This window comes from Desulfoprunum sp. (assembly GCF_053613775.1).
This window is the reverse complement of the sequence record NZ_JBSHXH010000003.1, coordinates 115344-172067: the sequence shown is the minus strand read 5'-3', so window position 1 is coordinate 172067 and position 56724 is coordinate 115344. Positions and strand designations below refer to the sequence as shown.

Below are 56724 nucleotides of genomic sequence, written 5' to 3'. Positions count from 1 at the left end.
TCGACTGCCGGTTCGGTCATCACCCGGATTCCCGACCGTGAACACTATCCGGTTCCATACCACGCCAGATATCCCTTTATCCCAAGGAGCGCCCATGCCCAGACGTGACGACATCCATAAGATTCTGATCATCGGTTCCGGCCCCATCGTCATCGGCCAGGCCTGTGAATTCGACTATTCCGGGACCCAGGCCTGCAAGGCGCTGCGCTCCCTCGGCTACCAGGTGGTGCTGGTCAATTCCAACCCGGCGACCATCATGACCGATCCGGGCATGGCCGATGTCACCTATATCGAGCCGCTCAACGTCAAGACCCTGGAAAAGATCATCGCCGCCGAACGGCCCGATGCCATCCTCCCCAACCTCGGCGGCCAATCGGGCCTCAACCTCTCGTCCGAACTGTATCGCGCCGGGATCCTCGAGCGTTACGGGGTGAAGGTCATCGGCGTCAACATCGACGCGATCGAGCGGGGCGAGGACCGGATCGCCTTCAAGAAGACCATGGACCGCCTGGGCATCGATATGCCGCGCAGCACGGCCGTCACCACCCTCGAGGACGCCGAGAAGGTCGCCGCCGAGTTGGGCTATCCGGTGGTCATCCGTCCGGCCTACACCATGGGCGGCACCGGCGGCGGCCTGGTCTCGAATCTGGAGGAACTGCGCACGGTCGTCGCCCGCGGCCTGGCCGCCAGCCTGATCCATCAGGTGCTGGTGGAGGAATCGGTGCTGGGCTGGGAAGAGCTGGAGCTGGAAGTGGTGCGCGATGCCAAAAACCAGATGATCACCGTGTGCTTCATCGAGAACGTCGACGCGATGGGGGTCCACACCGGCGACAGCTACTGCACCGCCCCGATGCTGACGATCGCCCCGGCCCTGCAGCAGAAGCTGCAGGACTATGCCTATGCCATCGTCGAGGCGATCGAGGTCATCGGCGGCACCAACGTCCAGTTCGCCCACGACCCCAAAAGCGACCGGGTAGTGGTGATCGAGATCAACCCCCGCACCTCCCGCTCCTCCGCCCTGGCCTCCAAGGCCACCGGCTTCCCGATCGCCCGCGTCTCGGCGCTGCTGGCCGGCGGCCTGACGATGGATGAAATCCCCTACTGGCGCGACGGCAGCCTGGAGCAATACACCCCGTCGGGCGATTACGTGGTGGTCAAGTTCGCCCGCTGGGCCTTTGAAAAATTCGCCGGCATCGAGGACAAGCTGGGCACGCAGATGCGCGCCGTCGGCGAGGCCATGAGCATCGGCAAGAACTACAAGGAGGCGCTGCAGAAGGCGATCCGCAGCCTCGAGATCAACCGCTACGGTCTCGGCTTCGCCAAGGACTTCAACAGGCTGCCGCTCGCCACCCTGATAGAGCGGCTGGCCCATGCCACCAGCGAGCGGCAGTTCCTGATGTACGAAGCCCTGCGCAAGGGCGCGAGCATCGACCAGCTGCACGCGATCACCCATATCAAGGCCTGGTTCATCGAGCAGATGCGGGAACTGGTGCAGGTGGAGGAGGAGATCCTGGCCTGCAAGGGCCGGCCCCTGCCGCACGACCTGCTGCGCCGGGCCAAGCAGGACGGGTTCGCCGATCTCTACCTGGCCCGGCTGCTGGGGGTGCCGGAGGGCACCATCCGCGACCAGCGGGTCGCCATCGGCGTGGTCGAAGGGTGGGAACCGGTGCCGGTCAGCGGGGTGGACGACGCCGCCTATTATTACTCGACCTACAACGCCCCGGACCAGGTGCCGGTCAGCAACCGCCGCAAGATCATGGTGCTGGGCGGGGGACCGAACCGCATCGGCCAGGGGATCGAGTTCGACTACTGCTGCGTCCATGCGGCGATGGCCATCCGCGAGGCGGGACTGGAGTCGATCATGGTCAACTGCAATCCCGAGACGGTGTCCACCGATTACGACACCTCGGACAAGCTCTACTTCGAACCGCTGACCGTCGAGGACGTGCTCAGCATCTATCGCAAGGAAAAGCCGGAGGGGATCATCGTCCAGTTCGGCGGCCAGACCCCGCTCAACCTGGCCCGGGAGCTGGCCGAGGCCGGGGTGACCATCCTCGGGACCACGCCGGAGACCATCGATCTGGCCGAGGACCGCGACCGCTTCAACCAGATCATGCGCCGCCTCGCCATCCCTCAGCCGGAATCGGGGATGGCCGCCAGCGCCGCCGAGGCGCTGGCGATCGCGGCGAAAATCGGCTACCCGCTGATGGTGCGGCCGTCCTACGTCCTTGGCGGCCGCGGCATGGAGATCGTCCATGACGACCAGATGCTGCAGCGCTATCTCAATGTGGCGGTGGAGGAGATCACCCCCGAGCGGCCGGTGCTGATCGACAAGTTCCTCGACAACGCCATCGAGGCCGAGGCCGATGCCATCGCCGACGGCGGCAACGCCTTCGTCCCGGCGGTCATGGAGCATATCGAGCTGGCCGGGATCCACTCCGGCGACTCGGCCTGCGTCATCCCGCCGATCAGCATCCCGACCCGGCACCTCGACACCATCCGCGAATACACCCGCCGGATCGCCATCGAACTGCGGGTGGTGGGGCTGATGAACATCCAGTACGCCATCCAGAACGATACGGTGTACGTGCTGGAGGCCAACCCCCGGGCCTCGCGCACCGTGCCGATCGTCTCCAAGGTGTGCGGCCTGTCGATGGCCCGCCTGGCCACCCGGATCATCCTCGGCAAGACCCTGGCCGACCTTCACCTGCGGGAGATCCAGATCCCCTATTTCGGAGTCAAGGAGGCGGTCTTCCCCTTCAACATGTTCCCCGAGGTCGACCCCGTGCTCGGCCCGGAGATGCGCTCCACCGGCGAGGTGCTGGGCCTGGCCCGCTCCTTCGGCCGCGCCTTCTTCAAGGCCCAGGAGGCGACCCAGTCGATCCTGCCGCTGCACGGCACCGTCCTGTTCACCATCGCCGATCGCGACAAGCAGGCGGCGCTGGAGCCGGTACGCCGCTTCCGCGAGCTGGGATTCACGATCATGGCCACCGCGGGCACCCACCGCTTTCTCCAGGAAAAGGGGATCGAGACCCAGGCCGTCTCCAAGCTGGGGGTCGCCGGACCGACCTTGCTCGACGCGATCACGAACGGCCGGATCCACCTGGTGATCAACACCCCGACCGGCAAAAAAGGGTCGGCCGACAGCTCGAATATCCGCAAGACGGCGATCAAATACAAGATCCCCTACATCACCACCACCGCGGCGGCCATCGCCGCGGCCAAGGGGATCGAGGCCATCCGCGAGGGCGAGGCCAGGGTGCGGTCGCTGCAGGACTACCACGCGGAACTGCGGTGATCCGGCGATGGCCCGGCCCTGCGCCCGTCGTCAAGGGCCGGCCAGGCCGCAACTTCCGCCGCTGACGGCGGATGAAGGTTTGCATTCCATCAACTCGAGGTCATCATGGGCGGTCTTTTCGGGGTTGTCTCCGACAGCGATTGCGTCGCCGATCTGTACTACGGCACGGACTATCACTCCCACCTGGGCACCAGGCGCGGCGGCATGGCGGTGCGCAACGAGCACGGCTTCCATCGCGCCATCCACAATATCGAGAACAGCTACTTCCGCTCCAAATTCGAGGCGGAGCTGGGCCGCTTTCATGGCCGCCAGGGGATCGGCGTTATCAGCGACACCGATCCCCAGCCGCTGATCATCGGCTCGCACCTCGGGACCTTCGGCATCGTCACCGTCGGCCGGATCAACAACATGGCCGAGCTGGTCGCCAAGGCCTTTGCCGGCAGGAGCTATTTCTCCGGTACCAGCGACGGCATCACCAACCCGACCGAGGTGGTGGCGATGCTGATCTGCCGGGAGGACAGCTTCGAGGCCGGGATCCGCGCCGCCCAGGAGGCGATCCAGGGGTCGTGCTCGCTGCTGCTGCTGACCGAGGGGGGCATCTACGCCGCCCGCGACCGCCTGGGACGGACCCCGCTGGTGGCCGGACGGCGGCCGGGGGCGACGGCGATCAGCTCCGAGACCTGCGCCTTTCCCAACCTGGGGTTTGACACGGCCTATTTTCTCGGCCCCGGCGAGATCCTCTTCATGACCGCCGACGGCTGGGAACAGCGCCAGGCCCCGGGCGAGCGGCTGCAGATCTGCTCCTTCCTCTGGGTCTACTACGGCTACCCGGCCTCGGAATACGAGGGCATCAACGTCGAGGACGTGCGCTACCGCTGCGGCGCCGCCCTGGCCCGCCATGACGACGTCGAGGTGGATCTGGTCGCCGGCATTCCCGATTCCGGCATCGGCCACGCCATCGGTTACGCCGGCGAGAGGCAACTGCCCTACAGCCGGCCGTTCGTCAAGTACACCCCGACCTGGCCGCGCAGCTTCATGCCCCAGAACCAGGCGATGCGCGACCTGGTGGCGAAGATGAAGCTGATTCCGGTACGGCGGCTGATCGACGGCCGCCGCCTGCTGTTCTGCGACGACTCGATCGTCCGCGGCACCCAGCTCAAGGACAACGTCCAGATCCTCTTCGACTGCGGCGCCTGCCAGGTCCATATGCGGATCGCCTGCCCCACCCTGATCCACCCCTGTCCCTTCATCAACTTCTCGTCCTCGCGCTCGACCCTGGATCTGGCGGGGCGGAAAACGATCAAGGCGCTCGAGGGGGTCGAGGACCGCGACCTGGACCAGTACGCCCGGGCCGGTTCGGCCAAAAATCTGGCGATGGTCGACCGGATCCGCGACCAGCTGCACCTGAGCTCGCTCCGCTACCAGACCCTCGACGATCTGGTGGCCGCCATCGGCCTGCCCAAGGAACGGCTGTGCACCCACTGCTGGGACGGGAGCAGCTACTACTGAGATCCGGAGATCTCTCCCTGACGGTCAAGATGACAGCGGGGGTAGGTCGAGATGACAGTGGGGGTAGGTCGAGGCGACAGTGGGGGAAGGCCGAAATCTCGTCATTCCCGGTAGGGCGAAGGACGCGATGCCACCCCCGCTGTCATTTCGAAGCGAAGCGAGAAATCTCGTTGTTCCCGGCAGGGCGAAGGACGCGATGCCGCCCCCGCCGCCATTTCGAAGCGAAGCGAGAAATCTCGTCATTCCCGGTAGGGCAAAGGACATGATGCCGCCCCCGCCGTCATTTCGAAGCGAAGCGAGAAATCTCGTCATTCCCGGTAGGGCGAAGGACATGATGCCGCCCCCGCCGTCATTTCGAAGCGAAGCGAGAAATCTTGGTTTTCCCCGCGGGGCATGCTCCCAGGCCTGTTTGAGATCTCTCCCTGGCGGTCGAGATGACAGCGGGGGTAGGTCGAGGCGACAGTGGGCCAAGGGCGCGATGACAGGATCTGCAACTGGTCTTTTGGCAGCAGGTTCGAATGAGTGAACAAACCGGACGACGGCAGCCGCCTGACGACCGGAAGGAGCTGTGCTGTTACCACAGGTGCCAGCTGCCGGTCAGTACCACATAGCCGGCCAGGCTGACATTGGTCACCGCATGGGCGACGATGCAGGAGAGGAGGTCTTTGCGGCAGATCCAGAGAAAGGACATCAGCAGGCCGAAGGCGATCGCCGCCGGCCATTCCTGCAGATTATGGCCTCCAGTGAAAACGGCCGTCGATATCGCGATCGCCGGCCATGACCACTCGCCGGGTCGGACCTCGTTGACCGATCGCTCGTCGAGCGCGGTCTGCAGCGCCTGCCGGTCGCCTTGCCGGCGCGCCTGGTCCCACTGCAGGGCGAGGCGGAAGATGAAGCCCCGCATCAGCAGTTCCTCGAACACCGGCACCAGCAACCCGGCCGCAGCCAGCCGCAGGACAAAGGAGCCGGTCGACCACGGCGCTGTCGGCCGCTGATCAACGAAGGGCGTGAGCAGACCGATCCACAGCACCGCCCCCACCAGCCCGGCGGCCAGACCGACGGCAATCGAGATCGCGGGCGCCCCGGGCCCGCCCAGCGCACAGTACCAGCGCCGCGCCCAGGCCAGCAGCAGCACCACGACGACGATGCGCAACGCGTAATTGACCTCGGGCGCCAGCAGATCGCCCAGCAGCGAGGCGATCGCCACGTAGGCCAGATAGGGAGCGGCGTAGGGGAGAAGGAGCTGGCGGTTGACGAGCATCGGAGCGACGGCGGGCCGTCAGGCGCCAGGCTGGTCGGGTGGCGCCGCGGCCGCCTCCTGCCGCTCCAGCCGACGGGTGCGGACGACATCGAGGGCCGCCCACAGCAGCAGGACAACACTGCCGATGCGGTTGAAGAGGAGATATTCCTGCATCTTCGGATCGGCGGAGAGCCAGCCGTCATACAGGCACCACAGGCCCATGCCGGCCAGGACGACGGGAAAGAGGTAGGGGCTGATGGTAGGTGGGGCAGGTGGATTCTGTTTCGACATGGGCGTGATCCCGGGGTGGTGTGGTATTCAAAGTGCCGGGCGACGGCGACCGCTTTCTCCCCGACAACGACGCGCAGCGCCACAGGTTGCAGGGCCGGAACGGTGACTCGCCGGCCAAGAAGGAGGCCCTGCAGCCAACTCTACCAGGAGTTATTGAACTTTTCCCCGATTTTTTTCGGCTTCCGTTGCTCAGCCTTCGCAGACCGGGGCAAATCCGCCGCCGCACTGACCCTCCGCACCCTGTAGATGTTCCGTTTTTCCTCTTTTCCGAACAAAACACCGGAAAAACAGCTTTCTCGACCGGGAAAGCGGGCCAGGCCAAGGAACCCCTTCGGTTTTCAGGTTAGGGAATGAAATAATTGCCTGATTTACTGATATTGCAGAGATGACCTGACAGGGATATTCAAAATCCGCCCGCTGCCCTCCGGTTTTTGGCTCGACCAGGAAGATGGCCGTGAGATAATCCGTTATTGTTGTTTTGTTGCCCAGCCACCTGTTATTGCTGCTGATTGTCAGACATCCCGCGGTTTTTCCCAAATACTCTTATGCTTATCTCAACTTACGGCATGTATTTTGCAAACAATACATCATGGTACGAACGCCAGATCGACTATGGCAGGCATGACTGTATGCAAAGAGGGGTCATTCCTTTAAAACAAACAGGAGGGAACATACTATGAAGAAGACATTGTTGAAAAGTGCGTTGATGGCGTTGGCAGGGATTGGGTTGATGGTCGGGGAGTGCGTCGGCGACTGAGCTATAGTATCCAGGAGGCGAAACACCCGATTTACAAACTATTTTTCAACACTAAAGGATGGGGAGCTATAGATGTAGATGATGATCAAGCTCCTTATGACTCATATTGGGAGGTTTCAGAGGGTGTATTATCAGGAAGTTGGACCACACTTCTTATAGAAGTAGCAGGAAATGCCGGAGCAAATACATTCGGAGTATTTGACCAATCCGGTAATATGTATAAACTATTTGATGGATCAGCTGGAACATTAGATAAAATCTCTATGACATGGAATAGCCAAGGGTTATTTTCAGCTACCTTTGATCCTGATACTGGATCACCTGTTACATTATGGACTGACGAACAACTGGATCAAGTATTTGGTTATTACCTTGGAACACCTGGAGGGTATTTCTATTCAGATCCAAACATAAATCAGTGGATGGGATCAAATGGTTTCGTACATGGGAACAGGTACGAATGGTTTATCAGCAGGACATTATATCCTTGCATGGGAAGATTTGGGATACGGTCTTTCGGGTACAGATAAGGACTTTAACGACATGGTCATAATGGTCGAATCCGTCAATCCCGTCCCCGAACCCGCCACAATGCTGCTGTTCGGCACCGGCCTCGCCGGTCTGGCCGGGGTGGCGCGGCGCCGGAAAAAATAAGTCCTTCGCCCTATCCTTTGAAACAACAACACCCGACGCCATGCGGCCGTCGGGTGTTGTTGTTTTTACCGTTCTCCCGTCGCGCCACCGCCGTCCCGCCTCGTCATCTCGCCCCTCCCCCTGCCTTTTCGCCCTTTCATGCCCTGTCGCCTCGACCTCCCCCCGCTGTCATCTCGACCGTCAGGGAGAGCTCTCAAACCGGCCGTGGAGAGAACCCCCGCAAAGGAAAAGCGAGATTTCTCGCATGCGCTTCGAAATGACAGCGGGGGCGGCAGCGCGCCCTTCACCCTACCGGGAACGATGAGATTTCTCGCTTCGCTTCGAAATGACAGCGGGGGAAGCATCTCGCCCTGCCCCCGCTGTCATCTCGACCGTCAGGGAGAGATCTTAAACCGGCCGTGGAGAGGACCCGCCCCGTTTCAACTGAAAATCCCCTTCAAGGTAAAGAAGAACAGCATCGCCAGGCCCGCCCCGACCGGCAGGGTGATGAGCCAGGAGATGACGATATTGAACACGACCCGCAGGTCGAGGGCGCCGACCCCCCGCGCCAGGCCGACCCCGAGCACCGCCCCGACCAGGACGTGGGTGGTGGAGACCGGCATCCCGGTCCGCGAGGCGATGACGACGGTGATCGCCGCCGCCAGTTCGGCACAGAAGCCACGCGAGGGGGTGAGTTCGGTGATCTTTTTGCCGATCGTCTGCATGACCTTGTAGCCGAGGGTGATCAATCCGAGGACGATACCGCCGCCGCCCATCAGCAGGATCCACAGGGGCAGGGCCGATTTCTGCATGACCTCGCCACCGGAGCCGACGATGCTGACGACCGCGGCCACCGGGCCGATGCCGTTGGCGACATCGTTGGAACCGTGGGCGAAGGCCATGGAGCAGGCGGTGAAGAGCATCATCGGGGTGAAGACCTTCTCGACACTGGCGAAATTGAAATCGCGGTTGGCCTGCTTGTCCTCCTTGATATTGCGGATGAACAGCCAGCCGATCGTGGCGGTGCAGAGGCCGAAGGCGCAGGCGAGGAGAAAGCTCTGCACGGTCGTCAGGTTGATATGGAGATGCTCGAGGCCCTTGAATATCGTCACCAGGGAGATGATGAAGCCGACCAGGAAGATATAGCCGGGGGCATAGCGCTTGGCGTTCTGCAGCGGGTTGTCGGTATTGAAGATCAGGATCCGGGTGCTCATGACCAGCAGGAAGGAGATCGTGCCGCCGACCAAGGGCGAGACGATCCAGCTGAGGACGACGCTGGTGATCTTGTCCCAGTACACCGCCTCGGGGCCGATGCCGACGACGGCGAAGCCGACCAGGGCGCCGACGATGGAGTGGGTGGTCGACACCGGCCAGCCCTTGGTGGAGGCGATCATCAGCCACACCGCCGAGGCCAGCAGCGCCGCCAGCATGCCGTAGACGAGGATCTCTGGACTGCCGACGATACTGGTCGGGTCGATGATCTCCTTGCGGATCGTCGTGGTGACATGGCCGCCGGCCAGCACCGCCCCGAGAAACTCGAAGACGATGGCGATGCCGATCGCCTGTTTCATGGTGATGGCCCCGGCCCCGACCGAGGTCCCCATGGCGTTGGCGAGATCGTTCGCCCCGACGCCCCAGGTCATGTAGAGACCGAAAATGATCGCCAGGACCACCAGGACCGTGCCGTGCGCTGCAAGAATCTCCATTGTTCGTCCCCGTGCCTATTTGGAAAGAAAGAGAAGCAGGCGATCGGCGATGTTCTCGGCCTGATCGGAGATGTTGCCGAGCCGATCGATGAGTTTGTACCAGAACATGACGGATACCGGATCGAGCTCCTGCTCCCGGGCGAACAGCGTCCGGCAGGCCCGGTGCATGATCGCGTCGATATTGTGCTCGTTGCGCCTGAGGCCGGTGATCATCGCCGAGACCCTGTCGACCTCGAGGCCGTTGAAACCCACCTCCAGCAGTTCGTCGAGCTGTTCGATGATCGCCTTGGCCTCGGAGCTGATCTCCATCGTCCCCTCGAGCAGTTCGTCGAGGACCTCCTTGAGCGCCTCCGGCACCTCCATGTCGCGGTAACAGAGGATCTGGCCGATCTCCTCGGCGGTGTCGGCGATGCCGTCCTGGACGGCGATCAGGTCGAGGAGGTCGTCGCGGTCGACCGGCAGAAACAGTGATTTCGGCATATTCAGCCTGAAGGTGGTCTTGAGCTTGTCGGCCTCCGTCTCGAGCTGGTCGATCTGGGCGGCGAAGTCGCGGACCTGGGCCTGATCCTTGCGGTACAGGGCGTCAAACAGCGGGGGGATGAGACAGATGCAGGAGAAGACCGTCCGCATATGCTCCTGAACGAGCTTGAACGGGGATCGCCGCATGAGACCGGCAAGGGAGGGCTTCTTCAAAAATGACATAAACGGGTTCCTCTCAGGAGAAGAGTGACGGGCAGTCGGACCGGGGGAGCGCGTGCGGTCACTATACCAGAGTCTCTGTGGGACTTCCGCCAAACTTTGAGGATTCGATGCGAATTGTGTGAGGAAATGTTGCTTTCGAGCGCAGTCGTTTCAAGCGAAGCAAGAAATCTCGTCGTTCCCGGCAGGGTGAAGACCATGATCCCACCCCTCTGTCATTTCGAAGCGAAGCGAGAAATCTCGCCTTTCCCGGCAGGCGATCACTTGGTGAGCGGCAGCCGCAGCCGGTTGATGATCTTGATCAGAGGTTCGGACGGGTAGCTGAGCGGCACGAATTTGTTGTTGATGACGATGAAGATCCCGGGGCCTTCCTTGTGGGCGCTGTAGAGAATGTGATGGCCCTTGATCGCCCCGGCCTTTTTCCAGAAGCTGCCGAAGGGATCGAGGGGGGTGTGGCCGACGATGAGACGGGCCCCCTTGGGCAGACCGAGGCCGGCCCGGAAGCGCTTGATATCGCCCTTGGTATAGCCCGAGGTCAGGGTGTTGGCCAGCTGAAGGCGGCTGGTCGTGAGGTCGTGGGCCAGCTCGGGGTTGCGGCGGATATTGACGATGTCGTCGCGGCCGACGGCGGTGCGGGGTGGTCCGGCATGACAGGCGATATAGGAGGCCGACAGGGCGACATGGGGCAGGAGATCGTAGAACCGCTCCATTTCGGCGACATAGTCGCTGCCGCGCAGTTCCAGCAGCCGGTTGCGCAGCAGCAGGCCCTGGGAGATCCCCCCCTTGCTGAGCTGGGGGTCGAAGCTGTCATGATTGCCGCGCAGGTAGAAGACATTGGCCGGAAACTGCAGTTTGAGGCGGAGAATCAGGTCCATCATCAGGATCGAGCTGTCCATGTCCTCCATCTCGTCGGCCATCTCCGAATGGACGGCATCGCCGAGGATGAGCAGCTTGACGGCATTGGTGTCGAGGCAATCGAGCAGGCAGTTCTCGCTGAGGATCTTGAGAAGATTGTCGACCTGGGCGTGCATGTCGCCGACAATGACCGGCGGGGTCGAGGCCGGCAACTCGATCAGTCCGCCCGGTCGGCCATCCTGGTCCCGGATCCGGTACGGTTCATTCTCCAGCAGGGCGTTGACCGACCGCAGGAGCTCAAGGGCCTTTGGCGCCGGCAGGAGGGAGATGGTGCCGCCGAACAGCTTTTTCAGCTTGACCAGGGTGTTGTAGCGGATGGTCGGCATGCGCTCCCGCAGGTCGGAGTGCTCCCGCCGCACCAGCCGAACCCCATGAATCTCATCGAGCGGGGTGATCAGCAGGTCGCCCCGCTGATTGGTCACCGTCAGATGCCTTTTGGCAACTTCTTTGGGAAAGTTGAAGATTTCGTCGAGTTCCTTGTTCGATCGGCCGATGTCCAAGGTTTCGCCGACCCGGATGCGGGCGAACCCGTTCATCGCCGTGGCGTGGCAGCCCTCCGGCAGGTGGATCAGCCAGTTTTTCTTGACCGCCTTCTTGCTGACCCCGAGGGTGATCTCCGGGGAAAATCGCAGGCGGAATTCACCGAGCAGCATATCGAAGGCCTTGCCGTCGTGGGCGATCCGGCCGCTCCCCTTGAGCCGCTGGATCTCGTTGGTCAGGGTCAGCCATGCGGCCGGTGTCCGCATCCCGACCAACCATTTCCAGCCCGCCACGGTCTTGAGGCTGGGCCGGGTCGGGCGGGCGATCACCGCCCAGGGGGGGACGTTGGTGGCGTTGTGCTCGTTGATCCGCATCGGGGGATTGCTGAGTCCCTTGCGGATATAGACATGGATCCCGGCCCGGTGCATGTAGAGGGCGACCTCGCGATAGATGGCGATCTGCTGCTCCACCATCTCCAGGGACAGGTTGTCGTCGACGGGGAAATAGCCCTGGCTCTGCCGGGCCTGCCGCTGGTTGAAGACCACCTCGGGTTCGGGGATCAGGAATTCGAAGATATAGCGATCCCGCCAGTTGGTCGCGAACGGGCCGTTGCCGGCGGGCGGGATCCGGAGGCGGGATAGCTCGAGCACCGGCCGGGGCTGGCAGTCGAGATACTCCTTGTCGAACACCGTCAGCGCCTCGGCGATCCCGGCAAACGGGAGGCCGAGATGGATCTCTCTGGGACGGTAGACCAGCGACTGGTTCTTCCACCAGTGGTTCTGGGTGAGATCGATGTAGCCCTCGTTGGGCCACCCTCGTATCTGATTGATATAATATGATTTACCAGCACCGGGCGGGCCGGTGATGACCAACTGCCGGAACTCCAGCCCGATCGGCAGGGCAATGCCTCGGATATTCTGGAGTTCTTTGATCGGACTGAGAATTTTTTTCAGGGGATCGTTCACGGGCGATCATCACATCAACAAGTTTTTCATGCGCAGGCGAGCGCCAAACGGCCGGTCGGAGTCGAGGCCGATTTCATCTCCGGGCAACATGATTGTGCCGTGCTGCCATCCTGCTGGATGGCAACGCCAATCCATCGTACCACGCCGGGCAATAATTTTCCGCACCCCTTTTCAGGCGGCGGAATGATGGCAGTGCTGCGCCAGTTCCGGATCATACACTCCGGCGGTATGTTCGTGGACATCAGGCTTGACAGATGGGCGGTGCGGCATTTACATATAAATTATAATTGATATGTTTATTTTTAGTCATCGCCCCCGCAGGTGCAGATTTATCATGGCAGGAGAACATCCAATGAGCGATGGCCGGATCCCGGTTTCAAATACCGCCGGTGACGGGTGCAGGCTGTTTGACGGAGAATTCCGATCAGTTGCATTTTTAGCCAAGAGTCTCTCCGACGAAAACCGGCTCCGGATCCTCCTGTCGATCAGCCAGGGGAAAAAGGCGGTGGGCAGCATTGTCGACGAGCTTGGACTCTCACAGCCTCTCGTATCCCATCATCTCAAGGAATTGAAGCGGTCCCTGTTGGTGAAGATCGAACGCAGCGGCCCGTTCATTTATTACGAGCTCTCCGATCCAGCCATTCTCGGGGCGATACGGGGTCTGAACTCGGTAGCGAACAACCTGTTGGCCACCCGGAAATCATTTTAACAGATTGCGCAGGAGGTGATCGGCTTGTCATGAACGAAATCGAAAAGGTAATCAGCAGCCTGGCGCCGAAAGATGCGGCCAGACAGACCGCGATCGCGCTCAAACAGCTGCTGCCGTTGCTCGACGAGGAAGGTCGAGCCCGGTTTATCATGGATCTCCTTGGTGAAACCGGGCAGGACAAGATTTCCAGCATGGTTCATCTCTGACTGGCCGAGTGCATGGGCGAAGGTGTCGACCCGACCCGGATGTGCCAGACCCTGGTGGACAAGGTTGCGCAATCGAAACAACTGATGGCCATAACCGATCCCGACCTGCTGGTACTGTTTGAAGATTGGTTCGAGGAACTCGAAAACGAAATCATTGCCTTGAACGGGCAATATGGTCCCCTCGGTGCAGAAGCATTGGCGAAGAGAATTGGACTCTCATTGAGGGGTGCGACCTTCCTTCTGTCAAAGCTGCAACGCGAGAACAAGCTGTAGCTGTCGAGGGGCATTCAACCATTGGCAAAGGTCCTGTCATGCACAACACCAGAGTCCTGTCATGCACAACACCAGAACGACCCTGATCACCTTCGTGGCGGTACTGCTGACCATTGGCGCCCTGTGGCTGACCAATCGTGCGGTTACGCCTAAACAAGCTACCTGGGACGATGTTCTTGCCGAGGGAAAAAACGGCGACTACCGGATCATCACCACCGATAAGTTGGCCAGGCTCTACCAGCAGGATCCCGGCAGCCTGTTGCTGGTCGATACCCGCCAGGAATGGGAATTCAGGACGGGCCATCTCCAGGGCGCGGTCAATTTCCCGATGGAACCGACCGCCTGGGCCAGGTGGCGCAAGGCCGCGGAACTGGAAACATTCCTGGGACCGGACAAGGACCGGACCGTCGTCTTCTACTGAGCTGGCCTCACATGAGTCCGCAGTGACTCGGCGGCCCGGGTGGCCGTACAACTCGGTTACAGAAACGTGTATCGCGACCCCTACGGGTATCCGGAATGGCAGGCGCGGGGCTTGCCGGTTGCCAGTGCTCCGGCGGGTCTGGCGGCGCCGGCGGAGGATTCCAAGGCTCCGGGGCCCCTCTACGGCTGGGCGATGCTCTGGACGCTGTTGGGAATTTTTGCCGGAGGCATGGCGCTGAACCTGACCCCCTGCGTCTATCCGATGATCCCCATCACCGTTTCCTACTTCGGTGGTCAGGCCACGAGAGGCGGTGCAGGCCGGGGACGACTGGTGACCCACGGCCTCTGTTACCTGCTCGGCCTGGCCCTCACCAACTCATTGCTCGGCGTCATCGCCTCGCTCACCGGCGGCCTGATGGGAGCGATGCTCCAGAATCCATTCGTGCTCATCGCCGTGGCCGGCGTGCTGGTCTTTTTTGCCACGAGCCTCTTCGGCCTGTGGGAGATGCGCCTGCCCAGCGGTCTGACGCAGGCGGCGGCGAAGTCGTATACCGGGTATTTCGGCAGCCTGTTCATGGGGATGACCCTGGGGGTGGTCGCCGCCCCCTGCATCGGTCCGTTCGTTCTCGGGCTGCTGACCTGGGTCGCCGGCATGGGGAGCCCGTGGCTCGGCTTCGTGGTCTTTTTCACCCTGAGTCTGGGGCTCGGCCTGCCGCTGTTTTTCCTGGCGATGTTTTCCGGCCAATTGGAAAAGCTCCCCCGCTCGGGGGGGTGGATGATCTGGGTGCGAAAGTTGATGGGCTGGGTCCTGGTCGGGATGGCGGCCCATTTCATCCGCCCGGTCCTGCCGGGCGACGGGGGCACCATCCTGCTGGCTGTAGTCGCTCTGGCCGCCGGCCTCCATCTCGGCTGGATCGATGACAGTCAGGCCAACTTCCGGGCGTTTCCCGTGCTGAAGGGCGGAGTCGGGATCGCCGGGATGGTGATCGCCACCTTTCTGGTCGCCACCCTGGCGATGCGGGGCCCCGGGGTTACCTGGCAACCGTATACCGAGCAAACCTTGGCTGAAGCGCAGCAACTCGACCAACCGGTGATCATCGATTTTTACGCCACCTGGTGTACGCCGTGCCGCGAACTCGAAGAAGTCACCTTCCATCACCCCGACGTGGTCCGGTTGGCCAAAAGCAGCTTCACGATGGTCAAAGTCGATGTGACCAGGGGCGGCAATCCCTATCACGAGGAATTGCTCAAAAAATACGACATCAAGGGGGTGCCGACCATTGTCTTTGTCGACGCCTCCGGTAAGGAGCGCGCCGATCTGCGGCTCGTCGACTATCTGCCGGCGGACAAGTTTCTCATCCGTATGCGGGAAATCGAGACGGCGAAGAAATGAAACCATCTCGACGTCAGGTCCCGGCAGCCGGGAACGAGAGCTCATCGACGAGCTTCGGAAACGTTCATCAAATTCTCAAAGGAGTAGAGCATGCTCAAGATCCGGTTTTTTCTCAACGAACCAAATGGTAAACCGTGAAAACATTTCAAACAGATTATGCCCAGGTTGGGCGAAAAATATCCGGTTGAAATCGATGTCACCTCGAGGCCCAAGGCCGAGTACGAGACCGACGACTACTTCGCCCTCGATCTCCCCGTAGCCCCGGCGATCATGGTCGGCGACGATATCGTCGTCGAAGGTTCCGACATATCCGATCATGATCTGGAGGTCTGCATCTGTCGCCGGCTCGGTCTGCCGGAACCGCAGAAGAAGGGGCTGATCGACCGCCTCTTCACCAAATCCTGATCGCACCGGAGGTACCTATGCCGAAAATCCGCATTTTCCTCAACGACCCGAAAGGAAAGACGTGAGAGAGTTACACCGATATGCTCCCCAGGATGGGAGAGAAATATAATCTGGAAATTGAAATGATCTCAAAAACGCGAGATGCCTACCGGACAGCCGATTACCAGGCCACCGGCCTGCCCGCCGCTCCGGCCATCATGCTGGACGATGAACTCGTCATCCAGGGAGGACCGATCAGCGAGGAGGCACTCGAAGCGGCGATTCACCACCATCTGGCTCCAAAGTGAAACTGGACCGGCATCGAGATCGACGCTGGAATAAAAAACCCGCAAACCTTTTCAGGCCGCGGGTTTCTGTACTTCTTTGGACTTCTATGAATTATACTCTGGTGCGAAGGCGGGAGCCGAATAATATCAACTATTTCATATATATTCAAAATCTTATCTAATCATATTTTTTTGTGTCTTCTAGAAATACCCGGTTTTGTACCCGGTTTCTGCTGAGACTAGGATCATATTCATCCTGATATAAGATATCCGTAGCTTTCTCGCTCGGCCAACTGACGCCAGTAAATCATCTGTCGCAATTTTGTGCAAACGGTTTGGCCAGTCTTCAACGATAGACGGGCCGACTGCCGGCTGGTTTTCGATTCGCTTCTTTTCCTGCTCCTTTCTGACGACGGTGCCCACAGACTGATTGTGTCCAGCACCATGCAATGCTGTCCGATTTCATATTGACAGTGACACCGTAGGTGTTATTCAATGGTGTCATGAAAAATCGCATTTTTCCCATCGATGAGTTGTGTGCCCTGGTCGAGATGAACAAGCGGAAAATTCGCTTCTACATCCAGAAAGGGCTCATCGACCGGCCGGAAGGAACCGGCAAGGGGGCATTCTACACCCATCGCCACCTTGAACAGCTCCTCGCCATCCGCAAGTGGAAGGACGCCGGCCTGACCCTGGAGCGGATCCAGGAACTGCTTGACGACGAACAACACACTGCAGCAGGCGACAAACCCGTGCCGCCGCCCAGGACAAAAAAAACTGGGACAATCGAGGTCTGGAGCCATCTTCATATTGCTGACGGGGTCGAACTGCATATCGAACCGCAACGTTCCGGTCTCTCCCCGGAACAGGTGCGCGCTTTGTGCCGGGCGATCTTGATGGAATTTCGAAACATTCAGGCAGGAGACACATGACGATGTACATGCCGGAGGACCAGTCAAGAACAGGCCTTCATACCATCGATGGTCAAAATATCGCCTTACAGTCAGTCAATGTCGAGGTGGCGTTCAGCAACCTGTTCTGCGACACCATCATGACCCAGGCGTACAGGAACCTGGAGAATACACCGATTGAAGCGGTCTACACCTTCCCGCTCACCAGCAGAGCTGTCCTGCTGGGGATGGATGTCATGATCGGCGGTCGGAAACTGCAGGGTGTGGTCGTTGAAAGATCGTCGGCGGAAGAACAGTATGAAGAGGCGATCATCAACGGCGATGCCGCCATCATGCTGGAACAGATCCAGCCAGGTCTGTACACCATGAATGTCGGAAATATTGGGGCGGCGAGGAGGTGCGGGTACAAATCCGCTACGCCGAATTGTATGCCTGGCAAGGCAACAGCTTACGCTTTCATCTGCCAACCACCATTGCCCCGCGTTACGGCCATCCTGAAAAGGCCGGGTTGCAGCCCCACCAGATTCCGCACAAGATCGGGCCGGTGTATGACGGCGACACCGTGCATGCTTTCGCCTTTTTCAGCGAAAAACCCGCTGGACCAATCTCTCTTGCCATGACACTGGCGGACGGACAGCGCATCTGCCAGACGGTCAATCTGGAAAGGAATAGCCAACCCATGCCGGGCGATGATTCCGCCGGACCATTGACCCGGATGGCACGATGTCACTCCCTGGAAAGCATAGACGGACCGCAAGCAACGGCAACGGCCGTGCGCTACCAGCTTATCAGCCGCCACACCAATTACCTTGTCGTCGATGCACGAGCCGATGACAAAAAAGGAGAGGATCTGCCGGGCCTTCGCAAAGTGCCGCAGATGTTGGCGGCCGGTTGGGGCGGGACAGGTTCGCTGGTTCAGGAGAGTTCACTGCAATGCGATGACGTGTTTTTCATGAGGAAGAGGCACATTCCTCAAGTCTTATACAGCATTGCACCAAGCCCTGAAGATGAACACCGCCAGCTCCAGCTGACGACACCGGTATTTTCTGGCCTTTCTCGTTGCCCTGCTCCAGTCGCCGGCTGGAACAGAATTCAACCGCAACACCAGGAGAGCGATAAAAAAAGCCAGGAAAACACTCCGGCCCGATCGCCGGTTGATCGACCTCATGGCCAATGCTTTTGTACATACCACAAAGGATGATTGGGGGCCGGACTACCCTCTGGAAGATGACCAGGTTAATCTCGATGAGGCTCAGCGCGGAAAATAACTTTTGTGTTATTTATTATTCATAATTATATAATATATATGTTCTTATGAATCTATTTTGAATAACACAAAGGTTATTTTATGAAATCTAAACACAAGCAGATTGCCCGAAGGCAGCTCGACACCACCCTGGCCAAATTCAGCGAAATGAAGAGGATGCAGCCTCCCGCAAAGGGATGGATACGGGCGGTGCGCGAGGCCTTGGGTATGTCCGGCAAGCAGTTGGCCGGGCGTCTCCAGGTTTCCCAACCCCGCGTCTTTAAGCTGGAGCAGGACGAACCTGCCGGGGCCTTGACGCTGAAAACCATGCGGCAGGTGGCCGAATCTCTGGACTGCGTCTTTGTTTACGCCCTTGTTCCCCGTTCATCACTGGAGGAGACCGTAAAGACGCAGGCCAGAGTCGTAGCTGCCGGGCGGTTGCAACGGGTATCTCATACCATGCTGCTTGAGGCGCAGGGACTGACCTCCGAAGAACAACAGGCCTCCCTGGATACAGCCATCGAGGAGTTGGTGCGAGAGACTCCCCGGGATCTGTGGGATATGCAACCTTGATATTCGACTCTCCGGAGGGAGCTACGCCGCTCGACCCCGACGAAACCGATGGCCTGCTACTCTCCCATATCACGACACGGGCTGAACTGGACCGCTGGGAACAGGACAATATCGCCGAGGCCGAGAGGCGGGCCTTCGGCCGCAACCATCCCGACATTCTTACCGACGGTTTTGTCAGGCGGTTGCACAAACCGAACGACGTGCCGTGACACCTGCCGCTTGTTTTTTTGACTGTTTTATGTAAAATACCGTCAATTCAATGACGGAGATCCCCATGTATATCGTTCAAAAACAACTCGACAATCTGCGTGCTCTTGTCCAGCCCGGCAAGGTCGTGGTCCTCTACGGTGCTCGACGGACCGGCAAGACGACCCTGCTGCGCGAGTTTCTCAAAACCGAGACTGAACCCTTTCTGCTGGTCAGCGGCGAAGACATCGCCGTGCAGGGGTATCTGGCCAGCCAATCGGTGGAGAAGCTCACCGCCTTTGTCGGCCGCAACCGGCTGCTGGTGGTGGATGAGGCGCAGAAGGTGGCTCAGATCGGGCTGAACCTCAAACTGATCGTTGATCATATCCCGGAAATAAGGGTCATTGCCACCGGTTCCTCGTCGTTTGACCTGGCCCGCAGCGTCGGCGAACCCCTGACCGGCCGGAAAATCACCCTGAAACTGTTCCCTCTGGCCCAGATGGAGATCGGCCGGAGCGAACAGCGGCACCAGACCGATGCCCACCTGGAAAGTCGGCTCATCTATGGGTCCTATCCCGAGGTGGTGCTGACCCCGGACAACCGGGCCAGGGAGCGATATCTGAAGGAGATTGTCGCCTCCTACCTGTACAAGGATATTCTCGAACTGGATGGCATCCGCCATTCCGCCAAGATCAGCCGACTGCTGCAGCTCCTTGCCTTTCAGATCGGCAAGGAGGTCTCCTACACCGAACTGGCCACGGCTCTGGGCATGAGCAAGAACACGGTTGACCGCTATCTGGATCTGCTGGAAAAGGCCTTTGTGCTGCACAAACTCAGCGGCTTCAGCCGCAACCTGCGCAGCGAAATCACCAAGAACTGCCGCTACTATTTTCTCGATACCGGCATCCGCAACGCCCTCATCAACAATTTCAATCCGCTCCAGTTGCGCAACGATGTCGGCGAGTTGTGGGAGAATTATCTGGTGCTGGAACGGCTCAAGCGACAGGAGTACATCGGGGAGAGCGCCAACAGCTATTTCTGGCGCACCTACCGCCAGCAGGAACTGGATCTGGTCGAGGAGCGGGAGGGGCGCCTGTTCGGTTACGAGATGAAATGGGGCAAAACCAGGGCCAAGCCACCCACCGAATGGCAGGCCGCCTACCCGGAAGCCGCCTTTACCCTCGTCAACCAGGAGAATTACCTCGAATTCATTGGCGCGGAGTGAAATTTCACCCCCTGGGTTCTCTTTGAGCCCGATCACGCAAAATGATGGGCATTTTTTTCGGCACGTTGATGGTTTGTGGTTGATAGAGCCGACGACCGGGGCTTTGCCTGTTACCGGCGGCGTGAAAATGCAATTTACCGACCGTCTGCGCCGGGCCAAACACAGAAACCTCGAAATTATGAATGCCAAAAAGGCTGAGGATAGGGAAAAGCCATACAAGGATCTCATCGAAGTCACCGAAAAGACAATTGGTTATGGCGAGAAGGGATTGAGGGCATTGAATTGTTATGTCGCCGCAAGCTTGAAAGAACAGGCGTTGATATCAGATATTACGCAACAACTGCAACATCATATGCCCCTTGTTCGCCAGGTTGTGTGTCAAACCCGGCGTAGGGTACTTGCGGGCGAGTCGGTCCCCGCCCAGGAAAAGATTGTCTCGATATTCGAAGAACATACCGATATTATACGAAAAGACCGCCGTGACACCTATTATGGTCACAAGATCTGTGTTACGGGCGGCTCTTCGAATCTGATTCTTGATTGTGTGGTTCTTGAAGGCAACCCGGCCGATTCGGAATTAACAGAGATGATGCTGGACAGGCAAGAGGCCATTTATGGTCGCTACCCCTTGAAGGCGGCGTTTGATGGTGGGTTCGCCTCTCATACAAACCTGGAAAAAGCAAAATCCAACGGTGTTAAGGATGTTTGTTTCTCCAAAGGGCGTGGTCTTGAAGAAGAGGATATGTGTCGCAGCAGGCAAGTGTATAAAGGTTTGCGGAAATTTCGAGCGGGGATTGAGTCGGGAATATCCTGGTTGAAGCGCAGCCTCGGCTTGGACGGATGCACCTGGAAAGGTTTCAGGTCTTTCAAGAGCTATGTCCGGGCCTCGATCGTTTCGGCAAATTTATTGACATTGGCCCGCAAACAATTGGCCTGAAGACGCAGGCGCACTGTCCGATCTCGACTTGTTTGGGAGAAGTGCGTCTTGAGCAGGCCATTGGGGCCGACAAATATGCGCCCGACAACAAGGAAAAACTATCGCCATAGTCGATGGTGAATTGATGCGCATATAGTAAGTCGGGGTGTGGCGACGCTTACTCGAAATTCACGATTTATGGACAGACACCAGCTGGAGTTTATCATTCCAAGGAGAAATCCAATGAAACCACAGATGAAAAGACGAGGGCGACCAGTCACCCGGCAGGAAGTTAAGTACGTTCCAAAACGGTGATTCATCATTGAGCCACTACGGACACAGCAGGAAATTAACCGGTTGAAGGACTATTTGTACAAGACGAATCTGCGCAATTTCACAATTTTGATTATTGGGATCAATACGAACCTGCGGGCATCGGACTTGCTGAATCTCCGATATGGGCCTGTTTGTAGGGCTATCGAAGAGGATATCGCTATCCCGATCACTGAGAGGAAAACCGGCAAACGGAGGAATCTACGATTGAATCGTGCCGCAAAAACCGCATTGCAGGCATATTTTGCCAGCCGCCGGTTTCAGAATGCCGATGAATTGATTTTCACCAGGGCTGACGGTTTGCCTATATCAACGGCTGCGCTTTCGAGCGGTTTCAAGCATTGGTGCAAGCAGGCGGATCTTGTCGGTAATTTCGCCAGCCACACCATGCGGAAAACATGGGCCTACCACCACCACAAAAATGGTGCCTCGATCCCGACCCTGATGGCGATGATGAACCACAGGTCGCAACGGCAGACGCTGGATTACCTTTGCATCTCTGCTCAGGATGAGATCGACGAGTACGACAGGGTGAATCTTTGATAATTTTCCTATTATTGCTGGGATGGACAAAATGGTGCTTTCCGGTACTCTCCTTTAAATATAGCGGAATGGATAAGATGGGTTAGTATTGTAATCATTGACTAATATCGGCACATCTGCCGGAGGCAGTGCATCCGAAATCACTGATGATGCTATATGCCTCGGCGATGGACCAGAATCTACTCGATGCGTCTATCTCTCATAAACAGGTGCAAGATGAGTAAATGCACAAGATCTCTTCACCATAATTTCAATGATATTACATGGTGATATTGATTTCTGTTCATTATTGATGTATGTTCACTACAAATGAACAGAGAAAATATTGAACATATCGCAGCAACAAGAGATGCAGCCGCTATCCTCCGGCGGGCACTGGAAACGCTGCAGGCACTCGTTCCCTTTGAATACGAGATCGAACCGTTTCACGACGTTCGCGGTCACGAATATGATTACATCGTCCGAGCACAGATTTTTGGTGCAGAAATTATCTGGTGCGTCGAGGTCAAGAATCGGTTCACCAAAACAGAGGAAGTCCTGGCCAGGATCAAAAAAGACAAAGCGCCACATCCTTTTCTGCTAGTGACGCGATATATCCCTCCTGAGGCTGCAATACGGCTGCGTGATGCTGGCATCCAGTTTATCGACACAGCTGGAAACGCCTTCGTCAATCAGCCTCCGCTTCTCATCTTCGTAAAAGGCAACAGGCAAATAGCGGAAGAGCCTACGATTCCAACCGTCCCGGCGGCTCGTCTTTTCAAAGGAGTTGGGCTGAAAATCGCGTACCTCCTGCTATGCAGACCTGAACTTGCCGACAGGCCGTATCGAGATCTTGTCGAGATGACGCATGTTGCATTAGGAACGGTCAACGGTGCGATGGCTGAAATGATCGAGAAAGGTTTCATCCTCGACATGGGCAGAAAGGGAAAGAAACTTCGCGATAGAAAGGCGCTTTTCGAGCGATGGATCACCGCTTATCCTGATTTTCTCAAGCCAAAACTTCTGCTGGGCCGGTTCCAAGGAAACGGCGAATGGTGGAAGAACGCTCAGCTAGATCCCACTCTCGCTCAATGGGGAGGTGAAGTTGCCGCCGCAAAGCTGACCGGATACCTGAAACCAGGCACAGTCACGCTCTACACCGACAAAAAGCATTTAGCCGATCTGGTGATCGCGAACAGGTTGAAGAAAGATCCACAAGGAAACGTGGAAATACTCGAGCGGTTCTGGTCTCCAGAGCATGACTTCGGAGAAGGCGACGCCGTTCATCCAATCTTGATCTACGCTGACTTGGTCGCGGTCGGTGAACAACGAACCATGGAAACCGCAAGAATAATCTATGACAAGTTTCTCAATCGATATTTCGAACAGGATTGACCATGGAAGGATATCGATCCTCAGGAACATCAAGGAAGTGGCTGAAGAGCTCAACATCCCTTTCTTCGTTGTCGGAGCATTTGCTCGCGACTTGATCTTCGAACATATTCACCGGATTCCAGCTCCTCGAACGACTTTGGACATCGATATCGGTGTCGAAGTGGCAAGTTGGGAAGAATTTGAGAAATTGACCAGTGAACTGCTCAATCGCCGACATTTCACGGCAAGACCACTACCGCATCGCTTTGTAAATGAAACGATGGGTATCATTGTCGATATCGTGCCTTTTGGAGAAATAAGCGGCGAGGCAAACCAAATCAGCTGGCCGCCAGACCATGGCACAATCATGAGCATGGTCGGATTTGAAGAAGCATATCGATCAGCACTGCAGGTACTAATTGACAGCGAACCTTCCTTGGAGATTCTTGTTCCTTCCATACCGGCTCTAGCTCTCCTAAAGATCATCTCCTGGGATGTCGCATACCCGAGACGTCAACGAGACGCCCACGATCTTCTTTTCATTTTAGAAAACTACGAAGAGACTGGGATAGAAGCGGCACTGTATGATTCTCATGTAGCTCTGCTCACAGAGGAAGAATTCGATTCTCGGCTTGCTGCAGTTCGACTCCTCGGCAGGGATATGGCTCTGTTGAGTGGCTCAGAGGCGATCCAGAAAGTTATAGAAATCCTGACTCGTGAAATAGACGAGGAGAACAGCTATCGGATGTTGTCAGATATGGTCAATGGGGCTACGCGCCAAGGGATAAGATTCAACACAGCGCTGCAACTTCTGGAAAAGCTGTTACAAGGAATTCAAGATAATCGCCAATCATTGTAAACTATAACGTTTTGTAATCACATTTAATTCTGCCGCACAGTGCTCTCCATATACCGGAGGCAGTATCGACAGATACAGGCCATGGTCTCAGAATGTTGAATAGAATGCCCGAAGCTGAAGTGAGTGTCAGGCTTGCTTTCTGGTTGATCCAGAATCAGATGGCCGCTGGCGATGTAGATGTAGCCATAGACGGAGCTCAAGTGAAGGTCGGCGATACCGTCCACTTCGATCTTTCCGGTTTCCTTCAAAGTGCAGGCTGGCGGAAGCGCGGTACAGACAACAGTAAATGGCAAGATATCTACCAGCATGCCGACTACTCAAGTAAAATCCGTATCCATTCCAGTCCCGGTAAAGGCGACGTGGTTGTCCCATTACGAACCGGTCATACCTTGCGAGTCGAGTGCAAGAAAGGACCGACAACCCGCAGCAAGAGTTCTGCCGAATACCCGTTGATCCGTGAAGCACTGGGACAACTTTTGACCGTCCAGGAAATCGGCGACAATGATATCCTGGCCGTTGCAGTTCCATTCAGCCCGAAATTTGACGAGCTGGCAACCCGGTGGCGAGAAGCGACGCTCATTAGGAAATTCGGCATTAAAATACTTAGGGGCCGTTACGAAATAACCGTTACATTTTTCACCATTTCGTTACGGCCCCTTATGCCGGAAAGGTATTTCTGTGTAACGGTTATTGTTTGACGACGGCTTACCGTCGACCGATCTGGCAGCGTGGCTGGGTTCTGAAAAGAATGGTAACTTTGGTTTCCGTGGACCGCAAAGCCTTTATTTACTTGGCATTGCGAGAGTCACCCTGTCAGCCGAAGAAAACACCAAAACAACGCTGAAACGGAGAATTATTTGCTTTTTCATATTTTTCTCACGATAGCGAGCTCTGACGAAAATTTTAATGAGGCGGGCGAACAAACTGGCCATTTTCAGGGTTATTTTTATTCATGCTACGAGGGTGGCTCAGAGTCTGCCCTGGACAGAGAAGCGCCAAAAATCAAGGGTTGAGATGATACCTGTCGTCTACCTTCCCGATTGGTACTCTGGTGGCGCATAGTCTTCCAGCACCTCCGAGGATTTCCTCACCTTCCAATAATGCTCCAGCTCACAATCCACATGGAGAACCCCGTGGGCTCGGACATCCTTCAGTTCATTAAAAGAAATGTATCCCCATTCGGCGTTCTGCCAATCACCGCCGAGGACGGCAAAGCCAAAGAAGAGATCGTCACCATCGTACTCAGCAATGAACCAGTCGCAGCTGCCGATGAAAAAATGGAGATGGATGAGCTTATCGCTAATGGGAGTGTTCTCGGTCTGGTAGAGGCGGGGGAGTCTGGCTAAACGGGTAGCGGTCGGCGTGTTGAGCATGATCTGTATCTCCTGGAGGGGCAAGTAACGTGGCAGATTGTTTCTGAATCTTACCTTAAATGCCCCAACCAGGATGTACAGGATAACGTTATGTAATCATTGCGAACAGGATAGCCGGGATTATTTACGGATCGGCGATTCTTCTGTTCCATAGCGGATGCTTTCAACAGCCTTGACCAAAGGCTCGATCTGTGACCGTTTGGCGTATCTTGTATAGGTCATCGCAGCCCCAGTTTCATGGCCCAAGACCTCTGCAGCCATTGACTCTGCTATCTCTGCATTCCGCATTTTTGTGGCCACAGTATGGCGGAACCCGTGGAATGTCATATTTTGACTTGCAGCTGATAGTTTCCCTTCTTTGATGAGCTGTAACTTCAATTTACCAAACCACTTACTGAAAGCATGTCCGGCTTTACCGTTTACAAAAGGGAGTTCTTGAAACAGCCGTTGAGATTTGCCACTATTTACAAATTTCAAAAATCCCAACCTGAGTATTTCCCTGTGAATAGGAATAATCCTGGCTGAGTTCGCAGTTTTCAACCGCTTTTCTCCATCTCTGTTGACATTGAAACACCACACACCATCAATGTCTTGCACATCAGACCGATACAGCTGACATATTTCACTTTGCCGCATACCGCTATAGGCACCGATCAAAGGAACCCAGTATTGTGCAGGTGTTGCCTTCGCGAATCGGAGCGATTCGAAAATGACCTGAGTTTCTTTGTCTGTAACCTCTCTCCGCTCAAGGTCGCTTCTTGTGTTCTTCTGAGTTGAAACGGTCAATATTTTTGAAAACATTCACCATGATGCCATCAATGTTTTTCGCTACGGCCCAATTGAATAAAGTAGCGGCATCAATAAGCCGCATATTGACAGTTTTTACTGACAGCCGAGTCTTGATTCCTTTTTTCAATATCTCTTCAATAGGCATGTCACGGAGCGGTTGCATATTGATTCTCATCGGCAATTCCTGCAAAACCTCTCGGTATCGCTGAGCATCCTCTATAGTGTAGCTGGTGATAGCTTTATCACCGACTATTTCCGCAAAACGAAGGAGATTCCGCTCATTACCTTCGACGCTATGAATATCCCATGCACCACTGAAATGCTTCTCTTTCAGGTAAAGTTCGATCAATCGCTTCAGTGTAATTTTGCCATCGGTGCGAGGTGTCTCTTTCCGAACGGTTGCAACAATCTGCTGAAAGGCTGCATTCTCTTCTTCAAGTTTATTCGGATCAAGTTCAAGACCCTCAATTAAAAAATGTCCGTCGGGACCTACCTCAATTTTGTCTATCTTGAGTTCATGCTTAATATTTTTCAGAACGTCCACGGAGATAGCCCTCGGATTGAAGATCTGTTTAATCTCGGTCAAGAGCTGAGCCTCTTTGAATTTATTGATCAGGTTATCAATATATCGGTTGATTGGCTCTGCTCGCTTCAAGGCAACATCAAGCTCTGTTGTACGTAGACATCGCGTAACTGTCCTCGTCGAGATGTTCAGCACTCGACGGATGTCAATAGCTATCACCCTCCTGATGTAATATTGTTTACCATAACCAAGCGTTACATATTTTTCATCTGCCTTTTTCATGCCATACCTCCGCGGTGGTGGCACGTCAGTGTCAAGAGCAGTGCAAAGAGAGTGCACATAAAAAAAGGGCTCACTGATTTCTCAGGAGCCCTTTTTTAATTATTTCAAACTGTTAAGCTTGTTTTTATGCTAAAACCTGGTGCCGAAGGCGAGACTCGAACTCGCACGACCGTGGGTCACTACCCCCTCAAGATAGCGTGTCTACCAATTCCACCACTTCGGCATTCAGTACAACTACTTTTTCTCCGCTGCCGCCGGTGCTGCTGCAGGCGGGATTGCAGGCTTGGCCTCCGGCGTCTTGACTTCCGGTTCCTTGGTATCCGGCGCCTTGGCCTGCTCTTTCGGCATCGTATCGCCAGCCGGCTCCGGCTTGACCGGTTCGACCCGGACCGGCGGCGTCGTCGTTTGGGCCGGCGGTTGTGTCGTCTGCTGAACCGGTTCCGGCTTCGCCAGGTCACTCATGACCGAGCCGGTTCCAGTGTGCGATGAAATATACGCAAGGGCGACGGAAGTCAACATAAAAATGACAGCCGCGGCTGTCGTGATCTTGTTCAACAGCGGCAACGGCCCTTCGGAACCGAACAGAGACTGGCTGGATCCCCCGAATGTCGCACCTATATCCGCTCCTTTGCCGTGCTGCAGCAGCACGATAGCCACCAGAAACAGACAGACAACCACATGCAGGACTATCAGCAGAGTTTCCATTCAATCGCTTCGTGAAATATTATCTGAAGGTGATAATCCGCCCAAAGGACTGTGCATCAAGGGCGGCTCCACCGACAAGGGCCCCATCGATATCGGGCTGGGCCATAAGTTCGTCAATATTGGCAGGTTTAACCGAGCCACCATACAGTATTCTCGTCTGATCGGCAATATTTTTTCCGTAGATGGCTGCCAGCAGACTGCGGATAAAGGCATGCACCTCCTGAGCCTGCTCCTTGCTGGCGGTCTTGCCGGTGCCGATCGCCCATACCGGCTCATAGGCGATCACTACCCCGACCATCGCCTCGCCGCCGATTCCGGCCAGTCCCTTGCGAACCTGGCGTTCGAGGACGGCGAAGGTGTCGCCGCCTTCCCGTTCCGCCAGGGTCTCGCCGATGCACAGGATCACCATCAGGCCGGAGGCCAAAGCCCCGGTCAACCTCCTGTTGACCAGTTCATCGGTCTCCAAAAAGATCTGCCGTCGTTCCGAGTGGCCGACAATCGCCGCCGATCCCCCGGCCGCCCTGACCATGATCGGCGAAATTTCCCCTGTATACGCTCCTTTTTCCTCCCAACAGACATTCTGGGCGGCAACGATAATCCCGGTTCGACTCACGCATTCGGCGACATCGCGCAAAACCGTGTATGGCGGTGACAGCAGTACATCGCGGTCATCGAGGCCGGCACAGATCACGGCGATGGCCGTGGCCAGTTCCCGGGCTTCAACTGTGGTCGTATGCATTTTCCAGTTGCCGGCAATCAACGGTCTCCGTTTCATACTTTCCTCCCTCTTGAATGCAAGGTCCGGGTTTCAGGAAAGGGCATCGATTCCCGGCAGGGATTTTCCTTCCATCAATTCGAGGAAGGCCCCTCCGCCCGTCGACATATAGGTGATATTGCGCTCTTCGCCGGCCTTCTTCACCGCGGCATTGGAGTCGCCGCCGCCGGTGATCGACAGGGCATGCGACGAGGCCACGGCCTGACAGAGGGCCATCGTGCCACGGGCGAAGGCATCGATCTCGAACGCCCCCATCGGTCCGTTCCAGACGATCGTCTTCGCGTCCTGCAGCGCTTCCTTGAACAGGATGGTCGATGCCGGGCCGATATCGAGGGCCATCCAGGTCGGCGGGACGTCCTGGATGGTGACGTTCTTCACCGTCGCCTCGGCGGAGAAGGCATCGGCAACCACGAAGTCGACCGGGAGGAAGATCTTCACCCCCTTCTCCCGCGCCTTGTCAACAAAACGTGCGGCGGATTCCAGCAGGTCCGCCTCGACCTTCGAGGCCCCGACGTCGATCCCCTGGCTCTTGAGGAAGGTGTTGGCCATGGCCCCGCCGATGATCATCCGGTCGACCTTTGTCAGCATGTTTTCCAGCGCTGCCAGTTTCGACGAGACCTTGGCCCCGCCCACCAGGGCGACCAGCGGGCGGATGGGGGTATCCATGGCCTTGTGGTAGTAATCGATTTCGGCCTGCAGCAGCAGGCCGGCCGCCTTGTCCGCCACCCGTTCGGCAACCCCGACGACCGAGGCATGGGCCCGGTGCGAAACGGCGAACGCATCGTTGATATAGACATCGGCCAGAGCGGCCAACTGGGCCGAAAAATCGGGGTCGTTGGCCGTCTCCTCCTTGTGGAACCGCAGATTCTCGAGCATCACGACATCGCCCGGCGCCATCGCCGCCACCATTTCGTTCACGGCATCGCCGATGCAATCGGGAGCAAGACGCACCGGGCGGCCGATCAGGGACTGGAGATGGGCGGCGACCGGAGTGAGGCTGAACTCAGCCGCCGGCTTGCCCTTCGGCCGGCCCATATGCGAGCCGATAATCAGCTTGCCCTGGTGGCCGATGATATATTCTATGGTGGGCAGCACGGTACGGATACGGATATCGTCGGTTATCTCCCCCCGCTCATTCATCGGCACGTTAAAATCGGCGCGGAGCAGCACCCTCCGGCCGTCGAGCTGGAGATCATGGATCGATTTCATCGAATTCTCCTTTTCAGAATAGAGATGATTCACTCACCGACAAGCGTCTTCGCCAGGATCAAGGCATCATCCTCCGGTGAGGAATAGTATTTTCGGCGCCGGCCGACTTCGCAAAACCCGCGTTTTCGATACAGGGTGAGGGCGGGATAGTTGTGCGATCGGACCTCGAGAAAGAGAGTCCGCACCCCCGCGCCGCTCAGCCGGCTTTCGAGGCAGGCCATGAGCGCCGAGGCGATGCCGACCCTTCTGCGGCGACCGAGCACTACTATTTTCAGCAGCTCGGCCTCCGCCTCGAAAGAGCGGCTGCCGCACCACCCGACAATCTCGCCATCGGCCTCGTCGACCGCGACCAGCTGGATACCATGGCGCTGCTCGATCTCACGCCGGATATCGACGTTGTTCCACGCCGACGGCTCACCCGCTTCAAGCGGTACAACGCGGTCGAGATCGGCCGCCGTCAGATTCCGGATGCGCAACGGCCCTCAGATCATCTTTTCAGCCACCTGCACCGTCAGATCACCGAGCATGTTGGTGTAGCTGCCGAGCTCGTTGTCGTACCAGCCATAGACGACCGCCTGGGTCACCGGCACGGTGAGCAGGGCATCCGCCCCCGGGGCCAGGCAGTCCTTTTTCACCTTCTGCAGGTTGACCTGGATCGAGGCGGTGCGGGTATGGGTCTCGGAACCCTCGATGACCACAGCGGCGGCCGGCAGTCCGACGATGTCGGAGGAAACGTTCTGCTCTTCGCTGAACATCAGATACCGGCTGTTCTGACCATACTCCCGGTAGATCGAGTTGATGTAGCTGCGCTTGATCGGATTGTCGCTGTCGTCCTGGAAATTGAGGACCAGCACGATCAGCGATCCGGTCGAAGTCGGAATACGCACCGACTCGGCAATGAAACCTATCCGCTCCATTTCCGGGATGACCAGGGCCAGCGCCTTCGCCGCCCCGGTGGTAGTCAGGATGATATTGTTCATGATCGAGCGGTTCTTGCGCAGATCGGTCGCGCCGGTCTTGGGCAGCCGGTCGAGCACCTGCTGGCTGCCGGTCGCCGCATGGACGGTGACCATCGAGGCGCTGAGGAAATTCTCGGCCCCGATTGTCTCCATCAACGGTTTGATCATGTAGGACAGGCAGGTCGTCGTGCAGGAGGCGGCGGAGATCACCGAATGCCGGGCCGGATCATAGGTGTCGTCATTGATGCCCATCACCGTCGTCACCGCATCTTCCGGCATCTGCAGCCCTTTCGACTTGATCTTGAACGGGGCGGAAAGAATCACCTTCTCGGCCCCGGCGACGATATGGCCGCGCAGCGCCCCCTTGTCGGCATTGGCATCGGTGGTCGGATCACTGAAGACCCCGGTGGTGTCGACAACCAGCTTGACATCATTGTCGCGCCAGGCGATCTCCCTCGGGTTGCGGGTGCTGCGGAGGATCTTGACCGGGACGCCGTCGATCCGCATCGTCCCTTTATCGTTGTCAAGCTCCTCGATGATGCGACCAGCCTTGTGTCCATGAAGGTAGGTACCCAGCCGACCGTACGTTGAATCGCGCTCGATCGCCGCCGCCAGATCCTCGAGACGTGTGCCCACTTCCCTGCCGATATTGACAATCACTTCCGAAAAGTATCGCTTCGAAACATGGTGCCACACGGTGAGCTTCCCAATCCGGCCAAGTCCATTGATACCTAATTTCATGGCAATGCATCTCCTTTATGAGTAGAGTGACATGCGTCAATGACGTGAGTTCCCCTCTCCTGTGAGCGCAGACTCCCCTCACAGGCCAGCAAAACCGTGGATTATGCAGGGATTTTAGCATTTACACGGCTGATATGCAATGCAAATATTTTTTACTTCCACCCCGTTGCCTTAGCCTTTCCCCTGGTCCTCATGCGCTTTTCAGACCCACTGATCCCCGCCGTTCTGCTGAAGCGGTACCAGCGTTTTCTGGTCGATGTGCAATTGCCCGACGGCCGGACGATCACGGCCCATTGCCCGAATACCGGCGCGATGCGGTCCTGCTCGACCCCCGGCAGCCCGGTGCGCCTCTCACAATCCGCCAATCCACGGCGAAAACATCGATTTTCCCTCGAGATGGTGCAGGCCAACGGCACCTGGGTCGGCGTCAACACCGCGCGGACCAACAGCATCGTCGTCGAGGCCATTGAACGCGGGATCGTGCGGGAAATGGCCGATCCCGAGCATATGAAAAAAGAGGTCGGGACTTCCGCCGGCTGTCGCCTTGATCTCGCCGTCATCCACGGATCGTCGACCACCTTTGTCGAGATCAAGTGCTGCACCTATGTCGACCAGGGGTGGGCGATGTTCCCGGACGCGGTGACGACCCGCGGCACCAAGCACCTGCTCGAACTGCGGGACCTGGTCCGGCGGGGCGACAACGGAGCGGTCCTGTTCCTGGTGCAGCGCACCGATGCCGTCAGGTTCCGGCCAGCCGCCGCCATCGACCCGCTCTACGCCCGGACCCTCGAGGCGGTGCACGCTGAAGGCGTCGCCATCCTCGTGTACCAGGCCCTGATCACTCCGGAAGAGATTGCCGTCACGCACTCGCTCCCGTTCTCCTTCACCTGAATACAAGCAAAAGCCATGCCCGAACAGCCACCAGCCGTCATCCTCCTCAGCGGAGGGCTCGATTCGACCACCGTCCTGGCGATTGCCGATGCCGAAGGTTATGCCTGCCATTGTCTCAGTTTCGATTATGGCCAGAAGCAGACGGTCGAATTGGCCAAGGCCGAAAAGATCGCCGCCCGCTACGGGGCCAAACGTCATCTGATCCTGCGACTCGATCTCGACAGGATCGGCGGCTCGGCCCTGACCGACAATATCGCAGTGCCCAAGGACGGAAATCCGGAACAGCAGGGAACGATTCCGGTCACCTACGTGCCGGCGCGCAACACCATACTCCTCGCCCACGCCGTAGCCTGGGCCGAGGTACTCGGCGCCTGGGACATCTTCATCGGTGTCAATGCGGTGGATTATTCAGGCTATCCGGACTGTCGCCCGGAATTCCTCGCGGCCTTCGCCCATATGGCCAATCTCGGGACCAAGGCGGGAATCAGCGGCGCAGCGCAATTTACCATCAAGGCGCCGCTGATGTATCTGAGCAAGGCGGAGATCATCAAGAGGGGGCTGTCATTGGGAGTCGATTACAGCCTGACCCACAGCTGTTACGATCCCCGGGGGACGAAGGCCTGCGGCCGTTGCGACGCCTGCATCCTGCGCCGCAACGGCTTCGCGGCGGCCGGGGTCCCCGATCCAACGGACTATCTGTGATTACAGATCGGTGAAGGTGACACGCCCGTTCATGATCGTCAGCACCGCCTTGCCGCGGAATTGCCGGCCGTCGAACGGGGTGTTTCTTCCTTTCGACCGGCATTCAGCTGCTGAAAAAACGAAGCGCCGGTCGGGATCGACCACGGTGATATCGGCAGGATCGCCGGCCGCCAGCCTGCCTCCGGGGACTCCGAGGATCCGGGCCGGGGCGCAGGACATCAGCTCGACCATCCTGCCGGCAGTGATCAACCCGTCATGGACCAGGGACAAGCCCAGCGGCAGGGAGGTTTCCAGGCCGACAATGCCATTGGCGGCATAATTGAATTCGACTTCCTTTTCCAGGACCGAATGCGGCGCGTGGTCCGTCGCTATCGCATCCAGCGTCCCATCCGCCAATGCCTCGCGGATCGCCATTCTATCGACTTCGGAACGGAGAGGTGGGTTCATTTTGGCATGGGTGTTGTACCCGTCCACCGCCTCATCGGTCAGGGCGAAATAGTGGGGCGCCGTCTCGGCCGTCACCTTGACGCCCCTTTTTTTGGCCAGGCGGATCAGGGCGAGCGAGGCTTCGCAGCTGACGTGGGCAATATGGACCCTGGCCCCGGTCAATTCGGCAAGGGCAATCTCCCTATACACCATGATGCTTTCGGCTGCCGTCGGAATCCCCCGCAGGCCGAGCCGGGTGGAAACCGGTCCCTCGTTCATGCAGCCGTTGCGGCTCAGGGACAATTCCTCGGCATGCGAGATGACCGGCAACCAGTGACTGGTGGCATATTCCATTGCCCGGCGCATGAGCTGGCTGTCGGTGACCGGCATCCCGTCATCCGTCAGGGCGACCGCCCCCGCAGCCTTCATCTCCCCGTATTCAGCCAGCTGTTCACCCCTGCTGTCCCGACTGAGGGCGCCGACGGGGTAGACCCGTGCCGTACAGTTGGCGGCCATGTCGAGAATCAAACGGGTCACTGCCGCACTGTCGTTTACCGGCCTGGTGTTGGGCATGCAGGCAACGGCGGTGAAGCCGCCTGCCGCTGCCGCCATCGTCCCGGTTGCAATCGTTTCCTTATACTCCTGTCCGGGTTCGCGCAGATGGACATGGATATCGATCAGGCCGGGCATCACCCACTTGCCGGTGAGGTCGTATCGACATGTGCCCGCGGGCGCGACTGCCCGGGGAGCGACGATCCTCCCATCCTCTAACCAGATATCGACGATCCCGTCGGTCTGGTTCATTGGATCGATTACACGGCCGTTCTGCAGGATGATCACTTCGGATATCATATATCTCCCTGTGCTTCGCCGCCCTTCTCCCCGCCCATGACCAGATAGAGCAGGGCCATGCGTACCGCCACCCCGTTTTTGACCTGTTCGAGGATCACCGACGAGGGGCCGTCGGCGACATCCGGGCTCAGTTCGACCCCTCTGTTGATCGGCCCGGGGTGCATCACCAGCACATCCGGCTTGGCATGCGTCAACCGCCGGCGATTGATGCCGTAATGGATGGAATATTCCCTCAGACTCGGAATCAATGGGTCGTTCTGACGTTCCTTCTGTATCCGCAGCGCCATTACCACATCCGCATCGTCAATCGCCTCGTCCACGGTTCGACAAACCCGCGCCCCCAAGTTCTCGACAGCTGCGGGGATGAAGGTGGCTGGTCCTGCCACACAGACTGTCGCCCCGAGTTTGGTGAAGCCGAGTATATCCGATACCGCGACCCGGCTGTGGGCGATATCTCCAATGATCGCGATTTTCAACCCTGCCAGATCTTTCTTGTGATCGAGAATTGTCATGATATCAAGAAGCCCCTGGCTGGGGTGTTCATGGGCTCCATCACCGGCATTGATGATGGAGGAGCCGATATGGCGGGCAAGAAGCTGCGGCGCGCCCGAACAGGAATGCCTGATGATGATGATATCGGGATTCATCGCCTCTATGTTCCGGGCGGTGTCGATCAGGGTCTCCCCCTTCGTGGCAGAACTTGTCGAGGCGGCGATATTGAAGGTATCGGCACTCATCCGTTTGGCTGCGATTTCAAAGGAAGTGCGCGTCCTGGTCGACGGCTCGAAAAACAGATTGACGATCGTCTTTCCCCTCAGTGTAGGCACTTTTTTGATCGATCGAGCCGATATCTCTCTGAAAGAACGGGCGGCGGCGATGACATGCTGGATATCCTGGACGGACAGCTGCTCCATGCCGAATATGTGCCTGTGCCTGAAACTGTATTCAGCTCTCACGTCTTTATCTGTCTCTCACTCTATGAAAAATGAATCATTGAATGACATCCCCGATCCTGCTCCAGCGGATCGACATCAGCCTCGTCAGCGAGAGAAGCGGGGTCTCAATATCCCAGGACCAATAGAGGATGAAAGCCTTGCCGAGGATGTCGGAATGTTCGACAAACCCCCAGAAGCGGCTGTCATAGCTGTTATCCCGGTTATCTCCCATGACGAATATATTACCGGACGGAACGGTGACCGGGCCATAATTATCGCGTGGACTAACAGTGGCGCTGAGCTCCGTCTCGGAAGTGAAATGCGCATGCAGATCGACGACTTCAGCATCATTTATCATGAGATGCTTGTTGACGATTTCGATCTTGTCGCCGGCGACGGCGACCACTCGTTTGATATAATCGATGTTCCGGTCCTTTGGAAATCTAAAGACAACAACATCTCCCCGTACCGGGGATTTCCATGGAATAAGGAGTTTGCCGGTCAACGGCATCCTCAGGCCATAGATGAACTTGTTTACCAGGAGGTGGTCACCAATCTGCAGGGTCGGCAGCATCGACCCGGATGGAATTTTAAAGGCCTGTATTATAAATGTACGGATAAAGAGAGCGAGCAGTACAGCGACAACAATTGCCTCAACATACTCCCTGATTACCGATTTGCTTCGTATCTCCCCGCTCAATTTCCGCCTCTTATCTGAGAAAGTAGGGTTATTCATCATCCAATGGACATAATGGCCGAAAAATACTTGAATCAGCACTTAAATACAAGACACTTTACCTGGCTGAACCTGTGATCATGAGAAACCGCTTTTCCTTTTAATATCAATAAAAAACAGACACTCCATACCATATAGAGAGAAAGATTCTTAAGTTTCAACTACATATTGTATTTTTTTGCCAACCCAGGCTATCCCCTCCCCAATTAACAGCCCGTTTAAAAAGAATATTTTTTTATTACACTTCAATTGTTTTTCTTGACAAAGAATTACATATATGTCCTATATGGTAATTGTTATGCAAAGTCTGCATGTTAGGTATATTACCCTAACATACCCCATCTTATGTTTATTGAACAATTTCCCATTCCGTCGGTCAATATGAAGCTTCCCTTCCTGTCACAAGATAACTTGGTCGTAGGAGTCGATATAGGATCTCACGCCGTGAAGGTCTGCCAGTTGAAACGGACTGACAATGGCTATTCGGTCGTGGCTCTCGGCAGCGCCACACTTCCCGAGGGGGCGGTTGACGATGGAACACTCAACGATTCTGATGCGATAGCCAAAGCCATTACCGGTCTTTTCAATAACCTCAAGATCAAAAACAAAAAGGTTGGTTTTTCTATCTCAGGTTATTCTGTCATCGTCAAAAAGGTCAATCTGGCGGTGATGGAGGAAAAAAGGCTGGAAGAACACATCATGTCCGAGGCTGAGCAGTATATACCTTTTGATATTGAAGATGTGTACCTCGATTATCAGGATCTCAAGACCAGCACAGACAAAATTGAACGCACTGATGTCATGCTCGTCGCCGCAAAAAAAGAGATAGTCGACGAATACCTGGAGATGCTGAAAAGCATTAATCTTACGCCGGTGATCGTCGATGTTGATGGGTTCGCACTTGAAAATACATATGAATACAGCTATCCCGATATTGACAATGTCGCCCTGGTTGATATCGGTGCCTCCAAGATGAATATCAACATTCTGTCCGGTGGCATATCTGTTGTTGCGCGGGATATTGTTGTCGGCAGTCGTCAATTGACGGAGCAACTTCAGGGGGCCTTTGATCTCGATTACGAAGAAGCGGAAGCCTTGAAACTTGGTCTCTCCCCGGCCGGTGATAAACAGCCGCAGATCGAAAAAATATTCTCAACAACCTGCACACAGTGGGTCCTTGAGATTAAAAAGGCTATCGATCTCTACCATTCCAACAACCCTGATGCGCCCTTGAATAAGTTGGTATTGAGCGGTGGGGGTGCAAAGGTTGCCGGGTTTGCTGATTTCCTGGCTAAGGAGACAGCACTGCATGTTGAGATTTTCAACCCTTTCATGAAAATGCGGTCGAGCGACAAAAAGATAGACCCGGATTATCTGAAAAATATCGGCCCTGAAATGGCGATCGCTACAGGAATAGCAATCAGACCATCAATAGTTTAGTCCATTCTTCTGTCACTGGAAAAGATATGCTCAGAATAAACCTGCTACCGGTCAGACAGCTTAAAAAAAGAGCGAAAGCGCGCAACCAGATCTTTACTATGATCTTAGCCTTCTGTTGCCTTCTCGTTTTTTTGGGCTTTGTCGGTGTCCTGCAGAACGGAATGCTCCATTCACTCAACAATCAAATTGCACAACTGAACAAACAGAAAGACGCATTCAAGCCTATTCTCGCTCAAATCGAAACGATGAAAAAGCAAAAACAGGAGCTTGAGCGAAAAACAGCTATAATCAAGACATTACGCGCTGAGTCCTCCCTCACCGTGAGAGTCTTGGACGATGTAGCGAAATATGTTGACAATAAAAGATTATGGCTTGATTCTCTCAGTCAGCAGGGGCCAAATCTCAGCTTGACCGGAGTTGCGCTGGATAATGAAACGGTGGCTCAATTCATGGATAAATTGAAATCATCTGAATTCATCATCGATGTCAATCTTGCAAATTCATCCCTCAAAGTTATTGCAGGAAGAAACCTCAAAAGTTTTGTCATGACTTGCACTACTACGGCGCAGCCCCCGGTTGAAGTTGCAGCGGCACCAAAAAAATAGACACTCCTCGAACAACGGACCAATTGCCAGCATGAAAAAAAGCAACGCAGCATTTGAACAGTTCATAGACAAGAAATATATACCGCTCGAGCCGAAGTACAAGGTTGCCATTGCGATCCTCCTCCTGCTCATCCCAATCCTGCTCTTTTATTTTCTATTCTTTCAGCCAAACGCGACCAAAATTTCATCCCTTAAAAAGCAAAAGGACGGCCTGGAAAAAGAAATTGTCTCGTTGCGTGCCCAACAAAACAATTTACCCAAATTGCAGAGAGAACTGGCAGAAACGGAAAAGATTTTTAATGAAGCGGCGGTCCTCCTTCCTAAAGAGAAGGAGATTCCTCAGCTTCTCAAGGATATTTCAGCCCTCGGGCAAGAGGCGGATCTCGAATTTATCACATTTAAACCCCTTCCTGATGTACCCAAGGATTTTTACGCTGAAATTCCAATCTCCATCAATGTTCGTGGTCCCTATCATAACATGGGCTCCTTTCTTGACAAAGTCAGCAAACTCGGTCGAATTGTAACCGTATCAAATATAAATATGACAGCCCCTACAAGAGACAAAGAGGAAATGCTGCTCAATTCAGACTGTACATTGGTAACCTACCGCTTTACCAATGTTGAACTCCCCAAACCGGACGGGAAAAAGAAATAAAGCTCAAGGGATTTTGTATGAAAAAAACGCGATTGCCATCTCTGAGCCTGACTACGTCAAGCTTTATATTCTATTATGGGTCTATGTTGTTTTTTTCAGTATTTCTCTGCACAACAGTTGAATCCAGGGCTGAGGATGCAGCGCAATCAGCAGTTGCTGCAAATCAATCTGTAGCAACGAAGCCATCTCAGACCAAGCCATTCAACTATATTATGGAAAACAGGCCTGACCCTTTCCTGCCCTTTATAACGGATAAAACCACCGATCAGGAAACGGGTGATCCGAATGAGATCATCGACAAAAAGGAGCCATTAACCGGGATGCAGTTGTTTGAACCGGCTCAATTGAGTCTTGTTGCACTCATGGAAACAGGCAAAGACAAATTCGCCATGGTCCAGGATTCGACTGGCAAAGGGTATGTCTTGACCGAAGGAACGAAAATCGGCAGGCGAGGTATAGTGAAGGCCATTTCGCCAAACAAGGTCCTAGTTGAAGAGATGGCCGAGACTCGTGGAGGGAAAAAGATTCTTTCATATATTGATATGGTTTTAAAAAAAGAGGGAGAAGAATAGAAAATGTACAAAAGGTTCATTATACCCCAATCGGCCATTTTCTCTGTGCTCAGTCTGCTCTTGTTTTTTTCGACATCAGCAGTAATGGCAGCAGAAGCTATCCCCGGAAAAGACAAAACCTCCCTGTACCAAATATCAAAGATCCAGTCAGATCTCCAGGGTGACGTTCTCAACCTGTCGATCGTCGGTAATTCGGAACCGGTCTATACAGTGTCGGAGCGTTTCTCACCGTTCCGGGTCGTTCTCGACATTGCCAATGCCGCATTCGACAAATCCGTAAATCTTCAATCAAAGATTATTTCTGATAATAAATTCGTCTCGCTCAAGACCTCCGTTCACTCCGATCAGGACCCCGCGGTCACCCGTTTCGAGTTCACCATTGCAGATTCCCATAATTATAAGATCACCCGAGACGGTTATCTTATTAAGGTGCAGGTTGTACCTACTGCCGGTGGACCCGCTGGTGAAAAAACTGCCCCACCTTCAAGTTCGTCTGCTTCAACGGCAATAACTGATATCTCCGTCAAGACAAGCCCGGCTGAAACGCTCGTTACGCTTGTCGCTTCGTCCCCTGTAACGAACTATACATCGGATACCATTACCGGGAGCAAAAACGAAAAACCGAAGATGTACATTGATATAGAAAATGTAAATATTTCAGAGCTTATCCGTGAAAAGAAGGTCGGCACAGCCGTCGATAAAATTCGTGTAGTACAGCAAGGCAATGGTGCTCGTTTCATTTTTGATTCGGCTTCTTCGTCGCTTTTCGATTATAGCGTGACTGATAAATCCGGCCAGATTGTGGTGAGCATCAAGGAAGACTCGGCACTGCCCGGCCAAACCGCATCTGCCGACAAAGATCAGAAAACTTCCCGATCAACCGACAAGACTCTTGATTCTCTTATTGGGGAAACAGAAAGCATCCTCGCCAAAGAGGGGAAAAAATCGGATAAAAATGCTGAAGCAACAGACCCCAAGGTTGCAATTGAGGATACATTTTCATTTGCCGGATATGACAAGCAGCGCATCAGTGTCGATTTTTATAAAATCGATCTCCACAATGTCTTCCGCTTGTTCCGCCAGTTCACCGATATCAATATCATCGTCGATGAGGCCGTGACCGGCTCTTTAACCCTGGCGCTGACCGATGTGCCGTGGGATTTTGCTCTGGATATCATCTGTAACCTCAAGGATTTGAAGAGGGAAGAGCGGTTCAACACCATTGTCATCTATCCGAACAAAAAAGAATTCATCTGGCCAGATCGACTCGAGGACAATCTCGCAGTCCAGGCAGATCCGGGGATTGTCGAACAGGATGCCCTGATCATCGAACAATCCGCAAATCTTCCAAAAGAAGTGCTACAAGCCCAGGAAATCCTGCGTAATGCTCAAACAGCTGACGAAAATGAGAACTTTGAGGAGGCTGCGGAATTGTACGAGCAGGCCTACAAGCTCTGGCCAGCCAATGCAAAGATATCCAACAGATTGGCGACGATCTACCTCGTCAATCTCGGGGTGAACGCCAAGGCTGTTCATTACGCCAAAGAGAGCCTCAAACAGGAACCGGGCAATAATCGAGCTGCATTATACGCTGCGATAGGGTCAGCCAATATGCAGAGAAACTCTGAAGCGCTGGAATACTTCACCCAGAGCATCAGCGGGAATCCACCAATGAAGGAGGCCCTTATCAGTTTCTCCACCTTCTGTGAAAACAACGGCCAGAACGATCAGGCAATCAAACTCTTGGACAAATATAGTGCATCTTATGGTGAGACGATGGATACGATGATCGCCAAGGCCCGAATCTATGACAAACTCGGAGATTCAAAAAAGGCGGTCAACCAGTATAAATCATTGCTCGCATCCGGTTTCCCACTGCCACCGGATTTGAAAAAATATATTCATGGCAGAATGGCCGCAAGCAGCTTTTAGAGGCGTAGTACTCGCACATTCTCATAACGCATGAATCCAATTCGGCAATTTTTTAATCCCAAGAGGTTTTTTATGAAGTCTCACAAGAACATTTTATTTGTCGCGAGCCTCTTGCTGTTCATGATGCTCACCTCATGCAGCGCACCGAACAAGGAAACGGAGAAATCGGCGGCAACGCCCGCCTCTCCGGTCGGGCAGAATGTCGCGGCCAAACCTGCCGCCCCCAACACGCTCCCTGTGCAGTATCAAACCCCTTCGTATCAGGTCGGAGAGGAAAGCAGGGAAGATCTGGCCAAATCCGAAGATGTGGGGATGAAAGTGGGGGCAACGATCAAATCGACCCGAGGTCCCCAACCGCTCTGGGACATCATGAAACGGCTGGCGACGATCAAGGCGATGAACATCTCCTGGGCCAGCGATGTCGATCAGACCGTGCTGGTCGATGTCGATATCAATGCCGACGACGATTACAACGAGGCGATCGCCAATCTCCTGCGCCAGGTCGACTACTTCCATGAGATCCAGGGCAACACGATTGTCATCAAGTATAAGGAAACGCGACAGTTCCATATCGCCATGCCCTTCGTCAAATCGAAGTATAAAACGGGTTCAGGCGGCAATCTGCTCGGCAACGACGACGAGTCAAACAACATCGACGGCACGATCGAGCTGAAATCGGATGAGAATGATTTCGACGTCTGGAAAAACATCGAGGCCAATCTCAACTCCATCCTCGATGTCTGGACGACCGAGGCGATCACGACAACGGCGGAAACCCAGAACAAGCAGGGCAATGCCACCGAGACCGCCAACGCCAATAAAACCGAGAAGGCCGATACAGTGGTCAGTGAGGCCACCCGGGTCCGATCGAGCAATAAGAATGTCTACTTTATCGACAAACCGGTGGGCATGGTCACCGTGACCGCCCCGCGTCCCCTGCTGGTGCGCGTCGACACCTATTTCAAAAGCCTGAAGAAAGAACTGTACCGCCAGATTTCAATTGAAGCCAAGATTATTGAAGTACGACTTTCCGAGAATTCCAGCATAGGAATCAATTGGAGCCAAGTACTGAAGAACTTCTCCGTCACCGGTGCGGTGCAGTTTGGTTCTAAAGAAGACGGCCAAGTCTATCCCTACGTCTTTGCCAACGAGGACGGGACCAACGGCAATTGGGACGACGGCAATAATCATGGGAAAATCCAGGACCCGACCAGATTCGTTTCCAAGGTAATGATCAATCCCGCGAATTTCACGGTCTTCCTCAATGCCCTCCAGGAACAGGGCGACACCAAGGTCCTTTCCAATCCGAAGCTCAGCGTGATGAACGGCCAGCCCGCCCTCATCACGGTCGGCCGCAACGTCACCTATATCGAAAGTGTCGAGGCAGAGAAGGACACCGACGACAACACCACCACCTACACGGTCAACACCGAACGCATCCTGTCCGGTATCGGCATGGCGCTGACGGCGACCATCCTCGATGACAGGGAAATCATCCTCAACCTCGTTCCGGTTACCTCCGAACTCGTCGAACCGATCGAGTACAGAGATTTCGGCACCACCGATGGCCAGACCGTCGGCCTGCCGATCGTCAACGTCAGGGAAATGAGCACGACGGTACGGGTCAAGAACGGTGAAATGCTGGTGATCGGCGGACTGATCGATGAAATCAAGGATTCCAACGGCGAATTCGCCCCGGTGGTCGGCAAGATCCCGCTGATCAAGTATCTCTTTGGGTATGAAGAGAAGATAAACCAGAAACGCGAATTGATCATTCTGCTCAAGCCCAACATCATCTAATGAATACAACATATTTCGTAACAGATAACGTCCATTATCAAGGTAGGGAGACAATCATGGAGAGGCTGAAATATCTGGTCGTTGGAATCCTCGCGCTGACCTTGGCTGGTTGCGGTCAAACGATCGTTGAAACGCTCAATGTGCCGCAGGCTCCTGGTTTCGATGCACCTGGCAAAGGAAGAACGGTTGTCATTCTCCCCTTCGCTGACTACTCGAATGCCGGCAACTTCGACTCCGCCTACAGGAGGAACATGGCGGTGGCGGAGGCACTGACCGACAGGTTCTCTGCCAACGGTTTTTCCATGCCTGTCCAAGAGGATGTCTTCCAGTATCTCGTTGATGAAGGCGTGATCAACATCGTTCCTTATGAAGAGACTCAGTCAGTCTCCCTGGTCAACGAATTATCCAACGAGTGGTCCGACACCATGAAGGCCGAGATCTCTCGCTATATATCCGGACAGAACACGACTAATGGCGTCAACGCCTCCAACAGCCCCGGAACCCATGCGTTGACAACCAATACTGTTGCCAAGATAGGCAGATCATTCAAGGCCGACTATATTGTCCGTGGCAGAATTCTGGAATACAAATCCCGGCAGGATCCGACGTGGGAACCATGGAAAAAAGGTATCCTGCCGTTCATCAATGGCGGCACAAGCAGGATCATGTTCGGTTTTGCCAGTTCCGATCTTTACGACCAGTGGAATCAGCAGATTACCGGCGCGGTATATGGCGCCAGCATTGGGCATGAAAGCGACTGGCCTTGGAATGACGATGACAGCGACACGATATTTGGCATGAGTGACGGGGAAAACGCCAATGCCATCCTCTGGGGTTCCATCGGTTCTGAAATCGGGAAACAGGCCTATCGGAGCGGAGATGTTCAGCAGGCGGTGGTGCAGTTGCGTATGTGGATACAGGAAGCTACCACTGGAAATGTCGTGTGGACAAACAGGGTCGATGTGAAGGTCACACCTGAATCTATCTTTGCCGACAACCAGTACGATTCGCTGTTCAACAAGGCCATTGAAAAAGGGGTGACGACCTTGGTCGATAATTTCGTCACCACCGGCTTGTAAAACAGCCTTTATTTCCGCATCAAAAGAGCCGCAGTCATTGAAGACTGCGGCTCTTTTTTTTACATTTCACTCTCTCTTTTTTTCTTCGCACTCTGAAAGAGACCCATGAAATTGATCGGCTCCATGAGGAACGGGGTGAAGCCGCCATCGATCGATACCTGGCTGACAATCTGCCTGGTAAACGGAAACAGCAACGTCGGACAATCGACCTTGAGAACCATCTCCAAGTGCTCTTCCGGTATATTTTTGAGAAGAAATACGGCGGCATGTTCGATTTCCAGAACAAACATCGCCTTTTCATCGTCCCGAGAAATCACCTTGGCGGTGATTTGCAGCGATACCTCCCAATGATCTTCATCGATCTTCCTGCTATTCATATTGAGATTGAGTTCCACCTTCGGTTCGGCCTTCTGTGGAGTGATGAAGACCTGCGGAGCAAAAGGGTTTTCAAAAGAAAGATCCTTGATATACATCTTCTGCATACGGAACTCTGGTCGCGGCCTGGCATCAGGGCTTCCATTGTTTTCAGCCATTGTGTACCTCGTCGGTTGTTGGTTGTCGGAACGCCTTCACATGTTCGATTTTTCCTGCCTGCCGCGGCATTAAACTGTAATTCCGTCGATCAGGCAAGTTTTTCAACATGGCGGACATCGTCACAGTATCTGTTTCAAAAATCTCCCGGTATGTGACACCGGGGTATCGGCGACAGACTCCGGTCTGCCGCAGGTGACAATCCTGCCACCGCCGGCCCCTCCTTCCGGCCCGACATCGATGATCCAGTCGGCCGTTTTGATGACATCGAGATTGTGCTCGATAACAATAACGGTATTTCCCTGGTCCACCAGTCGGTTCAACACGTTCAGGAGATGCTGAATATCGGCGGGATGCAGGCCGGTCGTCGGTTCGTCGAGGATATAGAGCGTCCTTCCGGTGCCGCGACTGGACAATTCCTTCGCCAGTTTCACCCGCTGGGCCTCACCTCCGGAAAGGGTCACCGATGACTGACCGAGAGTGATATAGGAGAGCCCGACATCATGGAGGGTCTGCAGGCGATTCTTGATGGCCGGAATATTTTTGAAAAATTCCAATGCCTCTTCCACCGTCATCGCCAGTATCTGGTGGATGTTTCTGCCACGGTACGCGATGTCGAGGGTTTCAAAATTATATCGCTTCCCCATGCATTTCTCACATAATACATAGACGTCCGGGAGAAAGTGCATGGCTATCCTGATCTCGCCATCTCCTTCGCAGGTCTCACATCTTCCGCCCTTGACATTGAAGCTGAAACGACTCGCGGTGTAGCCCCTTGCCCGGGACTCCGGCAGGCGGCTGAACAGTTCACGGATCGGGGTAAAAACCCCGGTATAGGTTGCCGGATTGGAGCGGGGTGTCCGGCCAATGGGGCTCTGGTCGATATCGACAATCTTATCGATAGAGTTCAGCCCGGAGAGGGTCGCTCCATCGAGTTCGACCGTGTCCTTCCTTCGCTCGAGCCCCTTTTTGGTCAGCCTGTACAACGTCTCGATAACCAGGGAACTTTTTCCGGACCCGGAAACACCGGTCACACATGTCAGCACACCTATAGGGAAGACGGCATCGATCGACTGGAGATTGTTCACCGAGGCATTTTTAACCTTCAACCCGGTATTTTTGTCAATCCGTACAGGGCGACGCTGGGGTGGAACGACGATCCTCCTCCTCCCGGAGAGATAGGCACCAGTTACTGACCGCTCCTCCTGGAGGAGACCGGAGACCGATCCATTGTAGACGACCTCGCCTCCGTGCACTCCTGCCCCTGGCCCCATATCAAGGACATGATCGGCGGCGAGAATCGTGTCCGTATCATGTTCAACGACGATGACGGTATTGCCGAGGTCCCGCAGTTCCTGCAGGGTATCGATCAATTTCCGGTTATCGCGCTGGTGGAGACCGATACTCGGCTCATCGAGTATGTACAGGACACCGGCCAGTCGCGAGCCGATCTGGGATGCCAGCCGTATGCGCTGGGCCTCTCCCCCCGATAATGTCCCTGCCCGTCGCTCCAATGAGAGATACCCGAGACCGACGTTGCCGAGAAAGGCGAGCCGGTCGACGATCTCCTTGAGAATCGGCTCACCGATCTTCCATTCCCGGCTCGCGAAAGGCAGCATCGGCAACTCTACAAGAAGCTGGGCAATCGACTGACAAACGAGGCCATGGATCGACCAGTTCCCGATTCGATACGCCAGCGCTTCGGCCCTCAGTCGTGTCCCCCGACAGGACGGGCAGAGCTGCTCATTCATATACTTCCCCAGTTCTTCCCTGATCATGTTCGACTGGGTTTCGAGAAACCTTCTGTCCAACTGGGGAATGACCCCCTCGAAACGGCGCTCATCCGTCGTTGTTCGTCGTTCGTTGCGGTATTGGAAGCGGATATCTTCCCTGCCCGAACCATACAGGATGATTTTTTGAACTTTGGCTGGCAGCTTGCCGAAAGGGATCTCAAGGGAAAAGCCATAATGATCGGCGACTGCAGCCAGGATCTGCCCGGTATAGGACGTGTCCTTTCTCCATCCCCATGGAGCGATCGCCCCTTCGACGATACTCTTGCTCTCGTCGGGTACCACCAGCGCTGCGTCGAAAAACTGTTTCACCCCCAGACCGCCGCACTCCGGGCATGCCCCCTGGGGGTTGTTGAACGAAAAGAGCTGCGTCGAAGGAGGCGGCAGGGAAATCGAACAGGTGTGACATGCCGCATGTTCGCTGAACAGTTGGTCCCGTCCCTGATCGACAAAGTGCACCAGCAGATATCCGCCCGCCAGTTTGACCGCCGTTTCCACCGAATCCGACAGGCGCCGGCGAATGGATTTCCTGATGACTATCCGATCGATAACGACTTCGATCGTATGTCGGCGATTCTTCTCCAGTTCAGGAGATTCAGCCACCTCAGCGATCGTGCCGTCGATGCGTACCCTGACAAAGCCCTCCTTGCGAACCCGCTCCAGTACCTGATCGTGACGGCCTTTCTTGTCCACAACAAGCGGAGCGAGCAACAGAATCTTGGTGCCTTCTTCGAGATCGAGGAGGATGTCGACCATATCCTCCACCGACTGGGCCACGATCTCATTGCCGCAATGCGGACAGTGAGGACGACTGCAACGGGCGAAGAGCAGCCGCAGATAGTCGTAGATCTCGGTTACCGTGCCGACGGTTGAGCGCGGGTTTTTGCTCGTCGTTTTCTGTTCGATCGAGACCGCAGGGGACAAACCCTCGAGGGCGTCGACATCAGGTTTGTCCATCTGCCCCAGAAATTGGCGGGCATAGGTCGATAGTGACTCCACATACCTTCTCTGTCCTTCGGCATAGAGGGTATCAAAGGCCAGGGTCGATTTACCTGATCCAGATAATCCAGTAAATACAACGAGTTGGTTTCGAGGCAAATCAACGCTGATATTCTTCAGATTATGCATCCGCGCGCCGCGGATGCTCAGTAGCTTCGGTTCCATCAAGGATCGTCGGGAAAGATGAAGAACTGCCTGAGGGGGGACCAGTTCAGAGGAGTGTACTGTGATCGACCTTTATACATCGATCCATGACAGTGAGAAGACCGTGTTGACGGGCATATGCGGCGGCTTCCCGGTTGACGATGCCGAGTTGCATCCATATCGCTCCGGCCCCGATCTTGATGGCCTCTTCGACAATCGGGTACACATCTTCAGATCGTCTGAAGATATCGACAATATCGATATGCTCCGGGATAGATACGAGATCTGGATAGCATTTCAGCCCCAGGATCTCGGTGTGTCCAGGGTTCACTGGAAAAAGGGAGTATCCGGCGCCGAGAAGATACCTGCCCACCATGTTGCTGGGCCGGTTTTCCTTGGGCGACAGACCGACGATGGCGATCGTCCGGGCCTGACGCAGAAGGTTGCCGATCTCCATATGGGGGTTGAGCTGAATCATGGCGGATCCTGTTCGAGAATTTGGGAAACAACCGGATATGAAAGGAGGAAAATGATTTACCAGTGAAATGGGCTATGGTAGCCTGTTGAATTATAATGGTGAGGCCATGGACAAAAGTCAAGAGAGCAATTATATACATTGCCACTATTGATCGTTTATCATCGGCTTGGCCGCCGACCGGAATCCGATTTTTTCAGCGGCACAGAATCAACGGGGAAACTCAATGAATTTCCAGGAGATTATCTTCAATCTCGGCACCTACTGGGCCGATCAGGGCTGCCTGATCCAGCAGCCATATGACATGGAGGTCGGTGCCGGCACTTTCCATCCGGCGACCCTGCTCCGCTCCCTCGGGCCCGAACCTTGGCGGGCCGCCTACCCCCAGCCATCCCGGCGGCCGACCGACGGACGGTATGGCGACAACCCCAACCGCCTGCAGCATTATTATCAATACCAGGTCGTTCTCAAACCGTCACCGCTCGAGGTCCAGGACCTGTATCTCGGCAGCCTGGAACGCTTCGGCCTGAGCCTGAAGGAGCATGACATCCGCTTTGTCGAGGATGACTGGGAGTCACCGACCCTTGGCGCCTCCGGACTTGGCTGGGAGGTCTGGCTCGACGGCATGGAAATTACCCAGTTCACCTACTTCCAGCAGGCCGGTTCGATTGACCTGCACCCGACCACCGTCGAGATCACCTATGGACTGGAACGCATCGCCATGTATCTGCAGGGGGTGGAAAGCGTATACGATATCGCCTGGAACGATTCGGTGACCTATGGTGAAATCTTCCATCAGGCGGAAATTGAATTTTCCACCTTCAATTTCGAAGAGGCCAATGTCGAACGATTGACTGCCTTTTTCGACATATACGAAGAAGAGGCCAAAAAGCTGGTGGACAAGAAACTCATCCTGCCAGCCTACGATTACTGCCTCAAATGCTCGCACACCTTCAATCTGCTTGATGCCCGCAACGCGATCAGCGTATCGGAGAGGACCAGATATATCGGCCGAATCAGGAATATTGCCAGGCGGGTCGCCGAGAGTTATGTCATTCAGCGGCAGGAGATGGGGCATCCACTTTTGAAGCAGGCGTAAATGTGGCGGAAGTGCATGGGAATCGAACCCACCTGAGAGGCTATTAACCCCACACACCGGATTTGAAGTCCGGGAGAGCCACCAGTGCCCTGTCCACTTCCGCATGTGCCGTTCAAAAGAGGAGGCTTACTATACTAATTAGAGTTGACCTTGAAAACAACTTTTTATTATACTGTCCTGTTTTGATGGTCGCAGACCACAAGCACGGAACTCTATCGCCGTACTGAATTCCTGAAACCCGAATCCTTTTCTCCACCCTTATTTTCAATTTCGACAATATCCAATATGCAGTGCGAACGACTTATAAAACTGGCGAAGTCATGGTATCTCAATGTCAGGGATGAAACCATGGCCCCAGCCCGCATGATTTCCTTTATCGAGCAGCACGTATCTCACTGCGAGGTCTGCCAGGCCGATCCGTTAATCCACGATGAGATTGTGAAGATTACCGAAATAATTCTCCCCGAGTCGAAAATCCCCAAGGCAATGCGCCTGAGCAGCGACGCTGAAGAGGAGGATGAGGAGTTAGACATCGAAGAAAATGATCTTCGCGAAGATACCGAAGAAGAGGACGAGGATCTCGAGGATATAGAAGATATCGATGAACTCGATGAGGAACCACTGCTCGACGACGATGAAGATGAGATCTGAATCTCTCTGAAGACGCAACTATCCCTGGTTCACCACATGCCCGGATGCACATTGGTCGCCCTTATTCCATCCGGTCAGCTTAGCCGTGATGAATTCCGTTATCCGATGCTGTGCCTCATTTCCTTTGCCTTCGACCCGAAGCGCTGGACCAAAGGCAAAGTGCACCTTCCGCAGAACATTTATCCTGCCTAAATCTTTTAGATATCTTCCATTCATCCACGCATCCGTCCTCAGGGCCAGCGGGACGATCGGCACGCCAGCCTTTTTAGCCAGTTTGACGCCTATCGAGGTCATTTCCGCCGGATCAAAGGCGGTGGTCCTGGTCGTCTGAGGGAAGACAATGATCGAAGTCCCCTCTTCGAGCCGTTTGGCGCCCTCCTCCAGGACAGTCTTTAAATCCTGGCGCGGATTGGTGCGGGTGACGGCGACCGGATTCCGGGATCGCATGACATGCCGAAAGACCGGATAGGTCAGCAGGCTTTCTTTGATGACGTAGGTAACCGGCTTCATCGGCTGGATCATCACCGGCATGACCAGCGTCTCCATCATGCTCATATGATTACCGATTATTACACAAGGGCCATCGAAGGCGCCGAATTCGGCCAGGCCGCTGATCTCTATCTGCACCCCAATCCGTTCCAGCAGTTCCAGGACATCCAGACTGCTTTTCGCCCACTCTTTGCCGTCATACCTGCCTGCTTTGGCCAACCTGCTTGCCTTGTAGATAATACGAAGAAGACGGCTGTAAAAGTAGACTGACGGCCAAATTTTCGCGATTCCTGGCGGATTCCTCTTCGTCATTGCCGTTGAATACGATGAATCGACCCTCAACACCTCGTTCATTTTCTTTTCCCCCCGAAAACCTGCTCGGCAGCATTCCCCGATCTTATATCCATTTCTTGTTCTTCAGATATATCAATTGGATTGCAAACACCATCAGAATGAGCAGACAGAACAGGGAAAACCCCCATCTGCCCGAGGCCCCGGGGATCCCCCCGAGGTTGACACCCAGCAACCCGGCCAGAAAACCAAGAGGCATGAAAATCGTCGCCACCAGGGACAACATGTACATCCGCTTGTTCATCTCCTCCGACAACTGACTGACCAACTCCTCATGCAGGACTACCGACCGATCGCGGATCGAATCGAGTTCCTCGACATAGCGGAACAGACGATCGGCGACCTCGCGCAGTCGCAACCGATCCGCATCCTGCAGCCAGCTTATTTTCAAGCCCTGAATGTACCCGAGGGCATCCCGTTGCGGGGCGAGATACTTACGCAATTCGATGATCTGACGTCGGAGATTGGACAGGAGCTGCCGCTGCCCGCGGCCATGATCCGTCATCATTTCCTCCTCGAGCTCATCGAAGATCTCCTCGAAATCCTCGACCACGTCACCGACCCTGTTCATCACGAATTCACACATCCGCGCCAGAAATTCACCGGGGGTGGCCGGCCCGTCTCCCGACTCGATCGCCTTCTGCATATCGTCGATCGAGGGAAGGAACCGTTGTCCCGTGCTGATGATGGCGTGTCCGTCAATCCACAGGCGGATGGCGACCATGTCTTCGGGATCGGCACCGGGATTGAGGTTGACACCACGCAGCCCCATCAACAGTCCGTCATGAAATGGTGTACTGCGCGGTCTGGAGTCTTCTGCAAGCAGGTTCTCGACGACCAGATAATCGAGCCCCCTGCGGTTTTTGAGCCATCGCTGAACATACGGATGACTGTAATCGAGATGAAGCCACAGAAATGTCCCTTCATCTGCCTGCCAACGTTCAATATCCGGCCAGCCGATGGCAGTTCCCCCGCCTTCGCCGTCGAGGATGAACGCCTTAACCAGTCCGCCCTGTTCCATATTTCCGTCCGTTCATGCAGTTGTCCTGATGTGGATATCACGCTGGGGAAAAGGAATTTCAATGCCATGCCGGCGAAAAGCCGCATCGATCAGGTAATTCATCTCGCTGCGCACGCGAACCCGGCTATCGATATTCTTGAGGTGACAGAGCAGATCGAAATTGAGCGAACTCTCGCCAAATTCCTGGAAGAAGACATCCGGCCGGGGCGAACTGCCATCAACGATCACCTCCCCATGGCCGCCTGCGATCTCGAGCAACAGACGCCGCACCAGCGCGGTATCCGAGCCGTAGGCCACACCCACCGACACCTTCAGCCGTCCGCGCGGATCGTTGAACATCATATTGGTGACCGGCGAGGAGATCAGTTCCGAGTTCGGGACGATGACATCGGCACGATCGAAGGTCTGGATGATGGTCGACCGGACGCTGATCTTCTTGACGTATCCTTCAGTGGAACCAGCGACGATCCAATCGCCGCGCTTGATCGGCCGTTCGAACAGCAGAATCAATCCGGACACGAAATTATTGACGATATTCTGCAGCCCAAAACCGATGCCAACCGACAAGGCCCCGGCGATCACCGCGAGTCCCGAGAAATTGACGCCGGCCACCGACAGACCGACGATGGCGGCAACAACATAGCACACATACCCGGTCACGGTGAGGAGGGCTTCACGGGTGCTTTCCGCAAGGGCGGCCTCCTGCTCCCATTTCTGGTCGAGGATTTTCTTGACCCACAGGGTCAGCGACCAGCCGACAATGAAGATGAAGATACCGAGTACGATACGGGCCGGGACGATGAGCAACTTACCGATTTCGAAGCCATTGACCAGAAACGCCACGATTGCCTGGGCATACACCCCCGCAAAGTCCCAGATCTCCACCAGCACCAGGAGGATCGATACCGCGAGGATGAACTTGAGAATCGCCCGCAACCATCCGATACCTCGCAGCAGTTCATCTTCATCTCCTTCATCGAGGCGTATGCCGAGCCGCTCGAACATCCGGTGCCGGTTGTCGAACACGATCGCGAAAAACGCCCGGGCGAGATCCAGCACCATTACTGCGGCGGCGAAAAGCACAAACGACCAGGCAAATCCGGACAGCAGATGGGAAGAAAACGCACGAAAGCCAAAAACCTCGAGATACAGCACCACCGCCGCCGCAACGAAAAGAAGAAACCGGAGCATCCGCCCTCTCGCCCGCAAGACCGGAATAAAGCAGGAAAGGGAGATGATCGTCAAGGCCATCAGGAAGGTGGTGCAGCAGACAACAACAAATCGCAAAAGAAGTGATACAGGCTCCGACACCAGGTCGAGGTCGGGCGCACCGAGCGTGAAAACGAGCAGAGCCGCACCGACGGCGGCCAATCTCACCAGCCATCGCTGTGGGACGCTCAAGATGCCGCCAAGGGTCGACTGTCCTGTGGATCGGCAGAGCGATTCCGCCAGGGCTGGCAGCAGCAAGGCAATCAGCAGAGAAAGAGAGAGCCACGGCAGAAATGAGGCCGCTTCGTCCCGCGGCAGCAGCAGCCACGAAGCACTGGTGACTCCGACCACGATCGCAAGCCCGAGACGGTACAACAGCGAATGCCGGTTGATCAGGGCCACGAGCAGGACGAGACTGCCGCCTCTGTCGCTGTCAAGGTAACGCTCAACCTTCACCGCCAGCATGGCGAACAGCCACAGCGCCAGGAAGGCGGACAGGACAAGGGCCACCACCTGGTGTTCGGTCACCGCCTGGATTCCCTGTCGGATTTTCGCCCAATCAGGCAGGAGCCGCTCGCCGGCGGAACGGCGAAGTTCCGTCACCAGGCTCCAGAGCGGCGCCTCCTTGCCAAGGACCCGGCTGCGCTGGCCTTCCTGCCGTTTCACCTCCAGCCTCTTTAATGCCTCCTTGCCGTTGATGGCCAGCAACCGGTATTCCGCCAGTTGCGCCTCCTTCAACTTGCGCATGCTGCCAAGCCCGGCACGTTCCTTGGCCAATCGGGCCGATTCACCCTCGACCTTATCCCCAAGGGCCTTCAGGGCTGCATCAATCCCTTCAACTTCTTTCTGCAAGACCTCCTGCTGCTTTTCTCCCTGACGAAGATGCCCGGCGATCTCGTTGCGCAACGATTCGTACTGCCCCGGGTCCACGGGCTTTTTCTCGATATTCCCGATGAGTTTCTTGACCTGCTGGTTCCCTTTGACTGGATCGTAATCGGTGCTGTCGGTCTGAACCGGTTCCGCCACGGCCATCACCGGGCATATCCACAGACCCACCAACAGGCTGATGAGGATGATAAAATTCGAATGTCTCATTGAATGCATTGATGGCTTCCGAAACGGAATTGACGGGAGCAAAGAGGTTAACAAGGTGGTTTTCTTAATAAAGATACAACAATATACCGGCATTGCAAAGCAGAAAGAGCAGCTGAAAGGCTTGAGTCGGTGTCCGACGGCACCAGCGAAGCCGCCATGGAGCGGAATTCATGACGGATTGCCACGTCAGTCTGATTGCTGCGAAGTCCTCATGCCCCCGGTGATCGCAAACCAGCCGCCCAAAAAAAAAGACCTGCTACGATTGTCTGTAGCAGGTCAATATATGAAAAAGCCGCAGTGGGCCAGAAAGGTAACCTCACCTGAACGGAACGCGACAACCGGCAAAAACTGCCGGCAGGCGACGCCGCGAGGCGCCAGGATCGGTTCATTAGCACAGTTCATTTATTTATGCAAGATAAAAATTCAATATTCACGTTTGCTCGAACCAATGCCGGATCATCCTCCCCGCGTCAGGAGAGCTATGCAGAGTACCCGGATGATCGAAGCCCATAAGATCGGAGCCGAACGGCTCACAACGAACGGAAAACCCGATGATGGCAGTGCGGCCTCGATCGGCTTCACCGTGTTTTTTCCCCCGAAATTCACCCTGAAGCCGTATTCGGCCGAGCTGCAAGAGCTCGGCGGGCATCGATGCCTCCCCCCTGGTCGGAGAGAAGGACGCAACATAGAATTCGGCAGGGGTTACGGTTCAACACACGGGCCGCCGCAGCGACAGCAGCAGCTCTTCAAGTTTGTCCCGGGGACGTGATTTCCGTTGCGATGATGGTGAATTCATCCCCGCCGACGCGGGAGATGAGCGAGGTCGCTTCATCTCTGGCGGTGCGGGCGACAATGTCGGAGTGCCGCAGGATACCCTGCAGCCGCTCGGCAACCGTGATCAGCGCCTTGTCGCCGCTGGGATGACCGAGGGTGTCGTTGATCCGTTTGAAATGATCGAGATCGATGAACAGGACCGCGATCATCTTTCCGCTCCGCTGCGCATGCGGCAGCCTTTTCAGCCAGTACTCCCGCAGCAGCGAACGGTTGGCGAGACCGGTGAGATGATCGTAGAAGGCCAGGTAATGGATCCTCTCCTCCGCCTGTTTCATCTCGGTGATATCCTGCACCGTACCAACGGCCAGCCGCTGCTGACCGCCGCCGACGACCTCTCCCTGGTTGAGAATCACCCGTTCGCAGCCATTCCCCAGGATAACACGATATTCAACCCTGAACGGCAGTCCCGCCTGGCAGGCATCGTCGATCGTTTTTCTTGCCAGCATCCTGTCGTCCTTGACGATATTGGCAAAAAAGGATTCATACTCACAGGGTTGATTCAGACCGAGCATCTCCGGCGTATGGCAGGTCAGCTGGAAATCGTCGTTGTCCAGATGTCTCTGCCAGTGCCCGAGACGGGCAACTTCCCGGGCCTTGAACAGACGATCCTGGCTGATCTTCAATTCATTGAGGATAGCCCCGGACCGCAGCCAGTAACGGATCCGGTACCCGAGAATCAGCATATCGATCGGTTTGCAGATGAAATCGGTGGCTCCGGCATCGAAGGCCCGGGTAATGGTTTCGGCATCTTCCAGAGCCGTGATCATCACCACCGGCGTGTGCGCGCCTCCCGCCAGACCGCGGATCGCCGGGCAGGTCATGAACCCGTCCATCTCCGGCATGATGACATCGAGCAGGACCAGATCCGGTCGGTTTGCTGAAAAACATGCAATCGCCTCCTCGCCATTGGCGACATCAACAACCATAAAGCCACTATTTTCAAGGGTAAACCTCACCTGCAGACGGAAGGCATAATCATCGTCGATCACCATGATGACTGGCTTCCTGACTGACGGCTGGATTTCGATGCTCTCGGGAATCGCCATATCGTCGTTCACATGTGATTGATTCAAAAAATAACTCCCGACCAGCGGAGACAATTCCGGGAGTCGGGCTCATGAGTCCCGACAACCAGGCTACCTCGTCTGTATACCATCTCCGCCCTCGTCAAGCAATCCGCCCAGCCTGTTCCGCAAGGCTGCCAGCAGCCTCCCGCAGTCGGCCTGTTCGCCTGCCCTGATACCGCAATACATATCATCGGCCAGATTCGCCAGGCTGTTGATGCCGCACTGCAGCAATGTGCCCTTGAGGGTATGCGCCGCAACGCCGAGGGCCGGATAGTCCCTGTCCCGCAACGCCTCTTCCGCCTTTGCCAGATTACCGGTGATACTCATGCGGACGGTGGCGAGCAGGCGCTGACTCTGCTCCATCGTCAGATTGGTACCGGCCCGAAAAAAGGCCGCCACCTGTTCCGGCGAAATTTCCTGATCGACCTCAGATACCGGGCAGGGAGCCAGCCCCTCCGTCCGCCCATCGCTCATGCCATCGCCGAAGGCAGGGTCCTTGGCCGCCAGCGCTGCGAACACCTGGTTGAGTTGCGCAAGTTGAAACGGCTTGGTCATATAGCCGTCCATGCCGGCGTCAAGGCGCATCTCCCGGTCCCCTGCCATGGCATGGGCGGTCATCGCGACAATCGGAATATGCCCTGAGGCCAGCTTCGCGCCGAGTTCCGCGACAAGTTCCTC

56 protein-coding genes, 2 tRNA genes and 1 pseudogene (1 of these 59 cut by a window edge) are annotated in these 56724 nt (G+C 55.7%); 32 read left to right on the top strand and 27 right to left on the bottom strand.

Going from position 1 to position 56724, the window contains the following annotated elements; all coding sequences use genetic code 11:
• The first annotated feature begins 94 nt into the window (after window positions 1-94).
• Window positions 95-3298 carry a carbamoyl-phosphate synthase large subunit gene (carB, locus tag ACWGKN_RS03320; protein ID WP_452094681.1) on the top strand — a complete coding sequence of 1068 codons (3204 nt, stop codon included), beginning with the start codon at window positions 95-97 and terminating at the stop codon, window positions 3296-3298.
• A 105-nt stretch (window positions 3299-3403) separates the two neighbouring features.
• Window positions 3404-4807 (top strand): amidophosphoribosyltransferase, encoded by a 1404-nt coding sequence (locus ACWGKN_RS03315; RefSeq protein WP_424255428.1) that lies wholly within the window; start codon window positions 3404-3406, stop codon window positions 4805-4807.
• A 574-nt stretch (window positions 4808-5381) separates the two neighbouring features.
• Here the strand turns inward: ACWGKN_RS03315 and ACWGKN_RS03310 are convergent.
• From ACWGKN_RS03310 to ACWGKN_RS03300, 3 genes are all read right to left on the bottom strand, one after another.
• Window positions 5382-6068, bottom strand: coding sequence for a CPBP family glutamic-type intramembrane protease (locus ACWGKN_RS03310; RefSeq protein WP_424255430.1), 687 nt, complete (start codon window positions 6066-6068; stop codon window positions 5382-5384).
• An 18-nt stretch (window positions 6069-6086) separates the two neighbouring features.
• A complete protein-coding gene (locus ACWGKN_RS03305; RefSeq protein WP_424255432.1) occupies window positions 6087-6338 on the bottom strand; it encodes a hypothetical protein in 252 nt (83 codons plus the stop codon).
• Window positions 6339-6527: 189 nt separating this feature from the next.
• Entirely contained in the window at window positions 6528-6875 is a 348-nt protein-coding gene (locus tag ACWGKN_RS03300; protein WP_452094680.1) for a hypothetical protein, read from the bottom strand.
• A gap of 204 nt (window positions 6876-7079) precedes the next feature.
• Between ACWGKN_RS03300 and ACWGKN_RS03295 the strand changes: the two genes are divergently transcribed.
• Both ACWGKN_RS03295 and ACWGKN_RS03290 read left to right on the top strand, forming a co-directional pair.
• Window positions 7080-7625: a hypothetical protein gene (locus ACWGKN_RS03295; protein WP_452094721.1), complete on the top strand. Its 546-nt coding sequence runs from the start codon at window positions 7080-7082 to the stop codon at window positions 7623-7625.
• Window positions 7528-7749, top strand: a complete 222-nt coding sequence (locus tag ACWGKN_RS03290) for a PEP-CTERM sorting domain-containing protein (protein ID WP_452094679.1) — start codon at window positions 7528-7530, stop codon at window positions 7747-7749. The genes ACWGKN_RS03295 and ACWGKN_RS03290 overlap by 98 nt, the downstream gene beginning before the upstream one ends.
• Before the next feature lie 419 nt (window positions 7750-8168).
• On the opposite strand, the gene ACWGKN_RS03285 is transcribed toward ACWGKN_RS03290, so the two are convergent.
• The 3 genes from ACWGKN_RS03285 to ACWGKN_RS03275 all read right to left on the bottom strand — a co-directional run bounded on the left by ACWGKN_RS03285 (window position 8169) and on the right by ACWGKN_RS03275 (window position 12493).
• Window positions 8169-9434, bottom strand: a complete 1266-nt coding sequence (locus tag ACWGKN_RS03285) for an inorganic phosphate transporter (protein WP_452094678.1) — start codon at window positions 9432-9434, stop codon at window positions 8169-8171.
• 15 nt (window positions 9435-9449) lie between these two features.
• Window positions 9450-10136 (bottom strand): TIGR00153 family protein, encoded by a 687-nt coding sequence (locus ACWGKN_RS03280; RefSeq protein ID WP_035231728.1) that lies wholly within the window; start codon window positions 10134-10136, stop codon window positions 9450-9452.
• Between the two features lie 257 nt (window positions 10137-10393).
• A complete protein-coding gene (locus ACWGKN_RS03275; protein WP_452094677.1) occupies window positions 10394-12493 on the bottom strand; it encodes a metallophosphoesterase in 2100 nt (699 codons plus the stop codon).
• A 352-nt stretch (window positions 12494-12845) separates the two neighbouring features.
• Between ACWGKN_RS03275 and tsoR the strand changes: the two genes are divergently transcribed.
• From tsoR to ACWGKN_RS03195, 16 genes and pseudogenes are all read left to right on the top strand, one after another.
• Window positions 12846-13202: an ArsR/SmtB-type metalloregulator TsoR gene (tsoR, locus tag ACWGKN_RS03270; protein WP_424255267.1), complete on the top strand. Its 357-nt coding sequence runs from the start codon at window positions 12846-12848 to the stop codon at window positions 13200-13202.
• 29 nt (window positions 13203-13231) lie between these two features.
• Window positions 13232-13681: an LULAXC motif selenoprotein TsoA gene (tsoA, locus tag ACWGKN_RS03265; protein WP_452094676.1), complete on the top strand. Its 450-nt coding sequence runs from the start codon at window positions 13232-13234 to the stop codon at window positions 13679-13681.
• 61 nt (window positions 13682-13742) lie between these two features.
• Window positions 13743-15494 (top strand): rhodanese/DsbD fusion-like selenoprotein TsoB, encoded by a 1752-nt coding sequence (gene tsoB, locus ACWGKN_RS03260; RefSeq protein ID WP_332113217.1) that lies wholly within the window; start codon window positions 13743-13745, stop codon window positions 15492-15494.
• Window positions 15495-15584: 90 nt separating this feature from the next.
• Window positions 15585-15899, top strand: a complete 315-nt coding sequence (gene tsoC / locus ACWGKN_RS03255) for an NEPxGxxU motif selenoprotein TsoC (protein ID WP_332369971.1) — start codon at window positions 15585-15587, stop codon at window positions 15897-15899.
• Window positions 15900-15916: 17 nt separating this feature from the next.
• Entirely contained in the window at window positions 15917-16186 is a 270-nt protein-coding gene (tsoC, locus tag ACWGKN_RS03250; protein ID WP_332369948.1) for an NEPxGxxU motif selenoprotein TsoC, read from the top strand.
• A 482-nt stretch (window positions 16187-16668) separates the two neighbouring features.
• On the top strand, window positions 16669-17097 hold the full coding sequence (locus ACWGKN_RS03245) for a MerR family transcriptional regulator (RefSeq protein ID WP_035231710.1): 429 nt from the start codon (window positions 16669-16671) through the stop codon (window positions 17095-17097).
• On the top strand, window positions 17094-17696 hold the full coding sequence (locus ACWGKN_RS03240; protein WP_452094675.1) for a VIT domain-containing protein: 603 nt from the start codon (window positions 17094-17096) through the stop codon (window positions 17694-17696). Before ACWGKN_RS03245 ends, ACWGKN_RS03240 begins: the two co-directional genes overlap by 4 nt.
• Window positions 17621-18277: a hypothetical protein gene (locus tag ACWGKN_RS03235; RefSeq protein ID WP_452094674.1), complete on the top strand. Its 657-nt coding sequence runs from the start codon at window positions 17621-17623 to the stop codon at window positions 18275-18277. Before ACWGKN_RS03240 ends, ACWGKN_RS03235 begins: the two co-directional genes overlap by 76 nt.
• A 147-nt stretch (window positions 18278-18424) precedes the next feature.
• The gene (locus ACWGKN_RS03230) at window positions 18425-18895 is read left to right on the top strand and encodes a mobile mystery protein A (protein WP_035231702.1); all 471 of its coding nucleotides are present in this window, start codon (window positions 18425-18427) and stop codon (window positions 18893-18895) included.
• Entirely contained in the window at window positions 18892-19104 is a 213-nt protein-coding gene (locus tag ACWGKN_RS03225; RefSeq protein WP_452094673.1) for a hypothetical protein, read from the top strand. Before ACWGKN_RS03230 ends, ACWGKN_RS03225 begins: the two co-directional genes overlap by 4 nt.
• A gap of 65 nt (window positions 19105-19169) precedes the next feature.
• The gene (locus tag ACWGKN_RS03220) at window positions 19170-20306 is read left to right on the top strand and encodes an ATP-binding protein (RefSeq protein ID WP_035231699.1); all 1137 of its coding nucleotides are present in this window, start codon (window positions 19170-19172) and stop codon (window positions 20304-20306) included.
• Between the two features lie 358 nt (window positions 20307-20664).
• A pseudogene (locus ACWGKN_RS03215) lies at window positions 20665-21243 on the top strand (transposase); the annotation flags it as partial.
• A 297-nt stretch (window positions 21244-21540) separates the two neighbouring features.
• Window positions 21541-22098 (top strand): tyrosine-type recombinase/integrase, encoded by a 558-nt coding sequence (locus ACWGKN_RS03210; protein WP_452094719.1) that lies wholly within the window; start codon window positions 21541-21543, stop codon window positions 22096-22098.
• 309 nt (window positions 22099-22407) lie between these two features.
• Window positions 22408-23472 (top strand): type IV toxin-antitoxin system AbiEi family antitoxin, encoded by a 1065-nt coding sequence (locus tag ACWGKN_RS03205; protein WP_035234305.1) that lies wholly within the window; start codon window positions 22408-22410, stop codon window positions 23470-23472.
• A gap of 37 nt (window positions 23473-23509) precedes the next feature.
• The gene (locus ACWGKN_RS03200; RefSeq protein ID WP_452094672.1) at window positions 23510-24310 is read left to right on the top strand and encodes a nucleotidyl transferase AbiEii/AbiGii toxin family protein; all 801 of its coding nucleotides are present in this window, start codon (window positions 23510-23512) and stop codon (window positions 24308-24310) included.
• A gap of 104 nt (window positions 24311-24414) precedes the next feature.
• Window positions 24415-25008 carry a hypothetical protein gene (locus tag ACWGKN_RS03195; RefSeq protein WP_452094671.1) on the top strand — a complete coding sequence of 198 codons (594 nt, stop codon included), beginning with the start codon at window positions 24415-24417 and terminating at the stop codon, window positions 25006-25008.
• A gap of 330 nt (window positions 25009-25338) precedes the next feature.
• Here the strand turns inward: ACWGKN_RS03195 and ACWGKN_RS03190 are convergent, their stop codons facing one another.
• The 9 genes from ACWGKN_RS03190 to ACWGKN_RS03150 form a co-directional block, all read right to left on the bottom strand.
• Window positions 25339-25683 carry a DUF2958 domain-containing protein gene (locus ACWGKN_RS03190; protein ID WP_424253541.1) on the bottom strand — a complete coding sequence of 115 codons (345 nt, stop codon included), beginning with the start codon at window positions 25681-25683 and terminating at the stop codon, window positions 25339-25341.
• A gap of 120 nt (window positions 25684-25803) precedes the next feature.
• A complete protein-coding gene (locus ACWGKN_RS03185) occupies window positions 25804-26484 on the bottom strand; it encodes a site-specific integrase (RefSeq protein ID WP_424253543.1) in 681 nt (226 codons plus the stop codon).
• Window positions 26429-27277 (bottom strand): hypothetical protein, encoded by an 849-nt coding sequence (locus tag ACWGKN_RS03180; RefSeq protein WP_452094670.1) that lies wholly within the window; start codon window positions 27275-27277, stop codon window positions 26429-26431. The genes ACWGKN_RS03185 and ACWGKN_RS03180 overlap by 56 nt, the downstream gene beginning before the upstream one ends.
• Window positions 27278-27414: 137 nt before the next feature.
• A tRNA-Leu gene (locus ACWGKN_RS03175) sits at window positions 27415-27500 on the bottom strand.
• Window positions 27501-27511: 11 nt separating this feature from the next.
• Window positions 27512-27982, bottom strand: a complete 471-nt coding sequence (gene secG, locus ACWGKN_RS03170) for a preprotein translocase subunit SecG (RefSeq protein WP_424253546.1) — start codon at window positions 27980-27982, stop codon at window positions 27512-27514.
• Window positions 27983-28001: 19 nt separating this feature from the next.
• Complete coding sequence (tpiA, locus tag ACWGKN_RS03165) at window positions 28002-28757, bottom strand: triose-phosphate isomerase (RefSeq protein ID WP_452094669.1); 756 nt, start codon at window positions 28755-28757, stop codon at window positions 28002-28004.
• 33 nt (window positions 28758-28790) lie between these two features.
• Window positions 28791-29966, bottom strand: a complete 1176-nt coding sequence (locus ACWGKN_RS03160; RefSeq protein WP_035229459.1) for a phosphoglycerate kinase — start codon at window positions 29964-29966, stop codon at window positions 28791-28793.
• Window positions 29967-29995: 29 nt separating this feature from the next.
• The gene (rimI, locus tag ACWGKN_RS03155; protein WP_452094668.1) at window positions 29996-30442 is read right to left on the bottom strand and encodes a ribosomal protein S18-alanine N-acetyltransferase; all 447 of its coding nucleotides are present in this window, start codon (window positions 30440-30442) and stop codon (window positions 29996-29998) included.
• Between the two features lie 6 nt (window positions 30443-30448).
• Window positions 30449-31666, bottom strand: coding sequence for a type I glyceraldehyde-3-phosphate dehydrogenase (locus tag ACWGKN_RS03150; protein WP_424253550.1), 1218 nt, complete (start codon window positions 31664-31666; stop codon window positions 30449-30451).
• A gap of 192 nt (window positions 31667-31858) precedes the next feature.
• Between ACWGKN_RS03150 and sfsA the strand changes: the two genes are divergently transcribed.
• Together sfsA and queC are read left to right on the top strand one after the other, a co-directional pair.
• A complete protein-coding gene (gene sfsA, locus ACWGKN_RS03145; protein WP_452094667.1) occupies window positions 31859-32557 on the top strand; it encodes a DNA/RNA nuclease SfsA in 699 nt (232 codons plus the stop codon).
• Window positions 32558-32572: 15 nt separating this feature from the next.
• Entirely contained in the window at window positions 32573-33259 is a 687-nt protein-coding gene (gene queC, locus ACWGKN_RS03140) for a 7-cyano-7-deazaguanine synthase QueC (protein ID WP_452094666.1), read from the top strand.
• Here queC and ACWGKN_RS03135 read toward each other — a convergent pair whose 3' ends face one another.
• The 3 genes from ACWGKN_RS03135 to lepB are packed head-to-tail and all read right to left on the bottom strand — an operon-like array spanning window position 33260 to window position 36211.
• Window positions 33260-34537: a dihydroorotase gene (locus tag ACWGKN_RS03135; protein WP_035229453.1), complete on the bottom strand. Its 1278-nt coding sequence runs from the start codon at window positions 34535-34537 to the stop codon at window positions 33260-33262.
• Window positions 34534-35493 carry an aspartate carbamoyltransferase catalytic subunit gene (locus tag ACWGKN_RS03130; protein ID WP_035229451.1) on the bottom strand — a complete coding sequence of 320 codons (960 nt, stop codon included), beginning with the start codon at window positions 35491-35493 and terminating at the stop codon, window positions 34534-34536. Before ACWGKN_RS03130 ends, ACWGKN_RS03135 begins: the two co-directional genes overlap by 4 nt.
• Before the next feature lie 34 nt (window positions 35494-35527).
• Entirely contained in the window at window positions 35528-36211 is a 684-nt protein-coding gene (gene lepB, locus ACWGKN_RS03125) for a signal peptidase I (RefSeq protein ID WP_424253553.1), read from the bottom strand.
• A 342-nt stretch (window positions 36212-36553) separates the two neighbouring features.
• Between lepB and pilM the strand changes: the two genes are divergently transcribed.
• The 7 genes from pilM to ACWGKN_RS03090 all read left to right on the top strand — a co-directional run bounded on the left by pilM (window position 36554) and on the right by ACWGKN_RS03090 (window position 44291).
• Window positions 36554-37648: a type IV pilus assembly protein PilM gene (pilM, locus tag ACWGKN_RS03120; RefSeq protein WP_424253555.1), complete on the top strand. Its 1095-nt coding sequence runs from the start codon at window positions 36554-36556 to the stop codon at window positions 37646-37648.
• Window positions 37649-37674: 26 nt separating this feature from the next.
• Window positions 37675-38253 (top strand): PilN domain-containing protein, encoded by a 579-nt coding sequence (locus ACWGKN_RS03115; protein WP_035229446.1) that lies wholly within the window; start codon window positions 37675-37677, stop codon window positions 38251-38253.
• Window positions 38254-38284: 31 nt separating this feature from the next.
• Window positions 38285-38908, top strand: a complete 624-nt coding sequence (gene pilO / locus ACWGKN_RS03110) for a type IV pilus inner membrane component PilO (RefSeq protein WP_035229444.1) — start codon at window positions 38285-38287, stop codon at window positions 38906-38908.
• A gap of 17 nt (window positions 38909-38925) precedes the next feature.
• A complete protein-coding gene (locus ACWGKN_RS03105) occupies window positions 38926-39480 on the top strand; it encodes a pilus assembly protein PilP (RefSeq protein WP_452094665.1) in 555 nt (184 codons plus the stop codon).
• A gap of 84 nt (window positions 39481-39564) precedes the next feature.
• On the top strand, window positions 39565-41412 hold the full coding sequence (locus tag ACWGKN_RS03100; RefSeq protein ID WP_452094664.1) for a tetratricopeptide repeat protein: 1848 nt from the start codon (window positions 39565-39567) through the stop codon (window positions 41410-41412).
• Window positions 41413-41532: 120 nt separating this feature from the next.
• Entirely contained in the window at window positions 41533-43212 is a 1680-nt protein-coding gene (mshL, locus tag ACWGKN_RS03095) for a pilus (MSHA type) biogenesis protein MshL (RefSeq protein ID WP_452094663.1), read from the top strand.
• A gap of 56 nt (window positions 43213-43268) precedes the next feature.
• The gene (locus ACWGKN_RS03090) at window positions 43269-44291 is read left to right on the top strand and encodes a hypothetical protein (protein ID WP_035229436.1); all 1023 of its coding nucleotides are present in this window, start codon (window positions 43269-43271) and stop codon (window positions 44289-44291) included.
• A 59-nt stretch (window positions 44292-44350) separates the two neighbouring features.
• Here ACWGKN_RS03090 and secB read toward each other — a convergent pair whose 3' ends face one another.
• The 3 genes from secB to ACWGKN_RS03075 all read right to left on the bottom strand — a co-directional run bounded on the left by secB (window position 44351) and on the right by ACWGKN_RS03075 (window position 48233).
• The gene (gene secB / locus ACWGKN_RS03085; RefSeq protein ID WP_035229433.1) at window positions 44351-44824 is read right to left on the bottom strand and encodes a protein-export chaperone SecB; all 474 of its coding nucleotides are present in this window, start codon (window positions 44822-44824) and stop codon (window positions 44351-44353) included.
• A 120-nt stretch (window positions 44825-44944) separates the two neighbouring features.
• Complete coding sequence (gene uvrA / locus ACWGKN_RS03080; RefSeq protein ID WP_452094662.1) at window positions 44945-47776, bottom strand: excinuclease ABC subunit UvrA; 2832 nt, start codon at window positions 47774-47776, stop codon at window positions 44945-44947.
• Window positions 47777-47822: 46 nt separating this feature from the next.
• Window positions 47823-48233 (bottom strand): CoA-binding protein, encoded by a 411-nt coding sequence (locus ACWGKN_RS03075; RefSeq protein ID WP_052159936.1) that lies wholly within the window; start codon window positions 48231-48233, stop codon window positions 47823-47825.
• Window positions 48234-48456: 223 nt separating this feature from the next.
• Here ACWGKN_RS03075 and ACWGKN_RS03070 point away from each other — a divergent pair, with 223 nt between their 5' ends.
• Window positions 48457-49329 (top strand): glycine--tRNA ligase subunit alpha, encoded by an 873-nt coding sequence (locus ACWGKN_RS03070; protein ID WP_035229428.1) that lies wholly within the window; start codon window positions 48457-48459, stop codon window positions 49327-49329.
• 3 nt (window positions 49330-49332) lie between these two features.
• On the opposite strand, the gene ACWGKN_RS03065 is transcribed toward ACWGKN_RS03070, so the two are convergent.
• Window positions 49333-49430 (bottom strand) — tRNA-Sec (locus ACWGKN_RS03065).
• 247 nt (window positions 49431-49677) lie between these two features.
• On the opposite strand from ACWGKN_RS03065, the gene ACWGKN_RS03060 reads away from it, so the two are divergent.
• Window positions 49678-49980: a hypothetical protein gene (locus ACWGKN_RS03060; RefSeq protein ID WP_424253273.1), complete on the top strand. Its 303-nt coding sequence runs from the start codon at window positions 49678-49680 to the stop codon at window positions 49978-49980.
• 18 nt (window positions 49981-49998) lie between these two features.
• On the opposite strand, the gene ACWGKN_RS03055 is transcribed toward ACWGKN_RS03060, so the two are convergent.
• The 3 genes from ACWGKN_RS03055 to ACWGKN_RS03045 are packed head-to-tail and all read right to left on the bottom strand — an operon-like array spanning window position 49999 to window position 54154.
• A complete protein-coding gene (locus ACWGKN_RS03055; RefSeq protein ID WP_052159935.1) occupies window positions 49999-50823 on the bottom strand; it encodes a lysophospholipid acyltransferase family protein in 825 nt (274 codons plus the stop codon).
• A gap of 43 nt (window positions 50824-50866) precedes the next feature.
• Window positions 50867-51841, bottom strand: coding sequence for a zinc transporter ZntB (locus tag ACWGKN_RS03050; RefSeq protein ID WP_035229422.1), 975 nt, complete (start codon window positions 51839-51841; stop codon window positions 50867-50869).
• 12 nt (window positions 51842-51853) lie between these two features.
• Complete coding sequence (locus ACWGKN_RS03045; RefSeq protein WP_452094661.1) at window positions 51854-54154, bottom strand: mechanosensitive ion channel domain-containing protein; 2301 nt, start codon at window positions 54152-54154, stop codon at window positions 51854-51856.
• On the opposite strand from ACWGKN_RS03045, the gene ACWGKN_RS03040 reads away from it, so the two are divergent.
• Window positions 54123-54914, top strand: a complete 792-nt coding sequence (locus tag ACWGKN_RS03040; protein ID WP_424253278.1) for a hypothetical protein — start codon at window positions 54123-54125, stop codon at window positions 54912-54914. The genes ACWGKN_RS03045 and ACWGKN_RS03040 overlap by 32 nt on opposite strands.
• Here the strand turns inward: ACWGKN_RS03040 and ACWGKN_RS03035 are convergent.
• Window positions 54892-56052, bottom strand: coding sequence for a diguanylate cyclase domain-containing protein (locus ACWGKN_RS03035; protein WP_424253280.1), 1161 nt, complete (start codon window positions 56050-56052; stop codon window positions 54892-54894). The two genes, ACWGKN_RS03040 and ACWGKN_RS03035, sit on opposite strands and share 23 nt — an antisense overlap.
• Before the next feature lie 63 nt (window positions 56053-56115).
• Window positions 56116-56724, bottom strand: the 3' end of a protein-coding gene (locus ACWGKN_RS03030; protein WP_452094660.1) for an ATP-binding protein. Its footprint extends 891 nt past the window's final position; only the last 609 of its 1500 coding nucleotides appear in the window; the start codon falls outside the window, past its right edge; its stop codon occupies window positions 56116-56118.

What these genes read in the sequence shown, in the direction of transcription:
- carB (WP_452094681.1), top strand. Translation starts at nt 95, where the DNA reads ATGCCCAGACGTGACGACATCCATAAGATTCTGATCATCGGTTCCGGC.
- ACWGKN_RS03315 (WP_424255428.1), top strand. Translation starts at nt 3,404, where the DNA reads ATGGGCGGTCTTTTCGGGGTTGTCTCCGACAGCGATTGCGTCGCCGAT.
- ACWGKN_RS03310 (WP_424255430.1), bottom strand. Translation starts at nt 6,068, where the DNA reads ATGCTCGTCAACCGCCAGCTCCTTCTCCCCTACGCCGCTCCCTATCTG.
- ACWGKN_RS03305 (WP_424255432.1), bottom strand. Translation starts at nt 6,338, where the DNA reads ATGTCGAAACAGAATCCACCTGCCCCACCTACCATCAGCCCCTACCTC.
- ACWGKN_RS03290 (WP_452094679.1), top strand. Translation starts at nt 7,528, where the DNA reads ATGGTTTCGTACATGGGAACAGGTACGAATGGTTTATCAGCAGGACAT.
- ACWGKN_RS03285 (WP_452094678.1), bottom strand. Translation starts at nt 9,434, where the DNA reads ATGGAGATTCTTGCAGCGCACGGCACGGTCCTGGTGGTCCTGGCGATC.
- ACWGKN_RS03280 (WP_035231728.1), bottom strand. Translation starts at nt 10,136, where the DNA reads ATGTCATTTTTGAAGAAGCCCTCCCTTGCCGGTCTCATGCGGCGATCC.
- tsoR (WP_424255267.1), top strand. Translation starts at nt 12,846, where the DNA reads ATGAGCGATGGCCGGATCCCGGTTTCAAATACCGCCGGTGACGGGTGC.
- ACWGKN_RS03245 (WP_035231710.1), top strand. Translation starts at nt 16,669, where the DNA reads ATGAAAAATCGCATTTTTCCCATCGATGAGTTGTGTGCCCTGGTCGAG.
- ACWGKN_RS03240 (WP_452094675.1), top strand. Translation starts at nt 17,094, where the DNA reads ATGACGATGTACATGCCGGAGGACCAGTCAAGAACAGGCCTTCATACC.
- ACWGKN_RS03230 (WP_035231702.1), top strand. Translation starts at nt 18,425, where the DNA reads ATGAAATCTAAACACAAGCAGATTGCCCGAAGGCAGCTCGACACCACC.
- ACWGKN_RS03220 (WP_035231699.1), top strand. Translation starts at nt 19,170, where the DNA reads ATGTATATCGTTCAAAAACAACTCGACAATCTGCGTGCTCTTGTCCAG.
- ACWGKN_RS03205 (WP_035234305.1), top strand. Translation starts at nt 22,408, where the DNA reads ATGAACAGAGAAAATATTGAACATATCGCAGCAACAAGAGATGCAGCC.
- ACWGKN_RS03195 (WP_452094671.1), top strand. Translation starts at nt 24,415, where the DNA reads ATGCCCGAAGCTGAAGTGAGTGTCAGGCTTGCTTTCTGGTTGATCCAG.
- ACWGKN_RS03190 (WP_424253541.1), bottom strand. Translation starts at nt 25,683, where the DNA reads ATGCTCAACACGCCGACCGCTACCCGTTTAGCCAGACTCCCCCGCCTC.
- ACWGKN_RS03185 (WP_424253543.1), bottom strand. Translation starts at nt 26,484, where the DNA reads ATGTTTTCAAAAATATTGACCGTTTCAACTCAGAAGAACACAAGAAGC.
- ACWGKN_RS03180 (WP_452094670.1), bottom strand. Translation starts at nt 27,277, where the DNA reads ATGAAAAAGGCAGATGAAAAATATGTAACGCTTGGTTATGGTAAACAA.
- secG (WP_424253546.1), bottom strand. Translation starts at nt 27,982, where the DNA reads ATGGAAACTCTGCTGATAGTCCTGCATGTGGTTGTCTGTCTGTTTCTG.
- tpiA (WP_452094669.1), bottom strand. Translation starts at nt 28,757, where the DNA reads ATGAAACGGAGACCGTTGATTGCCGGCAACTGGAAAATGCATACGACC.
- ACWGKN_RS03160 (WP_035229459.1), bottom strand. Translation starts at nt 29,966, where the DNA reads ATGAAATCGATCCATGATCTCCAGCTCGACGGCCGGAGGGTGCTGCTC.
- ACWGKN_RS03150 (WP_424253550.1), bottom strand. Translation starts at nt 31,666, where the DNA reads ATGAAATTAGGTATCAATGGACTTGGCCGGATTGGGAAGCTCACCGTG.
- sfsA (WP_452094667.1), top strand. Translation starts at nt 31,859, where the DNA reads ATGCGCTTTTCAGACCCACTGATCCCCGCCGTTCTGCTGAAGCGGTAC.
- queC (WP_452094666.1), top strand. Translation starts at nt 32,573, where the DNA reads ATGCCCGAACAGCCACCAGCCGTCATCCTCCTCAGCGGAGGGCTCGAT.
- ACWGKN_RS03135 (WP_035229453.1), bottom strand. Translation starts at nt 34,537, where the DNA reads ATGATATCCGAAGTGATCATCCTGCAGAACGGCCGTGTAATCGATCCA.
- lepB (WP_424253553.1), bottom strand. Translation starts at nt 36,211, where the DNA reads ATGATGAATAACCCTACTTTCTCAGATAAGAGGCGGAAATTGAGCGGG.
- pilM (WP_424253555.1), top strand. Translation starts at nt 36,554, where the DNA reads ATGTTTATTGAACAATTTCCCATTCCGTCGGTCAATATGAAGCTTCCC.
- ACWGKN_RS03115 (WP_035229446.1), top strand. Translation starts at nt 37,675, where the DNA reads ATGCTCAGAATAAACCTGCTACCGGTCAGACAGCTTAAAAAAAGAGCG.
- pilO (WP_035229444.1), top strand. Translation starts at nt 38,285, where the DNA reads ATGAAAAAAAGCAACGCAGCATTTGAACAGTTCATAGACAAGAAATAT.
- ACWGKN_RS03105 (WP_452094665.1), top strand. Translation starts at nt 38,926, where the DNA reads ATGAAAAAAACGCGATTGCCATCTCTGAGCCTGACTACGTCAAGCTTT.
- ACWGKN_RS03100 (WP_452094664.1), top strand. Translation starts at nt 39,565, where the DNA reads ATGGCAGCAGAAGCTATCCCCGGAAAAGACAAAACCTCCCTGTACCAA.
- mshL (WP_452094663.1), top strand. Translation starts at nt 41,533, where the DNA reads ATGATGCTCACCTCATGCAGCGCACCGAACAAGGAAACGGAGAAATCG.
- ACWGKN_RS03090 (WP_035229436.1), top strand. Translation starts at nt 43,269, where the DNA reads ATGGAGAGGCTGAAATATCTGGTCGTTGGAATCCTCGCGCTGACCTTG.
- secB (WP_035229433.1), bottom strand. Translation starts at nt 44,824, where the DNA reads ATGGCTGAAAACAATGGAAGCCCTGATGCCAGGCCGCGACCAGAGTTC.
- uvrA (WP_452094662.1), bottom strand. Translation starts at nt 47,776, where the DNA reads ATGGAACCGAAGCTACTGAGCATCCGCGGCGCGCGGATGCATAATCTG.
- ACWGKN_RS03075 (WP_052159936.1), bottom strand. Translation starts at nt 48,233, where the DNA reads ATGATTCAGCTCAACCCCCATATGGAGATCGGCAACCTTCTGCGTCAG.
- ACWGKN_RS03070 (WP_035229428.1), top strand. Translation starts at nt 48,457, where the DNA reads ATGAATTTCCAGGAGATTATCTTCAATCTCGGCACCTACTGGGCCGAT.
- ACWGKN_RS03060 (WP_424253273.1), top strand. Translation starts at nt 49,678, where the DNA reads ATGGCCCCAGCCCGCATGATTTCCTTTATCGAGCAGCACGTATCTCAC.
- ACWGKN_RS03055 (WP_052159935.1), bottom strand. Translation starts at nt 50,823, where the DNA reads ATGAACGAGGTGTTGAGGGTCGATTCATCGTATTCAACGGCAATGACG.
- ACWGKN_RS03050 (WP_035229422.1), bottom strand. Translation starts at nt 51,841, where the DNA reads ATGGAACAGGGCGGACTGGTTAAGGCGTTCATCCTCGACGGCGAAGGC.
- ACWGKN_RS03040 (WP_424253278.1), top strand. Translation starts at nt 54,123, where the DNA reads ATGATAAAATTCGAATGTCTCATTGAATGCATTGATGGCTTCCGAAAC.
- ACWGKN_RS03045 (WP_452094661.1), bottom strand. Translation starts at nt 54,154, where the DNA reads ATGCATTCAATGAGACATTCGAATTTTATCATCCTCATCAGCCTGTTG.